57 protein-coding genes and 1 tRNA gene (2 of these 58 running past the window's edge) are annotated in these 57,671 nt (G+C 50.4%); 22 read left to right on the forward strand and 36 right to left on the reverse strand.

Features of this window, described 5'->3' with window-relative positions; genetic code table 11:
- The 13 genes from VGM55_RS05930 to sopA form a co-directional block, all read right to left on the reverse strand.
- On the reverse strand, positions 1–253 hold the start of the coding sequence (locus VGM55_RS05930; RefSeq protein ID WP_331634919.1) for a DNA methyltransferase. It extends 392 nt beyond the left edge of the window; 253 of the gene's 645 nt are visible here — the first part of the coding sequence; the start codon lies at positions 251–253; the stop codon falls past the left edge of the window.
- Positions 254–575: 322 nt separating this feature from the next.
- Positions 576–881 carry a hypothetical protein gene (locus VGM55_RS05935; RefSeq protein ID WP_331634920.1) on the reverse strand — a complete coding sequence of 102 codons (306 nt, stop codon included), beginning with the start codon at positions 879–881 and terminating at the stop codon, positions 576–578.
- Between the two features lie 14 nt (positions 882–895).
- Positions 896–1,222, reverse strand: coding sequence for a hypothetical protein (locus VGM55_RS05940; protein WP_331634922.1), 327 nt, complete (start codon positions 1,220–1,222; stop codon positions 896–898).
- A gap of 23 nt (positions 1,223–1,245) precedes the next feature.
- A complete protein-coding gene (locus VGM55_RS05945) occupies positions 1,246–2,574 on the reverse strand; it encodes a hypothetical protein (RefSeq protein ID WP_331634923.1) in 1,329 nt (442 codons plus the stop codon).
- A 65-nt stretch (positions 2,575–2,639) separates the two neighbouring features.
- Entirely contained in the window at positions 2,640–2,963 is a 324-nt protein-coding gene (locus tag VGM55_RS05950; protein WP_331634925.1) for a hypothetical protein, read from the reverse strand.
- A complete protein-coding gene (locus tag VGM55_RS05955) occupies positions 2,960–3,397 on the reverse strand; it encodes a hypothetical protein (protein ID WP_331634926.1) in 438 nt (145 codons plus the stop codon). The genes VGM55_RS05950 and VGM55_RS05955 overlap by 4 nt, the downstream gene beginning before the upstream one ends.
- A complete protein-coding gene (locus VGM55_RS05960) occupies positions 3,398–4,531 on the reverse strand; it encodes a ParB/RepB/Spo0J family partition protein (protein ID WP_331634927.1) in 1,134 nt (377 codons plus the stop codon).
- Positions 4,532–4,535: 4 nt separating this feature from the next.
- Positions 4,536–5,378 (reverse strand): ParA family protein, encoded by an 843-nt coding sequence (locus VGM55_RS05965; RefSeq protein WP_331634928.1) that lies wholly within the window; start codon positions 5,376–5,378, stop codon positions 4,536–4,538.
- Between the two features lie 44 nt (positions 5,379–5,422).
- The gene (locus VGM55_RS05970) at positions 5,423–5,764 is read right to left on the reverse strand and encodes a hypothetical protein (protein ID WP_331634929.1); all 342 of its coding nucleotides are present in this window, start codon (positions 5,762–5,764) and stop codon (positions 5,423–5,425) included.
- A 612-nt stretch (positions 5,765–6,376) separates the two neighbouring features.
- Positions 6,377–6,447: transfer RNA gene (locus tag VGM55_RS05975), tRNA-Lys, on the reverse strand.
- Between the two features lie 480 nt (positions 6,448–6,927).
- Positions 6,928–7,119, reverse strand: a complete 192-nt coding sequence (locus tag VGM55_RS05980; RefSeq protein WP_331634930.1) for a type II toxin-antitoxin system RelE/ParE family toxin — start codon at positions 7,117–7,119, stop codon at positions 6,928–6,930.
- Positions 7,120–7,690: 571 nt separating this feature from the next.
- Entirely contained in the window at positions 7,691–8,656 is a 966-nt protein-coding gene (locus VGM55_RS05985) for a ParB/RepB/Spo0J family plasmid partition protein (protein WP_331634932.1), read from the reverse strand.
- Positions 8,656–9,822, reverse strand: coding sequence for a plasmid-partitioning protein SopA (gene sopA, locus VGM55_RS05990; RefSeq protein WP_331634933.1), 1,167 nt, complete (start codon positions 9,820–9,822; stop codon positions 8,656–8,658). Before sopA ends, VGM55_RS05985 begins: the two co-directional genes overlap by 1 nt.
- Positions 9,823–11,104: 1,282 nt before the next feature.
- Here sopA and VGM55_RS05995 point away from each other — a divergent pair.
- Complete coding sequence (locus tag VGM55_RS05995) at positions 11,105–12,094, forward strand: replication initiation protein (RefSeq protein WP_331634934.1); 990 nt, start codon at positions 11,105–11,107, stop codon at positions 12,092–12,094.
- A gap of 225 nt (positions 12,095–12,319) precedes the next feature.
- On the opposite strand, the gene VGM55_RS06000 is transcribed toward VGM55_RS05995, so the two are convergent.
- The 3 genes from VGM55_RS06000 to VGM55_RS06010 form a co-directional block, all read right to left on the reverse strand.
- Entirely contained in the window at positions 12,320–12,670 is a 351-nt protein-coding gene (locus VGM55_RS06000) for a type II toxin-antitoxin system RelE/ParE family toxin (protein ID WP_331634935.1), read from the reverse strand.
- Positions 12,670–12,897, reverse strand: coding sequence for a type II toxin-antitoxin system Phd/YefM family antitoxin (locus VGM55_RS06005; protein WP_331634936.1), 228 nt, complete (start codon positions 12,895–12,897; stop codon positions 12,670–12,672). The genes VGM55_RS06000 and VGM55_RS06005 overlap by 1 nt, the downstream gene beginning before the upstream one ends.
- A 476-nt stretch (positions 12,898–13,373) precedes the next feature.
- Positions 13,374–14,084, reverse strand: a complete 711-nt coding sequence (locus VGM55_RS06010; protein ID WP_331635001.1) for a tyrosine-type recombinase/integrase — start codon at positions 14,082–14,084, stop codon at positions 13,374–13,376.
- A 644-nt stretch (positions 14,085–14,728) separates the two neighbouring features.
- Between VGM55_RS06010 and VGM55_RS06015 the strand changes: the two genes are divergently transcribed.
- Positions 14,729–15,676 (forward strand): helix-turn-helix transcriptional regulator, encoded by a 948-nt coding sequence (locus VGM55_RS06015; RefSeq protein ID WP_331634938.1) that lies wholly within the window; start codon positions 14,729–14,731, stop codon positions 15,674–15,676.
- Here the strand turns inward: VGM55_RS06015 and VGM55_RS06020 are convergent.
- Together VGM55_RS06020 and VGM55_RS06025 are read right to left on the reverse strand one after the other, a co-directional pair.
- Entirely contained in the window at positions 15,673–18,069 is a 2,397-nt protein-coding gene (locus VGM55_RS06020; protein WP_331634939.1) for an ATP-binding protein, read from the reverse strand. The two genes, VGM55_RS06015 and VGM55_RS06020, sit on opposite strands and share 4 nt — an antisense overlap.
- A 46-nt stretch (positions 18,070–18,115) precedes the next feature.
- Positions 18,116–18,808, reverse strand: a complete 693-nt coding sequence (locus tag VGM55_RS06025; RefSeq protein WP_331634940.1) for a response regulator transcription factor — start codon at positions 18,806–18,808, stop codon at positions 18,116–18,118.
- Positions 18,809–19,457: 649 nt separating this feature from the next.
- Between VGM55_RS06025 and VGM55_RS06030 the strand changes: the two genes are divergently transcribed.
- The 13 genes from VGM55_RS06030 (at position 19,458) to VGM55_RS06090 (ending at position 33,461) form a co-directional block, all read left to right on the forward strand.
- Entirely contained in the window at positions 19,458–19,964 is a 507-nt protein-coding gene (locus VGM55_RS06030) for a fimbrial protein (protein WP_331634941.1), read from the forward strand.
- Between the two features lie 71 nt (positions 19,965–20,035).
- A complete protein-coding gene (locus VGM55_RS06035; protein WP_331634942.1) occupies positions 20,036–20,569 on the forward strand; it encodes a hypothetical protein in 534 nt (177 codons plus the stop codon).
- A 16-nt stretch (positions 20,570–20,585) separates the two neighbouring features.
- Positions 20,586–23,096 carry a fimbria/pilus outer membrane usher protein gene (locus tag VGM55_RS06040; protein ID WP_331634943.1) on the forward strand — a complete coding sequence of 837 codons (2,511 nt, stop codon included), beginning with the start codon at positions 20,586–20,588 and terminating at the stop codon, positions 23,094–23,096.
- Between the two features lie 14 nt (positions 23,097–23,110).
- The gene (locus VGM55_RS06045; RefSeq protein WP_331634944.1) at positions 23,111–23,845 is read left to right on the forward strand and encodes a fimbria/pilus periplasmic chaperone; all 735 of its coding nucleotides are present in this window, start codon (positions 23,111–23,113) and stop codon (positions 23,843–23,845) included.
- Positions 23,842–24,432, forward strand: a complete 591-nt coding sequence (locus tag VGM55_RS06050) for a fimbrial protein (protein ID WP_331634945.1) — start codon at positions 23,842–23,844, stop codon at positions 24,430–24,432. The genes VGM55_RS06045 and VGM55_RS06050 overlap by 4 nt, the downstream gene beginning before the upstream one ends.
- Before the next feature lie 9 nt (positions 24,433–24,441).
- Positions 24,442–24,918: a fimbrial protein gene (locus VGM55_RS06055; RefSeq protein ID WP_331634947.1), complete on the forward strand. Its 477-nt coding sequence runs from the start codon at positions 24,442–24,444 to the stop codon at positions 24,916–24,918.
- Complete coding sequence (locus tag VGM55_RS06060) at positions 24,915–25,400, forward strand: fimbrial protein (protein ID WP_331634948.1); 486 nt, start codon at positions 24,915–24,917, stop codon at positions 25,398–25,400. The genes VGM55_RS06055 and VGM55_RS06060 overlap by 4 nt, the downstream gene beginning before the upstream one ends.
- Positions 25,401–25,409: 9 nt before the next feature.
- Positions 25,410–25,919 carry a fimbrial protein gene (locus tag VGM55_RS06065; protein ID WP_331634949.1) on the forward strand — a complete coding sequence of 170 codons (510 nt, stop codon included), beginning with the start codon at positions 25,410–25,412 and terminating at the stop codon, positions 25,917–25,919.
- 7 nt (positions 25,920–25,926) lie between these two features.
- Complete coding sequence (locus tag VGM55_RS06070) at positions 25,927–26,889, forward strand: reverse transcriptase domain-containing protein (protein WP_331634951.1); 963 nt, start codon at positions 25,927–25,929, stop codon at positions 26,887–26,889.
- Between the two features lie 1,735 nt (positions 26,890–28,624).
- Positions 28,625–29,257 carry a response regulator gene (locus tag VGM55_RS06075; RefSeq protein WP_331634953.1) on the forward strand — a complete coding sequence of 211 codons (633 nt, stop codon included), beginning with the start codon at positions 28,625–28,627 and terminating at the stop codon, positions 29,255–29,257.
- Positions 29,250–32,189: a transporter substrate-binding domain-containing protein gene (locus VGM55_RS06080; RefSeq protein WP_331634954.1), complete on the forward strand. Its 2,940-nt coding sequence runs from the start codon at positions 29,250–29,252 to the stop codon at positions 32,187–32,189. The genes VGM55_RS06075 and VGM55_RS06080 overlap by 8 nt, the downstream gene beginning before the upstream one ends.
- Positions 32,108–32,884 (forward strand): response regulator, encoded by a 777-nt coding sequence (locus VGM55_RS06085; RefSeq protein ID WP_331634955.1) that lies wholly within the window; start codon positions 32,108–32,110, stop codon positions 32,882–32,884. The genes VGM55_RS06080 and VGM55_RS06085 overlap by 82 nt, the downstream gene beginning before the upstream one ends.
- A 91-nt stretch (positions 32,885–32,975) precedes the next feature.
- On the forward strand, positions 32,976–33,461 hold the full coding sequence (locus VGM55_RS06090) for a heme-binding protein (protein ID WP_331634956.1): 486 nt from the start codon (positions 32,976–32,978) through the stop codon (positions 33,459–33,461).
- 516 nt (positions 33,462–33,977) lie between these two features.
- Here the strand turns inward: VGM55_RS06090 and VGM55_RS06095 are convergent.
- Positions 33,978–34,523: a helix-turn-helix transcriptional regulator gene (locus VGM55_RS06095; RefSeq protein WP_331634958.1), complete on the reverse strand. Its 546-nt coding sequence runs from the start codon at positions 34,521–34,523 to the stop codon at positions 33,978–33,980.
- A gap of 1,026 nt (positions 34,524–35,549) precedes the next feature.
- Between VGM55_RS06095 and VGM55_RS06100 the strand changes: the two genes are divergently transcribed.
- On the forward strand, positions 35,550–36,188 hold the full coding sequence (locus VGM55_RS06100; protein WP_331634959.1) for a response regulator transcription factor: 639 nt from the start codon (positions 35,550–35,552) through the stop codon (positions 36,186–36,188).
- 61 nt (positions 36,189–36,249) lie between these two features.
- Here VGM55_RS06100 and VGM55_RS06105 read toward each other — a convergent pair whose 3' ends face one another.
- The gene (locus tag VGM55_RS06105) at positions 36,250–37,590 is read right to left on the reverse strand and encodes a PepSY-associated TM helix domain-containing protein (RefSeq protein WP_331634960.1); all 1,341 of its coding nucleotides are present in this window, start codon (positions 37,588–37,590) and stop codon (positions 36,250–36,252) included.
- 93 nt (positions 37,591–37,683) lie between these two features.
- Entirely contained in the window at positions 37,684–39,102 is a 1,419-nt protein-coding gene (gbpA, locus tag VGM55_RS06110) for an N-acetylglucosamine-binding protein GbpA (RefSeq protein WP_331634961.1), read from the reverse strand.
- Positions 39,103–39,367: 265 nt separating this feature from the next.
- Here gbpA and gspS point away from each other — a divergent pair, with 265 nt between their 5' ends.
- From gspS to VGM55_RS06125, 3 genes are all read left to right on the forward strand, one after another.
- Positions 39,368–39,763, forward strand: coding sequence for a type II secretion system pilot lipoprotein GspS (gspS, locus tag VGM55_RS06115; protein ID WP_331634962.1), 396 nt, complete (start codon positions 39,368–39,370; stop codon positions 39,761–39,763).
- Positions 39,764–40,162: 399 nt separating this feature from the next.
- A complete protein-coding gene (gene hipB / locus VGM55_RS06120; RefSeq protein WP_331635002.1) occupies positions 40,163–40,438 on the forward strand; it encodes a type II toxin-antitoxin system antitoxin HipB in 276 nt (91 codons plus the stop codon).
- Positions 40,438–41,772, forward strand: a complete 1,335-nt coding sequence (locus tag VGM55_RS06125) for a type II toxin-antitoxin system HipA family toxin (RefSeq protein WP_331634963.1) — start codon at positions 40,438–40,440, stop codon at positions 41,770–41,772. Before hipB ends, VGM55_RS06125 begins: the two co-directional genes overlap by 1 nt.
- Before the next feature lie 14 nt (positions 41,773–41,786).
- Here VGM55_RS06125 and VGM55_RS06130 read toward each other — a convergent pair whose 3' ends face one another.
- The 15 genes from VGM55_RS06130 to VGM55_RS06200 form a co-directional block, all read right to left on the reverse strand.
- Positions 41,787–42,569 (reverse strand): A24 family peptidase, encoded by a 783-nt coding sequence (locus VGM55_RS06130; RefSeq protein ID WP_331634964.1) that lies wholly within the window; start codon positions 42,567–42,569, stop codon positions 41,787–41,789.
- Positions 42,562–43,023: a type II secretion system protein GspM gene (gene gspM, locus VGM55_RS06135; protein ID WP_331634965.1), complete on the reverse strand. Its 462-nt coding sequence runs from the start codon at positions 43,021–43,023 to the stop codon at positions 42,562–42,564. Before gspM ends, VGM55_RS06130 begins: the two co-directional genes overlap by 8 nt.
- Positions 43,020–44,153 (reverse strand): type II secretion system protein GspL, encoded by a 1,134-nt coding sequence (gene gspL / locus VGM55_RS06140; RefSeq protein WP_331634966.1) that lies wholly within the window; start codon positions 44,151–44,153, stop codon positions 43,020–43,022. Before gspL ends, gspM begins: the two co-directional genes overlap by 4 nt.
- 14 nt (positions 44,154–44,167) lie before the next feature.
- Positions 44,168–45,073: a type II secretion system minor pseudopilin GspK gene (gspK, locus tag VGM55_RS06145; protein WP_331634967.1), complete on the reverse strand. Its 906-nt coding sequence runs from the start codon at positions 45,071–45,073 to the stop codon at positions 44,168–44,170.
- On the reverse strand, positions 45,070–45,657 hold the full coding sequence (gspJ, locus tag VGM55_RS06150; RefSeq protein ID WP_331634968.1) for a type II secretion system minor pseudopilin GspJ: 588 nt from the start codon (positions 45,655–45,657) through the stop codon (positions 45,070–45,072). Before gspJ ends, gspK begins: the two co-directional genes overlap by 4 nt.
- On the reverse strand, positions 45,654–46,016 hold the full coding sequence (gene gspI, locus VGM55_RS06155) for a type II secretion system minor pseudopilin GspI (protein ID WP_331634969.1): 363 nt from the start codon (positions 46,014–46,016) through the stop codon (positions 45,654–45,656). The genes gspJ and gspI overlap by 4 nt, the downstream gene beginning before the upstream one ends.
- Positions 46,013–46,534, reverse strand: a complete 522-nt coding sequence (locus VGM55_RS06160; RefSeq protein ID WP_349257515.1) for a prepilin-type N-terminal cleavage/methylation domain-containing protein — start codon at positions 46,532–46,534, stop codon at positions 46,013–46,015. Before VGM55_RS06160 ends, gspI begins: the two co-directional genes overlap by 4 nt.
- On the reverse strand, positions 46,531–46,968 hold the full coding sequence (gene gspG / locus VGM55_RS06165; protein WP_331634971.1) for a type II secretion system major pseudopilin GspG: 438 nt from the start codon (positions 46,966–46,968) through the stop codon (positions 46,531–46,533). Before gspG ends, VGM55_RS06160 begins: the two co-directional genes overlap by 4 nt.
- Before the next feature lie 30 nt (positions 46,969–46,998).
- Positions 46,999–48,186 (reverse strand): type II secretion system inner membrane protein GspF, encoded by a 1,188-nt coding sequence (gene gspF / locus VGM55_RS06170; protein ID WP_331634972.1) that lies wholly within the window; start codon positions 48,184–48,186, stop codon positions 46,999–47,001.
- Between the two features lie 2 nt (positions 48,187–48,188).
- A complete protein-coding gene (gene gspE / locus VGM55_RS06175; RefSeq protein WP_331634973.1) occupies positions 48,189–49,661 on the reverse strand; it encodes a type II secretion system ATPase GspE in 1,473 nt (490 codons plus the stop codon).
- Positions 49,662–49,663: 2 nt separating this feature from the next.
- Complete coding sequence (gspD, locus tag VGM55_RS06180; protein ID WP_331634974.1) at positions 49,664–51,616, reverse strand: type II secretion system secretin GspD; 1,953 nt, start codon at positions 51,614–51,616, stop codon at positions 49,664–49,666.
- A 35-nt stretch (positions 51,617–51,651) separates the two neighbouring features.
- Positions 51,652–52,131, reverse strand: a complete 480-nt coding sequence (locus VGM55_RS06185; protein ID WP_331634975.1) for a type II secretion system protein N — start codon at positions 52,129–52,131, stop codon at positions 51,652–51,654.
- Between the two features lie 3 nt (positions 52,132–52,134).
- A complete protein-coding gene (locus VGM55_RS06190; RefSeq protein ID WP_331634976.1) occupies positions 52,135–52,644 on the reverse strand; it encodes a hypothetical protein in 510 nt (169 codons plus the stop codon).
- A gap of 246 nt (positions 52,645–52,890) precedes the next feature.
- Entirely contained in the window at positions 52,891–53,439 is a 549-nt protein-coding gene (locus VGM55_RS06195) for a cytochrome b (RefSeq protein WP_331634977.1), read from the reverse strand.
- A 626-nt stretch (positions 53,440–54,065) separates the two neighbouring features.
- Positions 54,066–54,761, reverse strand: coding sequence for a hypothetical protein (locus VGM55_RS06200; RefSeq protein ID WP_331634978.1), 696 nt, complete (start codon positions 54,759–54,761; stop codon positions 54,066–54,068).
- A 391-nt stretch (positions 54,762–55,152) separates the two neighbouring features.
- Between VGM55_RS06200 and VGM55_RS06205 the strand changes: the two genes are divergently transcribed.
- The 3 genes in view from VGM55_RS06205 to tssC are tightly spaced (at most 17 nt apart) and all read left to right on the forward strand, a layout consistent with a single transcriptional unit that may run on beyond the window.
- Positions 55,153–56,160, forward strand: coding sequence for an ImpA family type VI secretion system protein (locus VGM55_RS06205; RefSeq protein WP_331634979.1), 1,008 nt, complete (start codon positions 55,153–55,155; stop codon positions 56,158–56,160).
- A 17-nt stretch (positions 56,161–56,177) separates the two neighbouring features.
- Positions 56,178–56,717 carry a type VI secretion system contractile sheath small subunit gene (tssB, locus tag VGM55_RS06210; RefSeq protein ID WP_331634980.1) on the forward strand — a complete coding sequence of 180 codons (540 nt, stop codon included), beginning with the start codon at positions 56,178–56,180 and terminating at the stop codon, positions 56,715–56,717.
- Positions 56,714–57,671 carry the 5' portion of a type VI secretion system contractile sheath large subunit gene (gene tssC, locus VGM55_RS06215; protein ID WP_331634981.1) on the forward strand. It continues 533 nt past the right edge of the window, so the window shows 958 of its 1,491 coding nt (coding positions 1–958); its start codon is at positions 56,714–56,716; its stop codon lies off the right edge, out of view. The genes tssB and tssC overlap by 4 nt, the downstream gene beginning before the upstream one ends.

The raw sequence follows: 57,671 nt of genomic DNA on the forward strand, positions 1-57,671 counted from the left end.
TCCAGGCGCTGACAAAGGTATCGACACGGTTCCAGCCATAGAAGCTGACCATCAAGCTGTTGGGCTTGAGCACGCGGAACATTTCGCGGCTTGCCGGCAACACCCAGTCGCGATTCGTGTCGTTGGCGATAGAGCGCCCGGAGCGATCGGTAAACCCGACCAGGTAAGGCGGATCGGTCAAAATGAAATCGATACTGGCGGAAGGAAAAGTGGACATGACCTGTACGGAGTCACCCAGGACATAGCGGGACATACGCGTTCCTCGTCTGGCAAGGGACGGCAGGAGGGTGCCAGTACGGCACCCGTTCCCTGCGGCCCGATGTCAGCGCGGCCAGGCACCGCTGCGGGTCAAGCGGACGTGGAATACCGCAGCCGCGAGCGGCAAGGATATGCCGCGAAAGCCGCTTGAAGACGGGACTCCCGTCGTCCCGCCCAAGCCGGGGTATGGCAAGATGTCATCGGGCTGCAGGCCGGTAAGGGAGAATAGACAGAGGTATGCCAACGGCGAGCGCCCGTCTGTTAAATGGCGGAGCGGAGCGACACCCTAATCAGGATCAGGCCGTGGGCAGTAAAAATCAGGTTGGTGTATTCTCCCGCCGATAGTGCTTGAAGGCATACCAGCCGCTGGCGAGGAAAGAAAACATCGATACCGTGACTTGCATATCAGATGTCAACTCACGGTTGCTCAAGATGAATACCATGATCACGGCAGCCAGTAGCATCCATACACCGCCAAGCCACCATTTGTATCGTTCTCCCAGGTGATTCGTCCAAATGAAAAAGGCGGCAAGTAAACCGCCCAAAATCATCGGAATAACCTGGAAGGGAAGCGTCAACAGGTTAATGCCCATTAACAACGTTACTGCCAGAAATTGCCACATTGTCCGCTGATGCTTCATGCCTCTTTTTTACCCCAATTTCCCAAATCGATGAGCACACTTTTAACCAGCACAGGGACAAGAATCAGCAAGAGACCGAACGCTATTGTGCCAACGCCCATCAGTGGGTAGTAAAGAAGATTAAACACGCTACCCTGTTGAATACCCGGATGCAGACCCAGGTAAACTAAAACCGATAGGCTCATCATTCCCAGTCCCGTCAAACCACAGAGTATCAATGCAGACCGCCAAAGCCCGACCAGAGCAATCGCACTCGGCTTCTGGTTATTATGGCCATCGAGCGCCACTTTACGTACCAAACGCATAACTGTGTTTTTGAACATACAAACCTCATATCATTGAAGTGCTATTTCAAATGCGGGATCCGACCATACAAGTACCGGGCGAAGGCATCAGGTTTTGTGGCCGGTTCTGGCCAAGTCGGTGGATCTTTAAGTAACAGGCCCAACGTTGACATGCCTTCATGTTGCCTGGCCTTTCGCTCAACATAATCGTCGTCGGTGTAGCCCATCGTTTCAATCACAAGTTCCGTAGTTCTCATCCTTCCTGGGTGCGTAACGGTCAATATGAAGTCAGGAAGTACGAATCCCTCCTCCTGATCGATGTTCACCTTGATATCGAAGAGAGGCTTATTCAGGGCTATTTCATAACCCGAACTCTGCAACCATTTACCGGCTGTTATTACGGATGTGACCGTTGCCCGCTCAAGGTTGCTGTCGACAGGTACCGGGCAGGCATAGTCGAAGAGTGCATGCGCATACGCATCGCGGCATACCACGGTGCCAGCGTCATTACGCTGGTACATCAGGATCACCCAGTACTTACCACGGTGGCCATCTACCTCACCGTTGATGCTTACACGCTTTTCTGGCTGGAATACCGTAGGCCCATATTGATTTGAAAACACCACTTCATCCTGAGTCACTTGCTCAGAGAAAAGGATTTGGTAAAACGTTCGAGCGCGTCCTGCAGGCCAGGGTTTACCGTCTGTTTCCAACGCATGCATACGTTCTTCAAGCCGGTGTTGTTTAACCCACGGGTCAAAGAAGACAATTTCACTGAGTGGACGCCCCTGGGTAAAGTGCTCAAGTTCCGTGACCAACTTCACCGCATTGAGTGCCTGTGTCTTCGTTCTTGACGGCTGAGGATAAACCGGAGTTATGCGGTTTAATTCAGCAGCGTCGATCAGGGTCAGCAACAGGCGTGCAAGCGCGGGCACTCGGCGCCGACTGATTTTGTCAGTATTGGGGGTATCCGTATTTGTCGGCGCCGAAATACGCGCACCATGATCGTCTCTCGGCAGGAAAGACCGAAAATCAATACGCATGACACCGGCGTTGCGTCGGCTGCCGCGAGGCCCGGTATTGTCATCGTCTCGTTTTGACCGATGCAATGGACAATCTCCGCGGTGTTCTCCGCTGAAATTCACGAGAAATATTGAGCCATCAAGATTCCTGGCCGTGTTAAGCGGCCGCTCTTCTGAGGTGGTTTTGCAATCGCATGCCAGCCACAAATCCTGATCACGCATGGATCTGAGTACCGTTTCGGCTATGTGTTTTTCAGCCAGCGAATGCACCTGCCCCAGGCCACAGACATTGCCTACGGCACGGACTTCCTCTGCAGATAACTCACGGAATAACCGCCCCCGAGGCGCTTTCTTCGTTACCAGTTTCACACGGACCTCCTTTTACGCTCTACTTATCCTCGTTACAGTTTCGCATGCGAAACTGTCAAATTGGCTTACCCTCGGTGGTGTAACTGCAGAACCGCCGGTGTTAGCCGATAGTACGGTATCGACCAAGGGCCGTTACGCAAACTCGAAAGAAACGGGTTTTCAGCTTTGGTATCCCAGTAAAGGATCTCAATGATGCCCTGCTCTTCAAGTCGCCGGGCGACAGCCGCAATGTTGGTTTCTGCAATGCCGGTTCGCATCACAACGTCGCGTTTCTCCAGCTCCGTCTTGCCCTGGTCATAAGCGTCGAGCAAACAGGCCAATACGGCACCGGCATAAGTACGGCGTCCGGTTTTAGACAAGGCTTCTTCTACTTCCGTAAACGTCTTCATCGCCGATTTTTCCTGTCGTGATATCTCGCAGCATTTTCAGTGGCCGCGCAGATCCACCCTGCAGCGATATCCTTATCCATTCCTACCGGCAATGCCTCCAGTGCCGGCTCGAGCATTTCAGCATTGAGTGCCATGACAAACAGCGCCGCAAATGCTGCCCACTCAGCATGTGTCCCTGGACGCCATTCATCTGCGATCAACAAGGCCATAGCGCTCTGCATAGCCCATCGTGGGGCGCTATTGTTCTTTCCCCAGTCATTGAGTGTATTTCCAAGCAAAGGCCGTACACGGTCACGCAGGAAGCCATGTTGAATGGCTGTTGCCACAAGAACATCTGCCGCTTCGGCAGACGTCAAGGTAGTACGCATAACCCATGTTTTAACAATGACAGATAAAAACTGATCGGCCTGGTCAGCAAACAGCGCTTTGCTCATTTAGACCTCTTTGATGCCAAGGATTGAGATGTCGGTGGCATCAACACACATCTCGCCAATCGGCAATTCGACCCATACCTGGCCAAACTCTTCAGGAACTTTATCCGTCAGCAAGTACCCTTCGCTCTCTTCGAACTTCACCAATACGCGCGTAACCGTCGCAGGAAAACTGACATTTTCGCCCTTTTCAATTGCCCGTTGCTGGCCATTTTCTGTCTGAGACTGCTGCAAATCCTGTGATGTTGGAGAAACACCGCTACCCGTCCCTGTTGGTACTCCAGAAAGCTGCTCTGTCGTGTTCCCCGCTTTTCCTGTGCTCTCGTTACCCGATTTAGCCGGCAATTGAGTGCCTTTCTCTGGACGATCTTTGAGGACGTTCAGCTCTTTAATCGCGGTTTGCCGCGTCAGTCTTCCATCACGCGCCAACTTGGCCAGCTTTTCGACACTGTCAGGACTGAGGTCATTGATTTGGCATAACGTATAGACCAGATCGATATCCTTGGTGATGTTGTCTTTCAACAGAGAAATGACCACCGCTGGCGCAGCAGCCAATCTAAAGTACTTGCTGATGAGGGCTTTCGGTTTACCCAGTCTGCGGGCTATCGAATCCTGGGTTTCACCGTGAACATCCCGCAACGCTTGTAACTGAATTGCCGTCGCCAGGGGTTTCAACCCTGATTGATGCAAGTTCTCGATCAGTTGGCCATAGATACGCTTGGCCTCGTTTTTCGGTGGTGGGCCAACATAGATATCGATAAATTTGTCGCCCCGCGCCTTGGCCGATCGCCAGCGAGTTTCCCCCATCCAGATACGATAACCACGCTTGTCTCGCGGGAAGCATCGAGGAGGCGTTAATATGCCCACCTCATCGTAGGTTTGCTTCATACCTTCAATGGTCTCTTCCTCAAAGTCTTCCTCCGGGCGTACCTGCTCGAGCGCATAAACGTCGTCTATTGGCACACGAATAATTTGCCCTGCAGGTTCTTGTTCCGACCTGTTGACCTTCAGCTCCTGCTGGTTGAGGTTTTCATGAGGTAGCTCCAATTCGCGCTCTGGTGTCGGAGTCTCAGCCTGTGTTTGCTGGGCTGAGTTTTCCCGTCTTTTCCGCATCGCATCTTTAAAGTTCTTGGCCATCGGATCAGCCCCCCGTCCGTGCAATGATGGTATCAACCAGCGCGTCGTACCGCGTTACGAGTGGACTGCCTGGGGCGTATTCTTTCATGGTCAAATTAAGCTCAATGGCTTCGCGCACTTTGGTCTGAACATAAGGGATGATCTCCAAAAGGTGTTCAGAACCGAAGCCGTTTTCTTCCAGAATTTCCAATATCATCTTCAGGTTTTCGGTGTCGACGGTCGCATAGCGCCCTTCTAACACGTCTTTTTTATAGTTGGCCACCGTTGCCTGAGTGACGACGATCCCCAGCAGTTTCAGGTCCGGGTTATAGCGTTCTTTGATTTTTTTCAGGGTCCGCAGATGTTTTTCGGCACCTAATCTGGATGTTTTCTCAAGCAGTGTCGGAACCAGTAAATAGTCAGCGACAAGGTGGTTGGCCATCAGCAAGTTTGACCAGACCGGTGAGGAGTCGATGAGGATATAATCAAACTGTTCACGCAGCTCGGCGAAGCGGGACCGGAAGTCATAAATACAATCGGAGTTACGGTTGTTGATATCGTTCAGCTCCTCCGTCGCCCCCATAAAGCCACGCCCATCAGCAAGCCGTAGCGGCTCAAAGGGGTCTTCACCATAGATACGGTTAACGTGTGCCAGCCCTGGCGTTAGCTGCCGGCCCGTTGGGTTTGCATCGATTTCCAGCGGCAACCCGTCAGGAAATTGGCGGGACGTCAGCGCACTCATCCAGTCACCGTCAATGGCACAGGTACGATAGCTACGGCGCTGCAGTTCAGCGGCGATTTCCGTCGTGGCGAAGGTTTTGCCAATGCCCCCTTTCTGGGAACAAATCGTGATTACTTTTGCTGCCATCTTAAGATTCCTCTTCAAAAGTTTCGCATGCGAAACTGAGTCAATTATTCGCTGCGGCCAGCGCGATTGTTTTGTTGTTCTCTGCGCTGCTTTCCTGCAGCAACGAATTCCACCAAGGTGGCCTGGAAGCGATAACCGTGATGGTTAACCCCATCGGTTTCATACATGGTGTTTGTGATCGTGAAGTCCACAGACACAGTATCCCCGACCAGGCAATTCTCGGTGATGTGCTTAGCAACAGAGTCAAAAGCGATGAATTCGAGTTTGGTCTGGTTCCCGCCGCGTTTTCTCAGTTCTGCGACAGCGAAACGGCAATATTGGGTATCGTCTTTAACGACCATGACCGGCTGGGTAATCAGTCGGCCAACAAGTGCATTGTGTTGCATGGCATTCTCCTGTGAGTATGGCTTTTCGCCGGGAGTTCAATGGCGGTCTTCCACCATCAGTCCATTAAATAAGAGTAACACTAAAGCATTAAATATCAATAAAGACATTATAAAAACACAACGGTACTGTATGCCTTGACGATATTTGAAGGGAGAAAAGCAGTGATGTGAGTTTCGCATGCGAAACCAGACGTCAATGAGGAATGCCATTGGCGGCGTTCATCTCCCCTTGCTGTTTAAGCAAAACGCTGTGCTTCTATAAGTTGCGGTGTGAAGATTTATTGTGGCTAAAGCACCCCGGTAGAAGGATATAGGCGAGAAATACCACCGCCATCTGAAAACGCGGATGAAACCCTGTATGAATTTTACAGGGCGGGTAAGGATATGGTCTTGTGTGCGGCGAAGGTATGAATGTGGCCATGCAGCGAAGGCGCTACACTTAGGGAAGCAGATCACCTCTGCCATCAAATCAGGCGCCAAAGAAACACTACGCTCAAGGTTTATCGGTTTTTCCCGACTGTCAGTTCATACCACAGCATAGGGCATACTTTGCTGTCCGCTGTTCAGCCATGGAAGCCTAAACAAAAAATACACCCTGCATTGCAGCAAGGAGGCGGTCAGCAGGGATCGAACCCGCATCATAAGCTTAAAAGGCTGAAATAATAGCCAGTATACGATGACCGTGATGATTACTAAGACTCAAAAAAATGCCATTACAGCATAGGGAAATCATGCGGCACTGTAATGGCTAAGTATTGCAGGACTCCAGGTATGGTACTTACCATTTCCATGTATCAGAACACCAGGACCATACATGGTAAATGGTGTTCATTTTATACATTTAGATATGTATGCTTTTGTAAAGGCTACGCAAACATATGTATTTCAGAACATTCGGATGATTCCGCACCCCGTGCTTAAACTCAGCCTAACACTGCTAGAATTATAAAAGGTTAAGACCTACAGAGTAGCGTCTATTTTTATTAATTGATGACACTTGACGAGTCGTACACTTAAATAAGTATATTGTGACAATAAGGCCCGTTTTTCTGCGGGACTTTAGCTAACCTACCAATTTCAGGTCATTTTTACGCAGTCGTTTCTGTTCTTGATAGAAGTTATCATGTGACCAAAAACTCAATAAATAAAGATCCAGTTTGTCTTCACCCCAAACAATAACCTAAAAGCACAAGCCGATTATTGAGGTGAAATTTATGCCCACGTGGGTAGTTAAGATCACCCCTCTTGAACTCTCCCATTTCAGGAGAAGTGATTACCCATTCAATTTCGACCTCTACGACTTTTAACGATTGTTCATACAATCTCGCCAGTGCCTTCGAAAAGCGATAACACAAAAAATACTCTCCCTTACCCTGAAACTGGTATGCCTCAGTGAGAGCCGCATGACGGCCTACTTCATGTCCAAACCAGTATTTTCGTTGTTTTATGCCGGCTACCAGGATCCCCTTTAACTCCTCGTCTTATGCCCTCCCCTGACATTCCCCCCAAGTATCACAGGGGTTCTCCCGTGTGATTACGCGATGACACGAGCCCCTGGTGATAAGTAACTGAGTGTTTTTTTCACGCCAGGACACATGCGTTGACCGTTGATTAATGAGCATGACGAAACGGTGAATGAGGTGCACGTCAGCACAACGCATCGATTGGATATGATTTTACTCATTGCGTAACACGCAGGAATGACTCACAACTTCAACATATCATCGGGTGGGTAAAAAAGCAGGGAGACTATTCAACAGGTGGGACCACGGTCCCACCTGTCGACATACCATCGCGGTGGATGAAGATAACAAGGATATCTCTCAGCAAGTGGGACCACGGTCCCACCTGTCGACATACCATTGCGGTGGATGAAGATAACAAGGATATTTCTCAGCAAGTGGGACCACGGTCCCACTTCAAGGATTACCGGTGATGTGATTTGGCATGCTCGAAGAGCAGCATTTCAATACGTTCAATCAGTGAAGCCGGCGCATCCGTGAGATTAAAGGACACTGCGTTATCCGAGTATTTAGCTTCAATACCGGCGGCAAATTTACGCACGGTGACGTCTGGTTTTGTCCTAATGACAGGCATGAGACGTTTGAGCAGCTCTTCGGTCGTGAATGTAATACCTTCAGATTGCTGTTCACGAAGCACCTGGGTTAGCAACTTAAGCGCTGCAAAATCGGACTCATGAAACCTATAGAGAATTTCACCACTACGGGCGCTCAGTTCATTCGGATTCGCAAATAACTGCAAGGTTTCAATTGGCAGCTCCGCGGTTTTAATACACCGTTGAATAATTTTACGAGAGATGTTTTCAGCTTCAGCGAGATGGCTGATGTTTCCATTAAATTCAGAAAAGAGTCGACGGACATAGCGTAGTCCACGCTCATACGCACTGGTCGGTCGATAATCATTGCCTATTTGGGATAGCCAGCGCATTTGCGCATCGTTCAACTCACCGACGAGAACTTTGTACTCACTACCGGTTAGAATCGCGGCTTTTCTACGTCGACTGCCATCAGCAATTTCGATAAGGCCATTTTGGCTGCGTCCAAAGGCGGGGGACTGTTGACCTGACGTCAGAAAGGAGGGTAACAAATCATCCAAAGAAGATTCGGTCAATAAGTCCTGAAGACGTTCATTACCGGTAAAAATGGTCGTACTGACTTCAACCTGATCCGCAGTGATAGTTTTCAGAACAAAGGTAATATCCTCTCCACATACTGGCAGGGTAATACTGTTCCCTTTCATCGCGCCAACACGTGAAGAAAGCTGGCTCACTGCTGGCGCTGAAGGGGAGAGCTCACTCTCTTTGGCCGGAACCGCATTCGCTTCATCAAAATTGATTGTCGGTGCATGACGTAACACAGGGGCTCTTTTCATTACACATTCTCCCAACGCGTTTTGATTAATCGATTATAGATCTCAGCACAAACCGGCTCCCAAATGGCCACCGCGTTGCGCCAAGCCGCTGGGGTGGACCGTTGATTGGCCGCCTGCTCGAAAACAGTACGCATTCTGACCTGACCTTTACCGACTTCATCTGTCACTCGTACGACTTCTTTCAGAACCATCCCGCCCCAGGCGTTACGAATCTGGTCATCCATCCATTGAGATTGACTCCCCACGGCATTGCTGAATTTCGTGATCAGAACACGAACATCAGGTTCAAAGCCGTTCAAGTCAATATTGAGCATCAGATCACGCAACATGGTGAAGAATTGAAGGGTAGATACATAGTCATACAGCTCAGCTGGCGTTGGAACAACAATGACATCGGCGGCACAGGCGACATTAATTGTCCCTATCCCAAGGTTTGGCGCACTGTCTAGCACGATCACGTCATAACTGTCCCAAACAGATTCAATGGCAGCGCGAAGAAGAAGATGCGGAGCAACAGGAAGTTTTCCTGCGTCATGCAATGGATAAATTTCAGATTCGATACGGTGTACAGCCAAACAGGATGGAATGATGTCCAGGTTAGGCCAGCATGTTGGTTTGATGGCATAAGCAGCATCATCGCGCTGCCCCATATAATATGGGAGAAGGGTATCTTCTGGATGAATATGTAAATCGGGAACATAACCATGATAGAGCGAGGCGGTTGCCTGAGGATCAGTGGCATCGATTAATAAGACACGTAACCCCTGTAATGCCATCCATTGAGCGATATGTACTGATGTGGATGTTTTATACGCTCCTCCTTTATGCGCGGCGACAGCCAACACAACAGGATCCTGTCCGGCCGGTCTTGTCGGGCGGGTACCAAACACATCCCTCATTGCATTGATTTGTTGTATCGAGTAGCCCGTGCGTTGTTCTACTCGGCCAATCATCGCAGTTTCAGGGGATGGCAATTTTCCCGACTCTTCATAATTTCTGATCGTTTGCGCGGTGACACCAACAAGATCAGAAGCCTCGGTGATCCGCCAACGCCGGGTGATTGCGCGGGCTGCCGGGCTGTCGTTCCCAAATTGCGCTTTAGCGATCTCCTGTGTCATAAATTGACCGCGTTCTATACAACGATCCAGCGTTGACTTGAGGTCCATGTTATCCCTTATTTAGTGTTTTGCATCTTTATAGTAAAACATCATAAAAAGCGCAAAACAACTATTAAAACGCATAAGGAAATAAATAACGTAAAAACGTGATGTATGTCAGTAGAGCACAGAGCAAGATGATCATGAGGACGTATCAGGAGGGATTTAATGATCAAAGATCATTAACAGATATCCGAAGGATATTTGTTATTTTATTCTTTTTAACTTTCTCTTTATACTTTAATTAACCCAATGATATCAACTAGATAATATTGTAGGTGTGGAGATGTTTTCTGTTTCCTGTGGATCTATTTCATGATCCATGTGGATCCTTTTCATGTCTTATGAAGAAGGAATTTCTGTTGATAAATGAATATGTTGGACTCTAAACAGTACTTTTATTGGTACAGGATCGACCGGAGCTATCATTATGCACTTTGCAGTGGGTAGACGCAAAGGTGGAGCTTTTTTCTGTTGAACACAGCGCGCTCCCCTGAGGGGTTTAGCATGCCGGCCTGGCGAAAGAGTTAGGCCACCTCTCTAAGGTGGAATTTTTTCCTGCTATGTATTCTCTTTGTTGCGCAATGGCTTTTTATCAATTGTGGAGACATTATCTGTTGGTATATCAGGGTGGGTGGAGATATTTCCTGTTGTAGGTTAGCTACAGGTGGAAGGATTTCATGTCATGGGCTGTGAGTAATCGTGGAGACATTTCCTGTTGTTTATCTTGAGTGCTGCTTGGCACAGTGTGTGAGGTATAAATAGAGGTGGAGGAATTTTATGTACGTGGTTAGCCGGTGTGGATGGATTTTCTGTATAGACACTACGAGGAGGGGGCGTAATTTCCGGTTGATGCCGCATACAAAAGTGGAGACATTACCTGTTCGTCTTTCAGTAAGGGGGAACGATTTCCTGTTAAAGGGGCGAAAAAGAGTGGAATGATTTCATGTATGTACACTTATCTCTATCGAGCTTTTTCTGTATACAGAGTGTCCTTCTTAGGATTATTTTTCAACCCTTTGACGAGGGCAGGGAGGCGGCGACTCTTCAAAGTAATTTCATAGGTGGAGATATTTCCTGTCTGAGTGCGATAAAGGTGGAGATTTTTCCTGTGAGTGCGTGATGTCGCTGTGTATTCTGGCATGGCTATTGGGAAGAACTGGTGGAATAATTTCCTGAAGGCGGTAAACATGTTGTGAGGGATATCATGAATAAAGGGGTGATTACGATTTACTCTCCCCTTATTCATGTGGAATAATGTGGATGTGTTTCCACATTATGGATAAAGCGAATGAATCACGACACAATGACTGTGGTGCAGGGGAACGATCTTCTGGAAGGCGCTTATGGTGTCACACTGGACGAAATGCGCCTCCTGAACCTAGCTCTTGCGCAAATTGATAGCAGAAAGCCACAACCAGACATGTTGTACACGCTTTACCCTCGTGATTACCAGCGGATTTATGGTGTCAATCCGACCAGCAGCCACCGGCAATTGCGTGATGCTGCTGATAGCCTGATGAAAAAACCGGTAACCATCTATAAAGAAGATCGAAATGGGAAAGTCAGAACTGTTCAACTTTCCTGGTTTTCGCGTCTTGAATATGTCAGTAATGATGACCACAGTGCGGTGGTGTTGCGCTTTGGCCAGGACGTTGCCCCTTATTTGTTTGAGCTCAAAGAAAGTTTTACCAAACTGGACTTTATAAACCTTGCCAGGCTGGATACCCCTTTTTCGATCCGTCTTTACAGCTGGTTAGTCAAAGCGCGTAACCTGACCCGGTATCGGAGTCATGGGACCATTGAGGTGACCCTTGAGATCGAATGGATGCGAGAGAAGGCCAACCTGCAGGGAAAATACCAGGATTATCGGGACTTCAGACAAAAACTGCTGCAACCCTCTCTTGATCGTATCAATGCCTCAACCGATATCTCGGTGATTTGGGAACCGGTGAAGATTGGTCGTTCCGTACACGCGATCAAATTTACCTATGTCGATGAGTCCGTGCCGGAAGCGGTGAAACCGATGCGTCCACGTCTTCCACGTCGCCCTCATGTGACGGCGGGATCTGCGGCTGAAGGAGAGTGGGCACGAAAATGTATCGCTTTGCTGACCCAATATATGGCGCAATTGGAGGCCTATGATCCTCACGAGAAGGTAAGCGTGCCAGACTTAAGAAAGCTGGCTGGCTGGTACAAGAAAGTTGGGCACCGTGACCAAGAAAGAGAAACGCTGGATGCCATCAAACTTCGGGCTCAACGCCGAAAAACAGACCAGTAATCAGTATGTTCGGTAGTGACTGCACGGTATGTTACTCGATGAATATCAGGCATCAAACTGATTTTATTGCGTAACCCATTAATGGGGCACGAGTCTTCCATTTTATGCCGTGTCATATGACCCATTGGAACTGGCGGCTGGTTTCTTGATAACAGGATCATGCAGGTCTCAATAGTGCGCCGAGGTATGTGGGAGCCTTTAGTCTTGGAGACCAAAACCTACGCCTTACTGCCATTCCAGAATTCGATTGAACAACAGGCTGGCGAGATGCTGTTTTTGGGATAAGACAGCATGCACATAAATAACGCCGTCTTTCTCATTCAAGTGCGTGCTGTACAGGACACGGTAACCGTCTACCGTGTTGCATTCCCGGTATTTGGCACAACCTAATTCTAGGAGTTCCTGACAGACGGGACTTCCTTCAGGAAAGAGACTCGTTTTTTCTTCAAATTCATCCAGCACATTCGCGAGCACTGGTTTGGGATCAACCTGGCGAGATCGTAGGAAATGTGCGATGGTTTGCATCGTCATTTTTGCCGTGGATGAATAAATAAAAGTAACGTCACACACGGTCATTAAAGCGTATCCAGGAGTTCTTCACGTGTAAACGTGCGGCCTAACTCAATGTCTTTTTCAGATAACGTCATCAGTTTGAGTAGCGCAATGCTTTCATCTCGACGAACACGATCGTCGTAGGATTCGATGACGTAAGCAGGATGGCCGTTTTGCGTAACGATCAGAGGCTCGCTCAAATCAAGTTTGGCGGCATTCTGTTTCAAGAAGCTGATTGTCTCGGTTTTCATGATATCTCCTTCTTCTACATCATTCGGATGAGTCTAAATATAGACTGAATACAGTTGGGTTACAAGTCATCAATGTGTAACGGTGCGCCATAGGTAAATCGACTCAAGATAACGAGCTCATGTCAGAGAGGATTGGCAAAAATTAGGGTGGATTTGTTTTTTTGCTGTGTCACCCTAAGGATGTCTCCGTCAGGAGAGTGTGCGGTGAGAGCTATTTGATATCATCCAGTTTTAGTACCTGGTAATCACCTGAGCAGCCTTGTAGTAAAGCAGCTTCCCATGCCAGCCAACATTAGGCCCAGTAAACTACTGATGACGACCAGAGATTGGCGTCCAGTGGCGAATCGTTATTCTACTGAGCCTGTTCCTTAAACATGACACTGTCACTTTAAAGGGTATATCTTGTCACTGCCTGCAGGCCTTATGGCATTGTGCGCCACGATGATCCGTTGGCACGATCGTGATACGTGGAGAGATTATCTGTTCGGACTGAGCAATTTAAACGCTTGCTCAGGTGTCATCTCAAATCGCACGCCCAGCTGCCCGGCGACGTCCAGAGCAAACACCCGGGTGTAGATTTCGGTGCTTTTGTAGTCCCGGTGTCCCATGAACGACTGCAGGATCTTCGGGTGCACCCGATTGTAAAGCAAGTGCATGGCAAAACTGTGCCGAAACGTATGCGGTGTGATGCTCTCGATGGAGAAGTGCATGCCGCTTCGTTGTGCACTACCCAAGGCTTCCTTCAACCAATTGCGGGCGGTGTCATCAGTGATCTCCCATACTGGTTTAGTCACATAACGGGTAAAGGTGGCCAAATGATCGCGCAGTCGGCGCGCAAAACCGGGGTCAAGTAGCGGTAAGGTGCGTTTCACCGGCGTGTCTTTACCTGGGCGGCCGCGACGGCCTGCCGTATGGTTACGCTGTTTTAAGGTGCGAAGTACCACAAAGGGTTTCACCGCATCGAGCACTATGTCTTTCGGTGTTACGGCTAGGGCTTCATTGATGCGGGCGCCGGTATTCCATAAAAAATCAAACAGCATTCGCCGGCGCAGATCGGTCATGTTGTCGAGCAACAAGGTGATCTCCGGCGCCAGCAAATAGGCTGGTTGCTCCGACAGGTTCAATGCCATCCGCCGCATGGCCACGGCCTGAGCAAAATCAAAGTAGGGACTGGAGACCGTTTCCATATCGGTGGCGGCAGGTTCATAAGCTATCAGTGACACAATTCACCTCGTAAAGTCGGTATTCCCAATCAGAAAATTCTTCCACCTTTCCTTATCAAGTCAGTCTCGGGAAGAGGGGGAGTCAGCGATCTCTCCTGATTGCGCTACGTAAAATCTGCAGTACTTTGACCCTGAGAAAAATATATTTTTCACGTAGCGCAACATGATGGAAATTTACTCAGTTTCGCCGGGGAGGGCAGGAACAGGTAGAAAACTCTGCCACTATTGTGCCTGAGAACGCCACGGTGATCGTTCGCAATAAATCGGCTGCCGCCGATCTGCAAATCGGTAAAACTGGAATATAACGTAAAAATACCGAATGATAGGGATCAAAATACCGGCGGCGGCTGACACCCGTCAAGCCGTCAGCGGTGGATACAAACACCTTATGTAGTGTTAAAAACCGGAGACAGTATACCATATATGGTTTATCCACAGAAACTGGGGATAACTTTTGTACAAATCGGGTTTCCTCGCGTTAAGCCGAATCACACAGATAGACAACCACCACAACAAAATTAAGTAAAAATAAATTGAAATAAAGTAAATATTTGCTAGATTGATATTTACTATACAAATGTTTTATTTACTTAATTTCGGAGTGTGGCATGTACAGTACCGCGTTTGTAGAAATCGCCCTCAAAGTTCTCTCTTGTAGCCAAAAGCAGCTGGCTGAACAACTCGGTGTATCACCGGCGCAGATCAGCAAGTGGAAAAAAGGCGAGTACATGTCTGATGACATGGAGAAAAAAATGCGTGAAATCACCAGTATTGGGAATCTCGATCCTGATTTTGTCCTGCTAATGGGCTCCATCGAAAATGCCATGAAATGGGAGGAAGTCATCCATTATCTGGCTGAAATGGCGAAAGAAAACGAAGAAACAGGCTGCGATACGGAGCCATTGACTGACTCTGACGGTCTGTTATGTATACAAACCATGAGAGCTCTCAATGCTATGGGGGTGACGTTGCCCGAGGTCTTCCCCTCCGAGCTGGATATTGCTTACGACGATCCGGACGAGGACGTTGATTGGGATACCCTGGAGGAAAATCCGTATTTCTCGCTGATTTACCAAATATATAATTCACTTAATGATGTCTATGGATTTTATGATGCCTTTATTTCTAAGTTAATTTATGAAAATCAGGATGAGTTATATGATATAGGAATTGAAATTTATTCATGTTTATTGCCATTGGCCGCAAGTAAAATTGAAATAGATAGCGAATTTGCGCCGAAATTTAATGAGTTCAAGTACCGCATTATCTCGGATTATGAACGCTGGCTTCCCGTGGTCAAAGAGGTCGCTTATCGCAAAGGCTATCCATTAAAAGCAGAGCTGCTTAATCTGATTTACGGTTCTCATGACGGATTAGGGCTTGAAGCTGAAGCAGAAAACCTGGGGTTCAATAAATCCCGTCTCCATCCCGATGTCTATATGAATGAACTCTTGGTAGGGATGCGAACAATACACCAAGTGTTACCTGCTATCATGAAGAAGTTAGGGATGGAAGAGGAGTTTAAATTAGATACCTCTAAACTGCATATCGACTAAATATGTTTTGGATTTTTCTCCGTATATCCCTGGCCACACCGGGCGAGGATTTGCGGCATTTTGCCTAAGCTATCCGCAAGCGCTATCTCCAGCCCTGATAATATCGCCAAATCCATTTCTCGTGACTGGATAGTTTGTTTCAGCAAGGACTCTTCAAATGCTGCTGCCTGCAGCGCCAATGCCTGCAAGCCGTGCATCTGTGCCACTCCACGAATACGGTGAGTGTAATGGCGCATATAACGCCGGTCGCCGGCAGCTATTGCCGTGCGTAGCTGACGTAAATCGTCCTTCAGGCTCACATTGAGTTCGTCCCGGGAAGGTGCCTCTATCTCGGTGGCGACGGCTTGCTGCTGTATGACGGCTTCGCTACACCAGGTCAGTAGCATGGCCGATAACGCCGCCAGGTTTACCGGTTTGGTCAATACATCGCTCATGCCGCTGTCATGGCAGCGTTGGCGGTGAGCGGCATCGCTCAGGGCCGAAATGGCAATCACCGGCATTGCTTCCCGTTCTTGGCGTGTTTCCAGCTCACGTAATTTTCTGGCGACCTGATAACCGTCCATATCCGGCAGGTTGCAGTCCAGTAGTACCATATCGAAGTAGTTTTCCTCGGCGAGCAGCGTCAGCGCCTGCTGGCCGGTTTGAGCCAGCGTGATTTCGCAACCCATTTTCTCCAACTGAGCGCGTAGCAGTATTTGGTTGACCGGGTGATCTTCCACCACCAAAACGGCAGTACCAGCGCGGAACCTGGGTAGCACGGCTTCCTCGGGCGCTACGGTGCCGCTGGAAGGTTGCGTGAGGGTTACCGGCACCTGCAATGTCAACGTAGTGCCTTGTCCGGGTTGACTGCTCAGTTGCAGGTCACCGTTCATCAACTGGGCCAGCTCGTGGCAGATATACAGTCCCAGCCCACTGCCGCTTTGGCCGCCGAGTGTAGCTCGATTGACCTGTTTCCAGGCTTGGAATAGGTCGGCTTGTGCCTGTAAAGGTATACCGGGACCGGTATCCGTTACCGCCATCTGCAGCATGATATGCTCATTGTCGTGTTCCTGACGGGTCAGCCTCAGGGTCACACTGCCGCGTTCGGTAAACTTCAGTGCGTTCGACAGCAGATTATTGAGGATCTGGCTCAGGCGCTGTGCATCCGCGATGATCCACATTTCCCGGAGAACCGGTGCCATCTTACAGGTTAAGGCGAGCGTTTTACGCTGTGCCTGGGCCTGATGGGTGGCCATGATGCTATCAATAAACGGTGCTAACGCAAATACGCCGGCCGACAGTGTCATGCCATCGGACTCTAGGCGTGAGTGATCGAGCACGTTGTCGAGCAACTCCAGCAGTTGGCTCGCCGAGGCATGTGCAATTTCAATGTATTCATGTCGCTCATTGGCTTCTTTACTGGTTTGCAGCAGCTCAAGCGATGCCATCACGCTGTTCATTGGTGTGCGGATCTCGTGACTCATTACTGCCAGGAAGCGCGATTTTTCCATTTCACTGCATTGTGCCCGGCGGCGCGACAGAATGGCCGAACGCAATGCAATCATCAGGACAATGAATAACGCGCCAAAAGCCAGCAGTTCATTACGATAATAGTAAAGAATGGTACGCAGCGGCGGAGAACCTAAATCTAGCTCATCTATCCAGCGCGCATAGATCAAATCCGTTTGCCGTGCAGTAAGTGCCTGCAAGGATTTATTCACAATAGAGAGTAACACCGGGTCTTCGCGACGCACCGCCATGGCGATATCGGCGGTGGACTCAGACAATACACCGGCAATTCCCAGCGAGGCGGGGAAGAAACGTTGTTGCAGGGGACGCATAGAAAGTTCGGTACCCAGCGCGGCGTAAATCTTACCTTGTTCAACTTTCAGCAGTGCTTCGCGGATATCGCTGTAGGTTTCCACCTGAATATTTAGCTCGTTATTGCGCAACCAATGTTCGTAAAAGCTGTTATCGCGAATAGCGATGCGTTTACCTGCCAGCTGCGTCAAGCTAAAAATATTGGGTCGGTTGGCCTGAGTGACCACCATAGTGCTGCTACGGGTCAGCAAGCTGGTGAATAGCCAATCCTTGCGGGTGTTGGCAGTGGCTAGATTAGCAGCAATTGCCGATATCATCATCGGTGGGGTGGCGTAATGCCCACTGCGGTCCGGATAGACCGGCTGAAAGCGAATACCGGTATCTTTGGTGATAGCGTCCAGGTAATCGCGCATTAATCCCACATGGCGGCCGTTCACCTGATAATCAACCGGCCAGGCGTCGATAAAGATGTAGGGCACTACCGGGTGTTCCTTTATCCATAGTTTCTCCTGCTGGGAGAGGACTGGGGCTGCCAATAAGGAACATGGGAATAACAGAATGAACAGATAACCGAGGGCGTTTTTTACTGACATTCTGGCTTCCTTACATCGTAATGGTTTTTCTACGTAACGCAGGTGATTACTGCAGGGTATCGCGGATCATAAACAACTCATGGTCGGCTTTCAGACCTAGCTTGCGCATCGCGGTTTGCTTCTGACCGCTGATGGTTTTTATACTACGCGAGAATTTCTCGGCGATCTCCGTCACGGTCATTCCAGCCATAAAACAGCGGATAACCTCTTGTTCTTTTGGCGAAAGAGCCGCGAGGCTTACGACTTGCTGAACCTGTTGGCTAGTGTGGCTCTCACGTTTCTCCATCAGCGGACCACTGTATTGCAATTGCGTCAGTTGCAGCGCCATTTCCGGCTCTATATAAATTTTGCCGCTTGCCGCAACCCGAATGGCTTGTATCAGTTCCGCCTCTGGCTGGTTTTTACCGATAAAACCTTTTGCCCCGTAGCGCAACGCTAGAGCGACTGTGGCACTGTTATACAGAGCTGAGACAACCAACACCGTTAAACCTGGAAAGCGCTGTTTCAGAACCTTCAACAGATTAAGGCCGTCCATGTCGCCCGGCGACAGCGAATAATCCATCACCAACACGTCGGCCGTTTTTACTTTTAGCTCCGCTATCAGGTCACGGCTATTGTCGTAGCTACCGACCAGTTTGAAATCCGGTTCCTGTTGCAGGATGGCGTTCAGGCCGCGGAGCAAAATAGCGTGATCATCCAAGGTCAAGATGCGCAGTGGGCCAGCGTTACTGAGCGTCATGTCGTTAATCCTTTTTACGGGTAATGCCCCGTATGCACAGCCTGTCAAGGTACCAAGGCTATAGTAACATTTTACCTGTTTTCCGACGCTTTGTAGTGCCAACCGCGCAGTAGATCACCATTATTTTCTGGTTGGATCCGATACCCCGTGAAAGGGGGAACATACTTGGCTGGTCTGCCGGCGTACTTTTGACCACCGAAAGAATCAGGAAACAGGTACTCATGGGAGCCATCAGGGGGCTCGTCTTCATTTTTGAGAGTGGTCTTGTGTCTCAAAGAAATCGGTATGGGTACTATTGCAACCGTGGTCTGACGAGAATCTACCCTGATATTACTGATTGTGGCGTTTACTTGATAGTGATTTTGTAGTCCCTGACTTACATATTGGCTCCCTGGAGGGAGTGGGTAGGCTTCGCTCATTCCGATATTAATTTTTTTAGGTGTTAGATAGTATTCAATTGTCTGTTTAGACATCAGACCAGTTAGCGAACTTTGAGCAATAGCAATTAACCGTAATAGATATAGGAATCGAGCGGTGTGTTTAGCTCATCTTCTTTATGGAAAATCCTATTGCTGAAAATCAATAATAAGTCTTTTGGCTTATATGCGGTGATTTTAATTATTGGTGATTCACAATCATGGAGTTGGGAATGAAATTAACAAAAGTATTATTGGCAGCATCGGTTTCTCTGGGTATGGCAGGGGCAGTACAAGCTGAAAGCGGTCAGGTTCAGTTCAAAGGGACCGTTCTGGAAAGTGCATGTACCATTGATAATGGTCAATTAGATCAGAGCATCGATTTTAAACAGATCCCACAATCGCGATTGAATCAGGGTGGGAAGTCTGATATCGAGCCTTTGAAGATCGAACTGCAAAACTGCGATAACTCAACTAAGAATACTGTTGAAGTTACCTTCACCGGTAATACTGCTGATTTTGGTGACGCCTTCGGCGTGACGGGTGTCGATAATATCGGCATCGTTATCGAGCAAAATGGCAAGCCTGTGGTATCTGGAAGCCCTATTTCCATGCCTTTGAATCAGGGTAGCACAATCTTTAACTTCGATACTTATGTAATGGGTGACCCAGACAATACTAAACCAGTGTCTACCGGTGATTTTAACAGTATCGCGAACTTCGTGATTAAGTATTCATAATTAAATTATGTTTTCATGAAGTTTTAATTAAAATGGGCGGCGCAATGCCGCCCCCTGTAAAAAGAAATGATATGCGAACGACTTCTCTTATTGCAGGTTATTTATTGGCGATTATCGTCACAATTTTTCCCACTCTTGCTAGTTCGACGCAGTTGCAGGTTGGAAAGGTCAGTATTGGTGGGCAGGTGTTTGCTTCGGCTTGTACCCTGCACCCAGACAATTATGAACAATATCTTGGGCTCAGTGCGCTTTCTACCGATGGGATGATTCGCAATGGCGGCAGCATTTTGCACCCTTTCAGTATCAGCCTCATTAACTGTGCGCCAAAAAATGATAATGGAGATGACTTATCAGGTTTTTTCGTCACCTTCGAAGGCCAGGATGACGGTAAGCATTTTACATTGCAAGGAGACAGTCGAGGCCTCGCGTTAGAAATACAGGATGAAAGAGGACATGTTGCCGTCCCTGGAGTGCCGATGGCACCGCATCCTATTACCCTGGGTGAAATAACGCTTAACTATAAATTACGCCTGGTCGGTAATGCAGATTTTTTACGCGCTGGCAGTCACTTTGCCTTGCTTAAGTACAAGCTGGATTATTACTGAATATGAGTCGTTAATAATGAATATCCAGAAATGTTTAAGAGAGTTTTGGCAGTTTGTATTGTTATTATGTTGCTTTACTTTCTCTTCTTTTGTTATTGCCGGGAACATTGAGTTTAATACCGATGTGATGGATGTTCAGGATCGGGAAAATATGGATTTAAGCCAATTTTCACGTGCAGGTTACATCATGCCGGGCGATTATTTGCTGGATGTCAATGTTAACGGCCAGCGCCTCGCGGAGCACAGTGTTCGTTATCGGTTAACTGAAAATGAGCTTGAGCTGCCGCAGCCACTGTTGACTCAAGGCATTGTGGCACAGTTTGGTTTGAAACCTGCCTATCAAAAAGCGCTGACCTGGGAGCCGGATGGTGGTCTGCAGTTTGCGTCGTTACCAGGTATGGCAGCGAACACTGATTTGGGCAGCTCCACGTTGAACATCACCGTGCCGCAGATTTATCTGGAGTACACCAGCACCAACTGGGATCCGCCAGCTCGCTGGGATAATGGTGTTACTGGAATGTTGTTTGATTACAGTTTTAACGCGAGTACAACCCGAGAGCGTGAACGAGGGGAAAGTCATTCCCTGACTGGCAACGGTACGTTGGGGGGGAACTTGGGGGCCTGGCGCCTACGTGCTGACTGGCAGTTACAGGATATGCTGGCAGAACGTAACCACCAGTCCAAAGGATTGAAATGGAGTCGTTACTATATGTACCGTGCGTTGCCGGACTGGCGGGCTAAACTGACTCTGGGGGAGGATTACCTTACTTCGGACATTTTTGACAGTTTCCGTTTTACTGGCGCGAGCCTGGCGTCGGACGTTTCGATGTTACCGCCGGGGCTGCGCGGTTATGCGCCGGAGGTGAATGGTGTCGCCGAATCCAATGCCACGGTTATCGTCAGCCAGCAAGGACGCGTGCTATACCAGACGCAAGTGGCCCCAGGACCTTTCAGTATTCAGGATCTGGACTCATCGGTAAGTGGTTCTCTGGATGTCGAGATCCGTGAGCAAGATGGTCGGGTCAACCGTTATCAGGTGTCTACCGCTTCGTTGCCATATCTGACACGACCGGGCGCAGTACGCTACAAATTTGCTGGCGGTCGCCCGACTGATTGGCAGCATGCCGTGGAAGGACCGATGTTCAGTGCAGCTGAGGCCTCTTGGGGCATTACCAATGGTTGGTCATTATACGGCGGTGGCATTGGCAGTGACGGATATCAGGCATTGTCTATCGGCGTCGGACGGGACCTGTATCGTCTTGGTGCATTATCTTCCGACGTAACGGTGGCGCGCAGCCGCATCACCGAACAGGATACGAAGCAAGGTAAATCTTGGCGCGTTAGCTACGCCAAAATATTCGAGGAGTATAACAGCCAGGTAACCTTCGCAGGCTACCGCTTTTCGGAAGAGGATTTTTATTCGATGGGCGAGTACTTGTCGGCACGCAAGGGTTATGGTTATTACGGTGGTAACAGCAAAGAACGTTACGACATCAGCGTGAACAAGCAATTTACGGATGTCGGCCTCAGCGCCTATTTGACTTATACCCACCAGTCTTACTGGAACCGACCGGCGTCAGATCGTTATGAGCTGTCGTTCAATACTTACTTCTCTGCTGCCGGAATGAAAAACATAAGTGCTTCTGTACGCGCCTACCGACAGCTTTATTATGGGCAAGGTGACAGCGGCGTTTCGCTGACACTGAGTGTTCCCTGGGGCGACAGAGGCTACCTGAATTACAGCGGCAGCAAAAACCGCAATTACGCTAACCAATCACTGGGCTATTCTGGGCGTAACGAGGACAACGATAACTACAATTTGCGTTCGACCTTTGGACAGCATGATACGGAACTGAGTGGTTTCTGGAGTCACCAGGGCGATAAGGGTGATGTCAGCCTCAGCGCCACCCATAGTACAGCTGCACGCAGCACAGCTGGCCTTGGCCTAAACGGCGGACTGACAGTGACGGCGCACGGCGCGGTCCTGCACGGCGGCGGAAGTAACGGCGGTGCCCGTCTGGTAGTGGGTACGGAGGGCGTGGCTGGTGTGCCATTGCAGGGGGCTGGACGCTCGGGCAAAACAAATAGCCGCGGGTTGGCGGTGATGACTGGTGTGAGCAGTTATACGCGTACCCACGCCAATGTTGCGCTCGGTAAGCTAGGCGAAGAGATGGAAGCGACCGACTCTGTCACACAACTCACCTTGACGGAAGGCGCGATAGGTTACCGTCAAATGGGGGTGGTCGCTGGACGCAAGGGGTTAGCTAACATTCGCCTGCAGGATGGCTCCCTACCGCCATTTGGTGCCACGGTGTACACCGCCAAGGGTAAAAGTGCTGGAATCGTAGGTGATGACGGTATCATCTGGCTCAGCGGTATGAAGCCTGGCGAAAAAATGCGGGTCCAATGGGACGGTGCGACGCAGTGCGAAATTTCACTGCCAGACGATCTCATTGGCATTCCTGAATCTTCGCTGTTGTTGCCTTGTGTCAAACCGGGGCCCGATAGCCTAACGACAAATACTTGAAGTTGGAACGAATTATGAAAACGAATTATTTGATGTTGTTACCCGCTGCACTGGCGGTGCTGATTGCCACCGGACCTGCCTCTGCAGCTGTGGCACTAGATCGCACTCGCGTTATCGTCGACGGTGGTGCGGTCGCCACCACACTGAATATTCGCAATGAAAGTAAAACCTTGCCTTATCTGGCACAGGGTTGGATTGAAGATGCTAACGGAAAGAAGATCCAATCACCGTTGATGGTTGTACCACCGCTGCAGCGTCTGGAGGCGGATAGTCGCGGCCAGTTAAAAGTGCAACCGCTGCCGGCAGTTGCCAGCTTGCCTCAGGATCGCGAGTCGCTGTTTTATTTCAATCTGCGCGAAGTGCCACCGAAAAGCGACAAAGCCAACACCTTGCAGCTGGCGCTGCAAACCCGAATTAAGCTGTTTTATCGCCCCCAGGGTCTGGCCATTGATAGTAAAGCGCCTGCACCGCAGTTGAAGTTGACGCTGAAGAAGCAGGGCGACGGTTATGTGGCAGTCAATCCGACGCCGTACTACATCACTTTGGCTGGGGCTGGTAAAAGCAAAGATCACAACATTGATAAATTTGAACCGGTAATGCTGGCACCGAAAAGCGAGCAGACGCTGAAAATTGGCGCAGCACAAGTGGGGAACGCACCGGTGTTAACCTACATCAATGATTACGGCGGTCGACCACAATTGCAGTTTACCTGCCAGGCGAAGCAGTGCGTGGCAAAAGAGCTGAAATGATGACTGGGGCACGCGTGGTCTGTGCCGGGATGCTGTGGCTATGTTATGGCATTTCGTTTGTGACAGCGGCGCAGCTAAGTGACGAGACTGCCTCCGCTTTCGGTTGGCTGCAGGTGGAAGGGGCAATGCAAGAATCTGCCTGCCATCTGGAAATGACCTCGCGATGGCAGATTGTTGAATTGCCGGTTGTAGGCAGCGACAAGCTGCTACTGCCGGGAAATAGCGCAGAGCCCACACCGTTTTATCTGCAGCTGCAAGGCTGCATTCGAAGTGGCGGTTTTGCATTGAATGCTCAAAACAACACGCTGGCCTGGAGCTCGCAACAACCACTAGCCACTTTGGTATTCGGCGGTGCAGCAGATATCCATTCGCCCGAACTCTTTCGGGTCAATGGCGTACAGGGAATGGGCTTACGTCTGCGGGATGCAGCAGGTCATACGCTGCGGCCGGGTATTGCCAGTCAACCACTGTTTCTTTCTCCAGGCAGCAATGAGCTGGGTTTTACAGTAGCGCCGGAGCGGACCGCAGCACAATTGCATGCAGGGGGTTACGGTGCGACTTTGGATTTTCAAATACATTATCAGTAAGGGTTTAACATGCGTAATGCCTTGATCGTTTTGCCACTTTTGACGCTGCCTCTCACTGTGTTAGCCAACACCAGTGTTGTGGTCAATGTTACCGGACACTTGTATGCGCCGACCAGTTGTTCATTAACAACACCGCCGACGGTGGCTTTTGGTGACGTGTTGACAACCGATGTTGATAGCGGAAATAGCCGTAGTGTACAACCGATAGATATTACTCTCACCTGTCAGGATCGTAACCCGATTCAGAGCGTTATGGTGCAGATAGAGGCCACTGGGGGTAACGGTAATCTCATCCCGGTAAACGGTGCAAAAGGGCTAGAACTGTCACTGAAAAGAGCCGGGAACGACCAAAACCTGGCCACTCCCATTCAATTGGATACCGATGGCCCACTCAACCTTTCGCTGATGCTGGTTAAAAAGTCTGGTGAAGATTATGACGCAGGGGCCTTCACCGCGACAGCTACGGTGAAAGTGGACGTGGTATGAGATTGTTAGTGGGGTTCGCCGTAGCGCTCGCCCTGCTGCCTGTTGCTGTGCAAAGTGTCGAAGTTGTGAACGTGCAGGGCATACTGCTGCCGCCGGTTTGCCGGGTGGAAAATGTTGGCGGCGGTGATATTCATGTCGATTTTGGCGATGACATCAACATTAACCGCCTCAACGGTAGTAATTACCGTAAATCGGTGCCCTATACAGTGAATTGTGACAAGGATGGCCAGCAATGGCCGCTTCGGTTACGCTTTGAGGGCAGTACTAACATCTGGGACAGCCAGGCGCTGGCAACAAGTGATCCGAACCTGGGCATTCGGTTGGCGCTGAGCGGCGTAGGGGTGGAGTTTGGCATAGATATTCCGGTGGCGGACAGTAACAACCTGCCGGTGATGACTGCGGTACCGGTACGCAATGCCGCAGTCGAGCCGGCCGAGGGGCAGTTTACCGCCACGGCTAACCTGTTGGCTGAGTATTATTAAGGGGCAATGATGAAGAGCATGATTGCGTTGCCGCTATGGACGCTGCTGATGACAGGGAGTGCGTTGGCGGCGGATAATATGACATTTGAGGGAACATTGCGTGCCCATGCTTGCACTTTGCATCCTGATGACAAGGTGATCTCAATTGATTTTGGCGAGCTCGGCAGCCGCAATTTATACCTGAGTGGCGGCACCCCGGATACGGCTTTTTACATCCGCTTACTGAATTGTAATACCGCGGTGGCACGCGACGTGTTGGTGACCTTTATGGGCAATCAAAGCACGCAGATCCCCGGTGCCCTGGCGCTCGATCCTGGCAGCGATGCCACCGGATTTGCGGTGGTGTTGAAAGACGCTGCCAGAATGCCGCTACGGCTGGGGGACACCAGCACTACGGCGTTGCTCAGCCCGGAGACAACCCTGTTGTTCCATCATCGTCTGGTGGTCGAGCCGGGTGCACAGGTGGTTACACCGGGGCAATTCAGCGCCAGCGGCACCTTTGAGCTGCTGTATCCCTGAGTCCAACATGCCTGAAAGTGAATGGGCATGGCTTGCAGCATATCGCTGGCTGTGTCGGCAGCGGCGAAACGCGCCGGCCAATGCCGATGTCTGGCACCTGCGCTTCCATTGGCAGCGCGACGGTACTGCATTACGGCAATGTGTGGAGCAGGGGCGTTACCGCTTGTCGCCGATGCAGGCGATAACCAACAGCGCGGGAGAAGCGCTGGCGATGTGGAGTGTACAGGATGCTCTGGTGCTGAAGTGGGTCGCGTATTTACCCACCCACGAACGCTGCCATCACGTTAAGGGCTATGGCTGTAAACATAGCCTACAACAGGTAGCTGCCGCGTTGCGGCAACAAAACTACCGGTATGTGTACCGCACCGATATTCGTGGCTACTACCGGCATATTCGCAAAGATCAACTGGCGATGCTGGTGCGTAACTGGGTAGCGGATCCGGTGTTATGCAGGTTGATACTGCAGTTTATTGATTACAGCGTGGAAGATGGCGGGGAGTTTTATACCCCGCAGCATGGCATCAGCCGCGGTTGCGCACTCAGTCCGCTGCTTGGCGCGAGCCTGCTGCACCACGTCGATGCGCATTTTGCCCCTAATAAAGAGGTATTTGATGTCCGCTATATGGACGATTTTTTATTGCTGGCGCCACGTCGCCGCACGATCCGTCAACTGCACGGTTTTTTGCAGCCAGGCGGTTTTGAGCTGCATCCGGATAAGACGCAACTCTGGCGGTTGGAAAAAGGTTTCGACTGGCTCGGACTGTGGTTTAGTCCGGAAGGAACAACCATAACGCCAAGAGCGCTGAACAACCATCGTGAACGTTGCTTGCGGCTTTATGAGCAGGCGCGCCGTCGGGGGCTGAGTGATTCGGCCGCTAATGAGCGCGTGCGGGCCTATCAGACTCGCTGGAAAACATGGGGGCTCGGGAGCTCACGTCTGCTGAGTGACTGGCCAAGAATAGAGGTCTGACCAGAATGAACAAATTAATACTCTCATTAATTCTACTACTCGTCTCTACGTCTTCGACCGCGTCGGGTTTCCAACTTAACGTAATAGAGATCAATGCCAACTACCCATCGCGCACTGACCTCGTCGTGGACGTGTCTGTTGACATTATATCGCTGCCGGACCTGCCAGTAAGCTCCTATTGCCAGGCCGGGAATGGTACACTGAACGGCCTCATAGTACAAAATGACGGCTCAGTTACAGGGGGATATCGGTTCTTACGCCTGATAGCTAACGAAATACGCTGCCAAGCCGGCATCATAACAATACAAGACTACGTTAGGCGTAACCTGCTAAACCGCTACTTAGCGGTTCAGGGGCCTCTCTCAGTGCCTCGCACGGAGACTACGACTCTTAAAATATGCTCCCTGCAAGGGCCATTTGGAGCATGTGGCATCGACCAAGCATCGGAAACCGTGACTATAACCCTTCCGGAACATCCCACCGTCTGCAATTGGCAGGGGGTGTCTCTTGACTTTTTACACGCTCCAATACTGGTTCAAGTACCAACCGGGCGCACGCCGTCCCTGACAAAACTACTAGGGGTTACTTGCACAAATAAGCCTGTAATGAAAGTCAGCGTGCTGGGGGGGGGACGCCTAAGTACAAATATACCGGGTGTGTATGTCGAGGTACAGATCGATGGCGAACTAGGGGGCAAGCAATATAGGTATGACATACCGGACAACGTACCAATTACAACTACAGTCGTATGGGAAACGAACACGGGTGGACTGGGCGAATACACGGCACAAGGTATCATTGTTATGGAATTCCAGTGAAGTTTGTCAAACAAACAACGACCCCTTCGACAAATTGGAATAACCGTACGTGGCGAACCCCAGCGGGGGGGGGTTAGGAGGACTGCGGTCCAAGGCGCCTGAACCATCCTGTGGGATGCAACTAAAACCCCACTATTACGTCACTAGTGGCTCTCGTACTGTAAAATTGTTTCTCGGGTAGAGCAGTATTATGCTATGTCGCGAAGCGATTGACGGGGAGTACGGGGGCAGAGCGATACCTTGGCCCAAGGATTACGGGGGGGGCTACGGATGACGTATTTGGTTTACGTCGACCACGGGGGGCCCGGCATACCATCTCGCAATTAACTTCGACCGCCATGCAACTCCTAACACAATGTACATTTAATTAGACCAGGACTATTCGTACCCACGGACCAGAGGCTATGGTCGGGATGAAAGGTTCCTCGTTGGTTATGGAATCGACACTCGGGGGCGAGTGATCGCTCCGCGAGTGGGCTAATGTATGTGATGGGGGACATACACAGTACATCCGATCCTTGAACTAGCCTAGACGTGATAATTGGATGGAGTGAAAGCTGATGCGATAAAGGGTGTCTCAGGTACAACAAGGATAAACATCGAGACCCGACAGTCATTGGCGGGTTCCTCAAGGGGGGGCAAGGGATGGGGCACGCTGTAATAGTCGTTGAGGTGGTGTGATGGAGATAGGTAGCGGGTGGGACGTTTCACCAACTTTCGGGGCCCGGTCGACCACATTTCACCCTAACCCGAGATGGAACTGATCTATTTAATGAACTCGCGCAACCGTAATAATTGCCACAAAAAATCGCCGAGGGAAAAAATGGATAGTCATAACTGACCCTTCCGTAGCATGACCAACCGGTGGTACTACCATCAACTGAATCCACACTGGAATACTGGGAGCGAAACGACACATGCTATCTGCCTATATAATAGATGACCACCCCGTTGCCCGAATCGCGGTAAACATGCTGCTGACCCAAAACGGGCATAAGATCTGCGGGGAATGTGATGATGGACTGCAGGCGCTGGGCCAAATTCGCGCTATGACACCGCCGCCGGATATGGTGATAGTCGACCTTGATATTCCATCACTCAGCGGTCTGGAACTGATCGAAAAGCTACGCTACGGAGGCTACGAGGGGGGGATCCTTGTCCTGACCGGGCGGGATGACTCACATTTTCTAAGCCGCTGTATGTGTGTTGGCGCTGATGGTTTCGTTAGCAAGCGCAATAATCTGGAGGAGCTGGGCGATGCTATGCGCGCCATCTCGCGCGGCTACGGTTATTTTCCGATAAAACGTCAGTCCGGGGCTACGGCTCTTCTGCCAACAGGGGAAAGTGACGCGATCAGGGATTTATCCAATCGTGAACTGCAGGTGCTTCAACAGTTGGCACGCGGCGTGCGTATTATCGATATCGCCGCGCAGATGCACGTCAGCACCAAGACCGTCAGTACTTATAAAGCCCGCCTTCTTACCAAATTGGGTATAACCAGTTCGTTAGAACTGATCGACTTCGCACGCCGGCACAACCTAGATGGCTAAGGCGCACTTAAAGCTGTGGTCTATACTGCTTTTAGTGGCTTTGAGTACACTTACGGAGCAGGTATATAGCTCCCCAGTATCCCTGCACATCCACAGCCAACATAACGACAACCCCGCGCGGCTGATGCTGTCTGATGAGGATTGGCGTTGGCTGGGAGAAAAACGTTCAATCAGCGTGGCGGTGTGGCGCCCTTCGATCCCACCGTTGATGATGTTTGACGGAGATAATGGCTATCAGGGCATTGTTGCCGACTACATTAAGTTACTCTCCCAATCCTTGGGGGTTCGGGTGCGGGTCCTGGAGTACTCCGACCGTTCTAGTGCGGTAATGGCGCTAAAGCATCACACGGTGGACATGGTATGGGATCCTTCAAGTACACCGTCTGAAAGCTCCTTGGCCGTATCTCTTCGTGTGCTTGGCGACTACCCTGTTGTTGTACAGGCCAGGCACTCCGGGGCCGTACCTCCGGCTTCCCCAACTGGTGTGCGCTTAGCGGTAGCTCGCTGGTATATGGACAATACCTGGCTGGAGGCTCAATTCCCCAATGCGCGTATTATGCGGTATGACTCCGATGACGCCGCATTGGCTTCGGTAGCGTTCGGCGAAAACGATTTATACCTCGGTAGCCTGATCGCAGCCAACTACCTTATCGAGCACACCTACAGCCAGTACCTCGAAGTGGGTGATGAGTTACCGGAGGTTGACACTGGTGGCCGATTAATCTTGCGCGCCGATCAACCCGTGTTGTTGAACGTGGTTAATCGCGCCCTGGCGGCAATCTCGGATCTCCAGCATCAGACTATTCTGCAACCATGGGGTGCAAGGGCAGATCTGTGGCGCGTGAGGCAAAAAATAACCCTCAACAATCGTGAAACGAAATGGCTGGCGGCCAACCCGAGCGTAAAGGTCTCGATCAACCCATTGTATGCGCCTTTCACCATGATCGATGCCGATGGCAGCTTTTACGGTGTCTCCGCGGATGTGCTGCGGCTGATCCGTTTGCGCACCGGCCTGAGCTTTCAGACCGTGTCGGCCGATTCGGTGCAGGCGATGCAACAGCAAGTGCAGCGCCACGAAACGGGCTTTATTGGCGCCATAAGTGAAAGCGACGATCGTAGCCAAAATCTCCTGTTCTCCCAGCCCTATTTCAGGTCACCGTTTGTGTTGGTGGTGAACGCCGAAAGGGAGACCCCTCTATTGCTGAAAGCGGGTGAACGGGTGGCGCTGGTCGAAGGCAACAGGTTGCACGAGGAACTGAAATCGCAGTTTCCGGGCATCGAGATAGTCCGGGCACCTAATGCAAGTTTGGCGATGCAATGGGTGAATGAAGGTAAGGCTGACGCTATGGTGCATAACTTGTTCGGCGCCGGCTACATGCTTAATCACTATTTTAAAGGTCGGTTGAAAGTCGCTGGGCGCGTCGGCAAGGAGATGGCAGGTATCCACTTCGCGGTAGGGCGAGACCAGACAGAGCTATTGGGTATTCTCAATAAATCGCTGGAAGGTCTTCCCCCTACGGCTATTGCCGGCATTACCGGTAAATGGCAAAGTCGGCCCGACGTGCAGCTCAATACCTGGGCGTCATATCGGACTCAATTCTGGTTGGTGGCTGGCGGTGCGGCGATCATAGTGCTTACCTCGCTGCTGTGGTGTTGTTGCTTGCGGCGCGAAGTGCTTGCCCGGCGGCTAGCACAGGCCAGATTGCAGTCGCAGCTGCAATTCAACGAAACCCTGATCAACAGCGTTGCGATACCCGTTTACGTTATTGACCGCCGGGGTGGAATTTTATTACGCAATCGCGCTTGGTGCGATTTTTTCATCGCGGTGCCCGACAATAACGCCAAGTCGCTGAGTCATCCGTGCAGCCCATTGTACGGCGTTTGGAAAGAGGTGATGCTGCTGCTTGCCGGTGAAAGTGACCAAAAAAGCACTACCCGTATTTTTACCCTTGATAACGGCGAAACGGCTCGTACCATTATTCACCATACAGTGATCTATGCTGACGCCAAGGGGCAGTCTGAAGGGGCGATTTGCACCTGGATGGACATAACCGAACACGAGGCTCTGACGCGCGCGCTGTCTGAGGCGCGCGAGCGGGCGGAACAGGCCAATCGGGCGAAAAGTACTTTCCTGGCCACCATGAGTCATGAAATCCGTACACCGGTCAGCGCTATCATCGGCCTGCTGGAGCTGGCGGTAAAAACCTCCGGTAAAGAGAACGATCGGGACGATCCGGTTCGTGTTGCCTGGGAATCCGCCCGTTCGCTGATGGGCTTGATCGGCGATATTCTGGATATGGCGCGCATTGAATCCGGCCGTCTGGATCTTGCACCCGAGTGGGTCCGCACTGGGGAATTACTGCAGCCGGTAGTCCGCGTGTTCGAAGGGATGGCGCGTCAGAAAGGTCTGCGGTTGCGTTGCTCTCTCCCCGCAGTACTACCGCACCAGGTGTTTATCGATCCGCAGCGCGTTCGCCAGGTGATCTCCAACCTGGTGGGCAATGCGGTGAAGTTCACCGATGTTGGCGGCGTTGATATTAGCCTGGATTTTGCGCCTGTGTTGGTGCTGCACGATGATCGAGTCCAGTTGACCATAAGCGTACAAGACAGCGGGCGTGGAATCGCCGATGAGGATCAGCGGGACATTTTCGATCCCTGGGTGCAGGCCAAAAATACTGATGCGCAGAGTGGTTCTGGCCTGGGGCTGGGGATCTGCGCCCAACTGGTGCGTATGATGGGGGGGAAATATCCCTCTACAGCCGGCTTGGTCAGGGCACTAAAGTCACCTTTGTCATCCATGTCGAACAACGCCTGGAAAGCCCACAACCTCTGCAGGCAATTGAATCTCCGGTGGTCGAACCTCAGGTTGCACTGCATATATTGGCCGTTGACGATCATCCGACCAATCGGTTGCTGCTCAAGCGCCAGTTAGTTCATCTTGGGCACCGGGTTACCACCGCTCACGATGGGGAAGAGGGCTGGGCGTTGTGGCAGCGCGAGGAATACCAGCTGGTGATCACCGACTGCAGCATGCCTGGCATGGATGGTAAGGAATTGACTCGTCTGATCCGTGAGTATCAGTCGCAGCCAACGGTAGTTATCGGCCTCACCGCCAATGCCTGTCCAGAGGCGCGTGAACGTTGCAGGGAAGCCGGTATGGATGACTGTCTGTTCAAACCATTGCAGTTACCGCAGTTGCAGACGCTGTTGGCCGCCGCCGCCCGCGATCTTCAATCACCGCCGACAGAGGAAGAGACTATGACGCTTGAAACCTTAATCAACTACGAAGGCTTATTTACTCTGGCCCACCGTGATATGGGTATGGTGCGAGAACTGCTCGACACTACGCTTGGCAGCAACCGGCAAGATCTATGGCGGGCGCTGGAATTTCTGGGTAAGGAAGATTGGCCCGAGCTGGCGAAATGCATTCACCGCATCACCGGCTCTGCACAAATTATCGGCGCCACACGCGCCGCCAATCATTGTGCCATGCTGGAAACGTTGTGCCGGGCGCCGCAGGCCGATCGAGTGGAAATCGATTTGTGTTGGCAAGAGGCTATGCTGAGCGTAGCGCAACTGAATCAGGCTATCGACAATTGGCTGACGGCAAACTCAGGGGGCGCGTAATAGCGCATGCACTGTTTTCGACTTTATCACCGCAAGCAACGCCCGTTAATGATGACGGGGGATGACATTGCCCTACAGGAGAAATATCCGTATGAAAAAATGCACTTTTATGATGCTGGGATTGATGGCCGCAGCCAGCTTTGCCGCTACCGCCTCTCCGCTGCAGCAACCCACACTGTCATTGTCGGTGGCCAACCAGTTGGCGGCAGCGGCGGTGCAGGCATGCCAGAGTAAAGGCTATAACGTCAGCGTTACCGTGGTTGATCGCGCCGGGCTCACCCGGGCTGTACAGCGCATGGACAACGCCGGGCAGCATACTGTGGTGGCCAGTTATCAGAAGGCCTACACGTCGGCTTCCACCGGTATGACGAGCGGGAAGATTATGGAGAATGCACAAAAAAATCCCGGTGCGAAGCATATGTCTGATATTCCGGGTTTTTTGTTGCTTGCAGGTGGAGTTCCAGTCAAATCGGGTGATGTTACCCTTGGTGCCATTGGTGTTGGCGGTGCGCCGGGCGGAAATTTGGACGAAGCCTGCGCGTTGCAAGCGCTGGAAAGCGTTCAGGATAACTTGTAGAAAATCGTTTCTTCATCAAACTTGATTAAATTTTCACCGGGTGTTTTTCCGGCCTTAATATGGCTGGCGGCATTCGCCCGGTTATTATCAGGTTCGTTGTTTATTTCATTAGCAAAGAAGATTTATTCTTAGCGTAAAAACATAATCTCACATATTCCCCAAGCCAGGATAATCCAGACTGAAAAGAAAATGGAGAACACCAACGGAAGAGGGGCGCTGTAAATAAAATGACGAAACATAGTAGGCACCAGTACAGGTTATTTCACCACCATAAAAAGGTGACGAAAATAGGAGGAATAGCCGCAGCAAGAAGCATGCAGCACAAAATGACAGACCAAACGGGTAAATACAGGTAAGACCGGTAGATCAAAGGAGGTTTCATCTGTTCACCTTGTGCGGGCTGATGGGGAAAATTCTAGCTGAGCCAGTGAGGATGACAATCGGCATGAAGGCGTGATTTTGTAGGGTAAGGATGACAGGTGTGCCGTGTGTTGAATAATCGTTTCTTTTTTCAGCTCACCGATGCGTGGCATATTGATACAGCATTTTTATACTGGGTATGTTCATTTTTTTTACAATGCTGTACTGATGGGAATAAACGGTTTTAACATTAACCGACAGCGTTTCTGAAATACTTTTTGCACTACGGCCTTGGCGCATATGTTGGTAGACTTCACTTTCTCTGAATGTCAGGCGATTGACGCTGGTTTTTTGCTGCACCTGCGCTATCAGGTCTCTAGTTAACATTTTGTCTGCTGCCATACGGATCAGATTTTCCTTCCAAATGACCAACGAACTGTCGATATCTATCTTCATTTTAGCTGGAATATCGTTCAACAGTTTTTCGTCATCTCGCCGATATACCAATATCATATGATAATTTAGGTAGGCGGCATCCGTCCTGATGATCTTGCTCAACACGTCGCACTCGTATTTTAGTGGACGGGTATCAATGAAAATTAGCCTGGGAGAATAAGATTTCTGTCTGAAAATTTCTTTACAGTATAAATCGATACCCTGTTTGGTTTGGTTGCAATGGCTAAGAACGACGATGTGGCTCATGAATGAATCCTCTTATCGGTTACTGTTGTTTGGGCAAGAAGAGTAAGCCGAAAATTATGCAGCGTATATCGGAGTTTGACACACTCTATGTAGGGTTTTACTTGCTTTGCGAATCTAACCTTACATTTATTAATGTTAATTGATTTTAATTAATGTAGGGAAGCTTGAAGACTAAAGTATTGCTTCCTGTTTTCTTATGACATTAATTTTTATACTATCATATTAATTTAGAATGGCAGGCGATGTAAAATTATTAATGGTTTTCATAATCCCCGAACCCATTAAGCAAGGATTCTAATACGTAGTTGCTTGCCGAATTGATAAGTTCACTTCGGAATTTTCTGATTAACAGGGGTTTCATACCCTACATGTAAACGCCTCATTATCTGATGTCTACGCCACCCATTATTTGGTTAAATAATGGTGTTGACTACCAGACATTCTCCAGGAGGCGCGAAGGAAGAATTAATACCTAATGTTATTATTTTTTAAATTAAAAACACCAGTTGATAGATATTGATAAGATTTTCAATAAAAATAATTCATGCAGCGATTTGTGTAGCGACTGTGTGGGGAGATATAGATTTCTATGACACTTACATTGGCCTTCGCCCTGTTACTGTTGAGCATTTTTAGTTTTTATAGACATCATGAAATAACCAACCGCACCAAGCTTCATCCCCGTAAATAATTTCATAGGAAAAGGAGGTCTCTTCTTTTCCTATATCGTTATTTATCTTTCCCCTCTATGTGAAGTAAAACTGGCTATGTTCCTGACTTAAAACCCATATTACTTTTTATTCTGTTTAAATGAGAGCGATAATGACCTTGTTTGTAGGGGTGGGCCTACGGATCTGGTTCCTGTGTCTGATAACGGGAAGGGGCTAAATATGAAATCATGCGGCCTCAATGATAAGGCGTTTCCAGCGCTGCATGACTGACGGTTTGTTCTTGCAAACGGCAGGAGATACGTTTAACCAGGGGTATCTCATGCGCTGGAACATTATGGTAAAATGAGAATAAAAAATGAACAGTGCGTTAATTGTCGACGATCATCCTCTGATGCGGATGGCCGTGCGTATCATATTGGAACGCCATAATATCGAGGTTCTTGGTGAGGCTGAGGACGGTGTCACTGCCATTACACTAGCACGTAAATTGAACCCCGCATTGATGGTATTGGATATTGGCATCCCAAAGCTGGACGGTTTGGAGGTGATTTCCCGTTTGCGTAGCCAGGGAGCCACCTTAAATATTTTGGTTATCTCTTCCCAACAGCAAGAACATTTCGCCAGCCGTTGTGTTATGGCTGGGGCACAGGGTTTTATCTCCAAGAAAGAGGCGCTGAACGAGCTGGCGGAAGCAGTAAAAATGCTACGTGCTGGGCGAGTCTATCTGCCAATGGGATCTTATAGTTCCGGGTTCACTGCCTTGTCTTCAGAAAAGATGCGCGGCGAGTCGCAGGGATTGGGCAAGCTTTCCAACCGTGAAATAGTGGTGCTGCAATATTTGGCGCGTGGCTGGGGTAACAAAGCAATCGCGGATGAGTTGTTGTTAAGCAACAAAACCATTAGCACCTACAAGACACGTCTGCTGACCAAATTGAATGCACATAATCTGGTGGATTTAATTGAACTGGCCAAGCGACATCTTTTGGTCGAATAGGGTGAATCGCGCTATTACGGCGAGAACATCAGTATGATCTGTAGTGCACCTTTTCATGAGTTTACTTCTTGAATACGTGCCGCTTATTTCCGCTTATGATGCTATCGACTAACAGCATGAGTAGCAAGCCAATGCCGAATAGTGGGATCAGCAATGCACAGGCAATGGCTAGCGCCAGTAAACTGACTTTTATGCCAATGGACAGCGTCTGCCACTGGAAGATAAGAACGTATGAGTTGTTTGCTCGTCTTGCTCTTCGTCGCCACCACATCCGGTATCCCCATATGATTGTTATACACAACCCTGCGCCGAACAGAGCCAACAGTAATTGGTTGGCTACACCAAACAACACGCCCATATGAGCATCAACTCCCCAACGGATCAGTTTGGCGATGAGCGGAAAGTGTTCGAACTTCAACCTATCCAGGATTTTGAAGCTGGAAGGGTCGATGGCGATGGCATCGACCCGCGTCGGCCAACCATGGTCGATCTCTTTTACGGTCCAACCACGGTCGCTATCGGTCGGGGGGCGAATTTCCAATTTGTCGGCATCGATCCCATTCAGCCGGGCCTGCAGTAACACGCCATCAAACAGACCGGGCCATGGATTACGCATTACCTTGGTCTCTGATCCATAATGACTGTGGTGTTGATGCTCATCTCCTGGAGCTGCCACTTTGTCCAAGGCGGTATTTAACACCGGCGTACGCCAGTCGAGCCATTGTCGAACCTGTGCGATATTTTCTCCGGCGAGCTGTGACCAGGTGAGACCGGTAGCGGAGAAAAACAGCATAAGCGGCAGCAGTATCGCGCCGAGCGATGCGTGGCGCTTAGGCTGATTTCGTTTATTTTGTTGTTTTCGTGTCGCCCACAGCGCTAATCCTCCCAATGCGGCCAGCCATAACCAGGAAGCAGCGAGTTCACTGTAATAGCGGCCAAACGTGCCAAACAGCGCGCCACTATGCAAGTAGCTGATGTTCATCCGTAACGGCAGGATCCCGCTGGTCCCATAAACCGTCGATTCACCCAATACTTCCAGCGATACCGGATTGATGAACAGAGCGCGGTTTTCACCCGGGTTCAACGTTGGATCGCTGAACATGACTCGTGTGCTATGTTCGTTGCTCGATGCAGGGCGTACGGCGACTAAAGGTGTTTGGAAACCAACGATCCGTTGAGCAGCGTAAATTTGTTGCTCAAGCGAATGGTGCGTGCCCTGAGCATTGGTGAAGATCAGATGGGCGTATAAACGACTTTCCAGCTGTGGAGTCAGAACATACAGAGTGCCGCTGAGGGCAGCCAACAGAATAAATGGCCCAATAAACAGACCGAGGTAAAAATGCAGGCGTGACAGTAGCGCTAACAAAGCTACGCGTTGCGTGAAAATAGGCGTATCGGGCATAGGCTCTCTGAGGGAAGTATAGGGTGAGATAAAAATCGCGTGGCGACTCACCCAAAGCCACGCGATTTAGCTTAATGGATTGATGCTGGTCGATTATTTCTCGGTCCAGGCATCCTGCCAATTGGAGCCTACACCTGGCTCATAGTGGTGTGCAGCAATGTTGCACCAGCCGCTATAAGGGAATGGTTTGCATTCGTAGGTTTTGTCGGTCTTGGACTGCAACACTACCGTACCTGCCTTATAGTTTCCTTGACCTTCCGGATAGACGAACTCGTAGTCACCGCCACCGCTTTCAGCACGCAGGCTGAACTCGAAGCTTTCCTGTACGCTCTGGCCCTGATCGTTGGTACCGGTGATCACCATAGTGTGCTTGCCGGTGCCGGCATCATTCAGTGCGACGCTGAAGCCCTGGGCGGCGTTTTCCAATGTGCCACTGAAGTGCCCCTTGGCATTGTTATCAGCGTCGAAAACTTTGCCTTCCAGCGCGAGCTTACCTTGAGCTGCCAGCTCAAAGTCGATAGTTACTGCATTATCAATCAGGGTGTAGCTTTCTTGTAAACCGGTTACGCTGAAGCTGCCAACGCTGCCTTCTTCGGCAGGCGTTACTTCGATCTCAACTCGTACCAGACCGCTGTCAGCTTTAGTGTAAAGAGTATTGTTGCCGTAGGTGGCGGTCACCTCGCCGTTAGTGCCTTTACGTCCTGCGCGCAGATTATCCTGCTGCTGGTTGATTTTGCTGGCCAGTGCATGCGCCCAAAGGCTTTTCTCACCTTGTGCTATGGAGTTGATCTGGATGCCGGTGGACAAGTCCGGACGCTCGCCGTTTGCGTCGAACACTCGGGTTTTAACGCTCGAGCCCGGCAACAAATCAATAGTCGGTGTGATGCCACCTATGATGTTGCTCCAGGGTGAAGGTACACCTTCATTGTTTTCTTCAAATTCTACGTCAATCATGTTGTAGAAGGTGGCAGCAGTGTCGGAAACGTCCCATGCACCGTAAATTACGTGGTAGCCGTTGCGTTCTGGTACGTCGCAGCTGTGAGTGGTGCTGCCGGTGGTAGACGCTGGTCCACCGGGGATCACACAGAACGGTGTCAGTTCCAGTGAGTCACGGGTGATTGGCTGGTTCGGGTTCCAGTTCTCTTTGGTGATGTAGTATTTGAAGTCGGCAATGGGGTGTGCCGCTTTGAAGTTCCAAGTGAACTGGTTCGGGCCAGCCTGCATTTTACGCTTGGCCCAGCGATCGACAGTCTGTTCGTTCAGCTTGACACCCATCCAGTTGGTGCCGCCGCTACCGCTGGCCAGTTCACCGTTGCGTGGGCCTGCCGCCGGGAAGCCGTCAGGGCCTTCGCCGATGCTTTGCGGTTCGTACTGTGCCTGGCCGCAGTCGGTATTCTGCCCTAGTTGGCACAAGTAGTTACGCGATTCAGGCTTCTCAATATAGCCGTGTGCGAAAGCGCCGCCGCTGGCAGTAATTGCCGCGATAGCCAACATAACCTTGCTCAGTCTCATTGTTATCTGATTCCTTTTCGATGGTGTCGATAAAAGTCAATTACCACTGGGCTGGCAACCGGGCCAGCTCCGTAATCAGACTAGGCAAACCATGGCTTAAAGCGGTACTTAATTGACCTTAATTATTGGTAAATTAAGGCGTTAGAATTGGAGTAAGGCCGAATGGGGCTTAAACGGTCTTAAAGCCCTGACAGAATCTTGTCACTTGCCATAGGCTCACCTAAGATTATGGGATCTTGGTTTTTTTCTTTTTGGGTAATGTTTTATGCAAAGTGCTATTCGTTCATTCACTGCCGGGATGGTGACCATGCTGTTGTTAACGGGGTGCCAGCAGAGGGAGCGCCAACCTCAACCGGTACCGGCCACCCAGGTCGAACAGCTTTCCGCTGTATTGGCTGGGGGTTACTTCTTGCGGCAAAATTGCGCACGTACTGATATTCCTGATGATGTTAAGCTGCAGCGTACAGCGATTCACATTGCACAACAGCGGGGTTGGGATATCCATACGCCGGAATACCAACAGTTGCCGGCGCGTGCTCAGGCACGCTATCAGGCGTTGATGCAGGATAGTACGCCGATGCAGGATAAGTGCGCAGCATTGAACCGCAGTACCGCCCGCTTTGTCGCCGCAGCACAGTCGGAACATGACTCTGTGGATTGAGATCCACACCGGCCCACAGGACAAGGCACTTCGTCTTGTTCTGATAAAACGAATTTATTGTCAGTGTCCAGCTCTGATTGCTCCACTTTATTTGCCTTCCCGACATTATTATCCCTCAGTAGGGATATCACGATATGTATCCCCCTGCAGGGATATTGCTCTTTATTTCGCAATGTGGATTATGACGTTCAAAGATTTAGTTGCTCGGCAGACTTCGGCCCAGGGAAGAGTCACGTTGGCCAGAAGAAAGGGACGAATTGGTATATATGCATTGAGTTGACAATATCCTCACAAGGGTATAATTTTATTGTTATCCCCTTGTGAGGATAACAATGGTCTTATCCTTATAAGGGGATAATTATCACCCATTTGAAAAATGGCGTCTGATCTGGAGGAAACCTGACAAATTCACCCAAAATATACAGCCCGGTTCAGTTGGCCAACCATTTAAAACTGATCAGGCAGCAGAACGGCTGGACGCAAAGCGAACTGGCAAGTCGGGTCGGCATTAAACAGGCAACGATTTCCAACTTTGAAAACTCCCCTGATAAAACAACCCTTTCGACGTTGTTTAAATTGTTGCAGTCTCTTGAGATGAACATGGTGATCCTCAGAAAAAACGACACGGTAGCTACTGCAACAGAAGATAACCCACAGGATGATCTGGACTGGTAATGGCAAAGTTAGTGGTATGGATGAACACCGAACTTATCGGTGAATTGAGCAAGCAGGCCAACGGCGCCCATACGTTCAGATATGATGACAGCTGGATACAAAATGCGCGATCCAGGCCGCTTTCACTCTCTTTGCCCTTGCAGTATGGAAATATCAATTCTGATGCGGTGTTTAACTACTTTGATAATCTGCTGCCGGATAGTCCGAAAGTTCGGGACCGTATTGTTAAAAGGTATCACGCCAGATCTAAACAACCATTCGATCTTCTGGCAGAAATAGGACGAGACAGCGTCGGTGCGGTGACATTGCTTCTTCCCGGTGAAGATGCTGGCATTCAAGTGCTCGAATGGGAACTGTTGGATGCAGCAAAGTTGGAAAGATTGCTGACAGCTTATCAAGCAGATATCCCACTCGGTATGATTGTCGAGGAAAATGACTTCAGAATATCGGTTGCTGGTGCGCAGGAAAAAACGGCGCTTTTAAAGATGGATAAAGGCTGGTACATACCCAAAGGGATGACGCCTACGAGTCACATCATTAAACTGCCTATCGGTGAAATAAAACAACCTAATGCCACTCTGGATTTGAGTGAAAGTGTAGACAATGAATATTTATGTCTGGCGCTAGCCCGGGAGTTGGGCTTCGACGTGCCCAATACGGAAATCATCAGAACGGACAGAATCAGGGCACTGGCAGTAGAACGTTTTGACCGGAGGTGGGCTCGTCAGCACTCTGTATTGCTTCGCTTGCCACAGGAAGATCTCTGTCAGGCATTTGGTCTCTCGTCCTCAGTTAAGTATGAATCGAATGGGGGGCCAGGCATTCCTCAGGTTATGGCATTTTTGCTTGGTTCCAGCGAAGCGTTAAAGGATCGCTACGACTTTATGAAATTTCAGGTTTTCCAATGGCTGTTGGGAGCGACGGATGGACATGCTAAAAATTTTTCTATTTTCCTTCAGGCAGGCGGCAGCTATAGATTAACGCCCTTCTACGATATCCTTTCAGCCTTTCCGGTTCTGGGGGGGAGAGGGTTGCATGTGAGTGAACTCAAATTAGCGATGAGCCTGAAAGCGAGTAAGGGCAGGAAAAACGAGGTTAATACTCTCTATCCTCGTCACTTTTTGGCTACGGCTAAAGAGGTGAACTTTGCTGAACATCAGATGGAGGAGATCTTATGTTATTTTGCATACAACGTGCCCAGAGCCATTGAAACGGTAACTGAAACCTTGCCAGTTGATTTCTCCGAACACGTGAGGGATTCGATACTGTCAAACCTAAGCAAACTCCATGGCAGACTGATAAGAAGCCTGATCGATGACCTTAGCCCGCAATGAGGATCGCTCAGGGATTAGATAGCGGCTGCTTGTTGCAAAAAACTGGCCCAGCCGGTCAGCGCCAGCAGTGGTCCAAACGGCAGAGGAGCATCGAGTGGTCGTTGAAAGAACAATCGTGCCAGCAATGTGACTGTGATCCCCGCCAGTGCCGCCAGCAACAGCAAACCTGGTAGTGCCATCCAACCCAGCCAAGCTCCCAATGCTGCCAGTAGTTTGAAATCCCCATAGCCGAGCGTCTCCCGCCCAGTCGCTAACCGGAAAGCCCAGTACAGCAGCCACAGACAGAGATAGCCGACCATTGCGCCGATCACTGCGTCTACCAGAGCCACCGTACCGCCACAAAGTTGAAACAGTAATCCCAGCCACAGTAAGGGTAACGTCAGGTTATCCGGCAGTAGTTGATAGTCGTAGTCGATCAACGCCAGTGCCAGTAGCATCCAGCCCAGGACTAATGCCCCGAACAGGACCGGACCAGGAGGAAGCAGCCAAGCGGCGATGTAAGTTAACAGCAACGCACTCAGCTCAGTGAGTGGGTAGCGTCGGGAAATGGTTGTCTGGCAATGGCGGCAGAGACCGCGTAACAGCAGCCAACTGGCTAGCGGAATATTATCGCGCCAGCCGATCGGCGTGCGGCATTCTGGGCAGTGCGAGCGCGGTACCCAGAGAGTGAAGCGTTGTGCGTCAGGTTGCTGAAGCATCAGTGGCAGGCGATATACCACTACATTCAGTAGGCTGCCGATGCTCAGCGCCAGCAGCGTCAACCATAGCCAATGCTGCCATACGAGTTCATCAATCATGTTTAAACTCCAATTCTCCTGTGAGCTGACCGCTTTGCCCCATCTGCAACGACAATCGACGGACCTGCATGCCATCACGCAGCTCCAGCTGTGCCAACCAGGCCAACAGCGGAGAAAATGGCTGTGGCGGTAACGTCAGAACGCCATTTTTCGCGAGAGAAAATGGTACGTTCATCTCACTTGCGCTGCGCTGAAGCAGCGACGGTAGTGCTTCGGTGGGGGGGGGAGTCGGTTGCTGTTGCAGCGTTTCGATACGGGATTGTTGACTCTGTATCCATTGCAGGTCGCGCTGTGCCTGTTCCAGCCCTTGTTGTTGCTGTTGTCGCCAATTATATAGTGGCGATAGCAGTAAATGCTGTGAGAAAAATAACAACAGTACCGCGGCGCAAAGCATCAAAAGCCATTGCTCGCGTTGGCCGCAGCGCCGCCAGCGTTGGGTGAGGTTTTCGATCATGATGGCTCCCAGCTCATTGTCAGCAGAGTGATATCAGCAGCATCTGACCGGGTAATCAGGCTTACCGCCGTTTGGCGGTGTTGTTCCAATAACGGTAGCAGTTTAGCCTCCGATATGGGCAGCGTTAGTGTCAACAGTTCTCCATCCCAATTTAGCGCCTGTGGTTCAGGCAAGGCGTTGAGGAGGTTGTGGCTTTGTGCCAGTAGTGCCAGCAGACTGGGTTTCGGTAATTCAGCCTGTAATTTGGCGATGTGCTGCGTCAGTTGGCGGCGAGTCTGTGTTGGGGACGGCGCATCTGTAAAATAACGTTGGTAAAATGCAACACCCTGTTGTTGAAGCCGCTCGGTGTGACGCTGCGCCTGCCATCCTGCAAGAAGCGGTTCAACAACGAAAGACAACAACCAGCACACTGCCAACGCCAGCGACAGGTAACGCCATTTTACTGCCGGCAGGTCCTGGCGAATGGCGAACTCTCCTTGTAAAAGGTTACAGTGGCATTGTGTTGCACCCTGCATCAACAACGCCAGAGGTGCTTGCTGCGTGCCCTGAAGCCATGCGGCGCAAGCCACGGGGCAGGGACTATGACAGACTATCGGTTGGGGGAGCGGGAGCAGCGTCAACTCGTGTTCAGCGGCAATAAATCCCTCATGTTCTCCGTTGCGTATCAACCACTCACGACCTAGCATGACGGCCGAACCAACGGGTAACGCTAATACATCAGGCAGAGCGCGCTGTGGTCGAAGGCCCCAGGTACTTAGCTTTGTCAGCCACTGCTTAAGCCGTATTTTATCCACTGCTGCCAGCGCATAGCGTTCACCTTGACGGTCGAGTAGTGTCAGATGAAGTTGCTCGATGTCGCTGAGAGTGAAATCCTCCAATTGCCACAACAGGGCTTGCGGCCCATGGCGGCGCACTTTACCGCTGAAGTTCACCTGACGAAACAGAACGTGTGTGGCCGGCAACAGCAGAATAAGCTCAACATTATCGGCAGGCAGGTTATGTGTGAGACTGCTGTCAGAAAATTCCCCCTCCAGTGGCTCGCCTTGCGTTGGATGGTAGCGCCAGCGCCAAGGGGAGCCCGCCTCGGGGGGAATACGGATCAGGATTTGTGCTAGTCGTTTCTTTTTCATCGCGGTTGTCTCTGTTACTCATAGCCGCCGTAGCGGCGCTCCGTGACGCGAAAACCCTGCTCGGTACGCGTCAAGCGGCTGCGTAATTGATAGCTGCGTTGCTGTTGCTCCGTCCACAGCAACAATTCCATATCATCGCTGCTCAGGGTGACCAAGCTTTGCAATTCAGCAAACGCCTTCGTCGCTGTGTTGTTCAGATGCTCCCCAGCTAGCGCCTCGACGCTGGGCCACCCGGTGGCAGGACGCGTGGCTAAACGGTTTTCGGCCTGACGGCGTGAAAAGTGGCCTTGCATTAATGCAGTGAGCAGTTCAATACCCACAGTGCCTTGTAGCGTGTTGATATTGATGCGTAGCCGGTTGTGTGGCTGAACGCAAGTCAGTGGTCGCAAGCGCAACCACAGTTCGCGCTCAACACCGGGCAAGGCGCGCAGTTGGCTGCTGTCTTGCAGTGGCGTAGCCACCGCCAGTGCTGCCGTCAGGGCCTTCGCCTGCGTATCGTTCATGGCCTGATTCATCAGTAATTGGGTGAATACCCGTTGAGGTAGCGGCGCCTGAGAGACGACTGACTCATCGTCGGCTGACGGCGGACTGATCCGGGGGGGGCTGACGGCGTTCAGGTTGAAGCAGGCCTGGTTGTCCCGCAATTGATAATGTACGGTGATGTCATCCAACTGAAAATGCTGCTCTGTACGTGCCCAAGGTTGACCTAGGTGTATACGCTCGATTGGCAAAGTATCCAACAGTTGCAGCCGTACCCACTCTTCTGCCCCCAACAGCGTCCATTTCGCCTGCTGACGAAACAGCTGGCCTTCTGCCCGGCTGAGCGCGCGCTGCCAGTATTCCTGCGTGTTAACTGCCACTGCTGCCATGGTTGCTACTATCAGCAGCACGATCAACAGTGCCATGCCGCGTTGTTTCATGGTTCCTCCGTGATGAAAAAGATCCGCTGCAATGCGCCATAACCGGGCATGTTCAATGTGACTTCTATCGCCTGCGGTAACGCATAAGCGGCAAACCAGTTTTCCAGCCAACGATCGTTGAGCCAATAGCGTAGACGCATGTCGGTTACTGAAGGAAAAGACGTGCTGAGTTGCGCTGTGGTTTGTACAGGAAAACCAAAGCTGCGTCGTTGCAGGCGTTCATCGATTACCAGCCACTGTACCTGTTCCAGTGTGGAACGCGGCAGATAGCCACCGGGGTTGAGCCAGTTGCGACGCAGCAGCCGCAGTTGTTGATTTCCTCCAGGTAATGCTAATGCGGTACTGTTCAATTGTTGGCGGTGATCGGTGGCGATGGGTGGTTTCATTGCCTGGCTAATATCTTGTTCCAGCAGGCCGAACGCGCGTTGCGCTTCGGCCAATCGTCCTGCGTGTTGCCGACTTATTTCACTGCTGCGCAATACTCCCTGCAGGATTTGAAAGCCGATGAGGCCGATTAGCGCCAGTAATGCGGTGGCTATCAGCATTTCAAGCAGGGTGAATCCCCGCTGAGCATCCGTCCTCATCGTCGCACCTGGTAGCCACGCAGTTGCGCCAGCGCCGGTGAGTCATCGGCTGTCAGCCGAACTTCTATTTCCACCGCACGGAGTGCCGGAGCGGAGGTCGCGACGCCACGCCAGCGCCATTGCCATTCCTGCCCGGCCATGGTTGAGCTACCCTGGTGCCAGCTTTCCGCCGGCCAGGTTCGCTGCAGTCGCAGTTGTGTCAGCTGATTCTCAGCTACCCATGCAGCAAACTGTTTTTGTTCCAGTCGTGTAAGATTGCGTACCTGTTCGCCACTGGTTTTCATTACAGCCAGTCCAGCCAATGCCAGAATGGCAAGTGCGACCATCACTTCCAGTAGCGTCATCCCGCGACAGTTCAACGGGAGGGTTCCGATGTTAAGTTAAGGGTTCGTGGGGCCTGATTTTCAGCCAGCAGTTGTAGTTCAAAACGATTCACTTCACCTCCTGGCATCAACAGTACTTGCGGCTCTAGGCCTTGCTCATGCAAGGTGGTTCTGAGGGGGGGTTGATGTTCTTCGATCATCAACCTAAGGCTGATGCCTTCAGGTAATAGGGTAGATTTTGGCGGTTTATTGCCGATGGCAACCGGTTGCCAGTAATGCCCAGGCCAATAATAGCTGTCGTGCTCACCGTTCGGTGCACGTACCAGCCTCACCAATTGCCATTCGCGTGCAGCCACTGCCACGCCGTAGACTTGTCCTTCTTGCACTGCGCGTTCTGCGGCCCATCGCAGTTGGGTACTGAGTTGCTCTTCATGCCGTTTCAACGGAGGGTCTCCGGGTAGCGAACCGATCACCAGTGTGGCCAGCCCTCCGAGCAACACCAATACCAACATAATTTCCAGTAGGCTGAAGCCTCTGATGTTTCCCCTCTTCACCTGACATTGCCCTCCAGTGTCCAGTTACCTATGTCATCATCCGTACCGGCTTCTCCGTCCGGGCCACTGGAAAACACATCGATGGTACCCTGCAGACCAGGACTGATTATCCGATAGTCATTGCCCCAGGGATCCTGTGGTAGGCGGCGAACGTAACCATCGGTACGATAATGGGCAGGGACGGGTGCCAACTGTGGCTTGCTAACCAGTGCACTAACGCCCTGCTCAGTTGTGGGATAGCGGCCATTATCCAGGCGATACATATCCAGCGCATTTTCCAGGGTGACAATATCGCTGATGGCTTTTTGCCGATCAGCCCGATCTTTGTTGCTCATTAGGCTGGGAATTGTCAGGCTGGCGAGAATGCCCAAAATGACGATAACAACCATGATTTCCAGCAGAGTGAAGCCGCGCTGGCGCGTTGTGTGTTGCATGTTGTGATTTCCTTATATCCAGCCAGAGGTCTACGCCATGAGGCTGTTGAGTTGCAGAATAGGTTGCAGGATCGCCAGAATAATGAACAACACCACGCCTGCCATGCTGATCACCAGCATGGGTTCAAACAGACTGATTGCCAGCGTCATCTGGCTGGCAAAAGCACGATCCTGAATATCGGCGGCACGACCCAGCATGCTATCTAGTTCACCGCTGCTTTCGCCGCAGGCGATCATGTGGCGTATTATCGGGGACAGCAGCTGGGTATTTTCCAGTGCTACGGTAAGACTGCTGCCTTCCCGTACACGCTCGGCGGCCATCTGCAGCTGTAAGCGCATGTGGTTGTTTGTCAGTACGGCGGCACTGATGTGCATCGCTTCCAGCAGAGGCACTGCGCTGGCGTTGAGCATACTCAGCGTGCGTGCATAGCGGGCGATGTTCAACCCAAGAGCTATGCGGCCAATCACTGGCAGGCGCAGCAAAAAACAATGACAACGTAACTTGTTTTTTGGAGAGCGAAGCCAATATTGGAAAACCAGCGCGACCAGTAGCACCAGTAACATAGTCCAGAGTCCATAGCTGCGTACGGAGTCGCTGACGCTCATCAATAACCGGGTGCTCAGAGGCAATATTTGCTGCTGATGGACAAACTGTTCGACGACCTTAGGCACCACCGCCGACAACAGAATGGTGATCACGCCGATAGCGACCAAAGTTAGTGTCAAGGGATAAACCAACGCCTGCGTCAGTTTGCTTTTCAAATGCTGTGTCTGCTCACAGTGGTCTGCCAACCGTGTGAGTACCACCGAGAGATGACCAGAGGCCTCTCCGGCAGCGATACTTGCGCGAAACAGGGGGCTGAAAATGCGAGGGAAGGCACCAAATGCCTCCGCCAGTGAGGCGCCCTCAAGGACCTTGTTGCGTACCTGTATCAGTAGGCGAGCTTGTGCGGGTTTTTCACATTGCTGTACCAGCGCGTAAAGGGCTTCTTCCAGTGGTAATGCAGCACTAACCAGTGTCGCCAACTGACGAGTGATTAGCACCAAATCTTGAGCACGCAGGGTGCCACGTGGAGCTCGTGTCGACGGAACGATACGCAGTACCTGCAATTGCCGCTCACGCAGTTGCTGACGTGCCGCGCGCACCGATTCGGCATGGATTTCGCCACGCTGGGTTTTTCCCTGGGGGTCGCTGGCACGATAGCGGTAGATGTTCATCGTCAGTTATCCCGGGTGACGCGAAGTACTTCTTCCAGAGAAGTTTGCCCGTTGAGTACTTTTTCCAGCCCGTCATGGCGCAACCCCTGACTGTGTTGTCGAGCAATCGTTTCAAGGTCTGTTTCGTTGGTACCGCTAGCGATCGCTTGCCGTAGCGTATCGTCTACCAACAATAACTCATGGATGCCAGTGCGGCCGCGGTAACCGCTATAATTGCAGTGTTCGCAACCGACTGGCTGGTAAAGGTGTGTCGGTAGCTGCGGCAACACTGCCAAACAGGAATGTTGCTGCAATGCATTGTCTGGCGTTACTGATTGGCGGCAATGATTGCACAGCGTACGAACAAGACGCTGGGCAATCACACCGATCAACGAACTGGCCAGCAGAAATGGTTCGATTCCCATGTCGCGTAGGCGGCCCACTGCGCCGAGCGCGCTGTTTGTATGCAGTGTTGAGAGCACCAGATGACCGGTGAGCGAGGCTTGTACGGCGATCTGCGCGGTTTCGCTGTCGCGAATTTCACCGATCATCACTACGTCAGGATCTTGCCGTAAAATAGCGCGTAGCCCGCGGGCAAAAGTCATGTCGACCTTCGGATTGACCTGGGTCTGACCGATGCCTTCAAGTTCGTATTCGACCGGGTCCTCCACTGTCATAATGTTACGCTCTTGGCAGTTAAGCTGATTCAGAGCGGCATATAAGGTAGTGCTTTTCCCCGATCCGGTTGGGCCGGTGACCAAAATAATGCCGTGTGGATTGCTGATGAGCTGTCCCAGAGTCTGGCGTTTGGCATCATTCAGACCTAGATGGGTAAAGTCCAGTTTTACGGCGTTTTTGTCCAACAGGCGTAGCACCACACGCTCACCATGGCTGGCAGGTAGGGTGGAGACACGCACATCGATGGCCCGGCCGCCGATCCGCAGAGCAATACGACCGTCCTGCGGCAGGCGTTTTTCAGCGATATCCAATTTCGCCATCACTTTGATGCGCGATACCAGCACCGGTGCCAGTTGGCGCTGTGGGCTCAGGATCGGTCGCAGCACGCCATCGATGCGGAATCTAATCGTCAGGCTGCGCTCAAACGGTTCGATATGGATGTCGGAAGCACCTTCCTTAACTGCCTCGGCGAGCATGGCGTTGATCATGCGTATGATTGGCGCATCATCGTTGTCTGCCAGTAAATCGCCGTCTTTTGGCAGATTGTCTACCAGGTGATAGAAATCCACTTCATTACCCAAGTCTTCCATCATCTGCCGCGCTCGGTCAGAACCTTGTTGATAATGGTTCAGTAGTGCCTGCTCGAAAGCATCGCCATCCAGTTTTACCAATGTGCAAGGCGGCAAGACACGCCGCGCCTCCAGTAAGGCCTGTACGCTGGTTCCGGTGCGAAATAGCAGTTGATGTTGTTGTTCCTGGCAACGGTACAGTACACCTTGCTGCTTCGCCCAGGCGAAGGGCAATGGTTGTGCTTCCATGATTATCCCTTGCCGTAAAATGCGTTGATATCGCGCTGGATGTCCCGCAGCGCATGAGTGTTCTGTGGCAAAATCAACTGTTCGGACAACGCCGTTTTCAGCTGTTTATTCGCTTCCCCGCTGGCTTGTTGGCGATTGAATTTCTCCAGCCCGGCGTCACTCACTCGACCATAGTCACCCTGTTCACGAATGATGGTTGGGCGGATGAATAACATCAGGTTGCGTTTGGTGGTTTTTTCCGATTTGGCGCTGAACAGATTGCCAATAATAGGAATGCTGCCAAGCACCGGTACTTTGCTGTTCTGATCGTTGTGGCTGGTATCGAGCAAGCCGCCGACTACCACGGTGTTGTTGCTACCGACCAATACCGCGTTGCGCACCGTGCGAGTGTTGAACGTCGGGCCGAGGGTGTTGTTGCCGGCTTGGGCATCAACGCTTGAGACTTCTTGCTCGATCTCCAGCAATACTGAGTCACCTTGGTTAATCTGCGGTTTCACTTTGAGTTTGATGCCAACGCTTTTGCGTTCAACGGTGTTAAACACATTGTCACCGCTGGTAGTTTGTGAACCACTGAGGATCGGTACGTCCTGACCGACGTTGAATTCGGCCTCCATGTTGTCAAGGGTGACGATGCTTGGTGTTGCAAGGATATTATTGCGCCCGGTGGTTTGCAGGGCCGTAAATAACCCAGTCCAGTTGCCATGATAAAAACCGGCGGCCAGCCCGCTAACTTTCCCTACCGCTTCCCCGATGCCGCCGGGCTGTATGCCCGTTATCGATGCGCCAGTTTCTGGGAAGTTGGTGCCCCCTCCGTATTTGTTGAACCACTGTACGCCGAGGCTCATACCATCGGCATCCTGTACCTCAACGATAATGGCTTCCACCAATACCTGTGCACGGCGAATGTCCAGCTGAGCGATCACCTGCTCCAGATCACGTAACAGATCCGGTGCGGCGTTGATGATTAACGCGTTGGTTTGTTGGTCTGCTTTAATCACCACATTTTTCAGCATTGCCACGTTGGGGATACCTGTGCCACCGGTCGGCTGGCTTTGGCCCTCCTGCAACGAGCCACTGACACCGTTCAGTACTTCCAGTAGGCTTTGTGCCTTGGCGTATTTCAGGTAAATCACCTTGGTGTTGCCACGGTTTTGGCCTTCATCATCCAACTGCAGCACGGTTTCGATCAGCCGTTGACTCGCTTTTTCTTCGCCGCTGATCAACACAGAATTGGTTCTCTCGTCAGCGACAATGCTGGCTTTAGGGCGCCCGCCTGCCGATTTGCCCTCGTCTTTATGCAGCGCACTGATCATGCGAGCCACTTCGCTTGCAGAGGCATGCTCGAGTTTGATGGTTTCCACTCGATGATCGCCGGCACGATCGACGTTTTCGACGATGGCCATCAGCTGATTGACTACAGCAGCACGACCAGTGATAAGCAGTACGTTGGATGGGTCGTAATGCACAACACTGCCGACTGCTGCGTCATTAAGCTGCTGCAGAAGTGGTGCCAATTCTTTAGCGGTTACGTTGTGTAGTGGCACTACACGCATCACCACCTCATCGCCGACGGCCGGATGCTCTCCATCGATAAGTGGGATGGCCGCACCTCTGGCACTCTTGGCTGGTAGCACTTTTAATACGCCGTTTTGCATGTCGACTACGGCGAACCCGTAGACATCCAGCACGCTGAGGAAAAATTGATAATATTGTTCATCATCTAACTCTTCGTAGCTGCGCACACTGATATTGCCTTTCACTGCCGGGTCGATGATCACTGTTTTATGCAGGTTTTTGCTGACAGTGTTAATGAACTCGTGAATATCGGTATTTCTAAAACTGGCGGAATAATAACTGCTATCTTCAGCCCAGCCGGTGACGGGCAGGCACAATGCGCAGAGCAATAGCAGAGTGGCGCTGCGGTGGCGGTGTGTGGGCGTGATATATCGGGTCATAATCAGTCTTCAGTTCGGCGCCGCGAGCGGCTGGGTCAGTCCAGCAGCAGGGCTTCATACTGCCCCCGGTGGCTGATAACAATACGGTCGTTGAATATACGGACCAGGTTGACTTGGTCGGTGAGTGCATCGCCGCGACTATAGCTGCCTTGGCGGCTGGCGCGTTCCACTATCGCAATACCATGCGGACCGCTGAGCGCGCCAACCAACCGTGCATTCAGTGTGCTGGGCGGTGCATTTCGCAGTAACGGGGAATTTTCGTCGATGGCGCCGATGCGAAAAGCTGCCGGACCCTTGGCTTCGGGGGGGCGAAATAGTGTCAGTTTTTCAAGGGCAGTGGTGTCCAGTTGGGGAAACTCAGGTGATATTGAGACGGACAAGGGTCGGATTCGCATTTCAGGCTGAGGCCACAATGCGAGCAGACGAAAACCTAGGGCAACCAAGAGTATCAGCGACGCGACTGGGCAAAGTAATTGCGCAGGAGTATAAGGAAACACGGAAAATGGCCCTTTCATGTGTCAGACCAGTACAAGCAAGAAAATAAAGAAAAAAGAACGCCCGAAGTTCATCAGGCGTGCGAGGAGCGAGGATGAAGCCTCGCCAGTTTCACCGTAGTTATTATTCCCCATGCGCGTCGGCGTCGCGGTGGGGGTGGGCGCTATCGAAGGCTGCATGGCGCTTAGCAGGGGTTCGTTTAATTTCAGACCGTAGTACGGCACAGTTAGTACGAGTTGTGCGGGCAACTGATGCTGCTTCAATAAGGCACGCAGCTGAAACACTAACTGGTGATAATTGTTGTCACTTATACGCCGATGATTTTCGTACCAGACAATATTGATGATCTGGCGCTTGCAATTAATTCCCTTAACCAGGCAGACCAGCAGCCGTTTTTGCGGTTCAGTCAAGGTTAAGGTAACGCCGCGAGAATGCAAAGTCAGCCTGTTAATCCGACAATCCAGAGTAAAGGCCTCTCGACAAGGCAGTAAGTCGGCGTCGATAATTTCTCTGCATTGTTCGCGGGTTAACATGTCAGGCTTCCTTAATCGCATTAAATAAGTGCTTAGTGCTGATAGGATCTTAACGGTTACGGGCAGGGGAAGGGAGTCGGCACTGTCTTGGCGGCATGTAGGAAGTTTCTGATCGCATGCAAGGAAATAAGGTTAAAAATTAACTTAACAGGCATGTGAGTTTGGTTTATTTGGACGGTAAGGACTGTGAGAGCCTTTTTCCCCAGATGTAACTTTGACCTCTATCTGGGGGGATAAAATGAAGGGCTACAGCCACATTTTTCGAAGGATCCGGTTGCCACAAACCTCATGTTTAATTACCGCAAGTACATGCAGCAATACCAGACCCGCGAGGCTAATACAGGAGATTATATGGATGATGTTGAACTGTTGGGTGACAGCCAGATTGTTGATAGGTTGCGGGATAGTCAGCAGGTTGAATATGTTGATGTCTCGTTCCATCATCAGCACGCCACTGATCAGCACCACGGCGATGTTGATATACAGCAGTAGATGAGCGATATCGGCGGCGCGGTTGGCAAGGGTGAGGGGCTGCTCATGAGTCGGCTTGCCCAATCTGAGTAAATACCACACCCGTAAGGCAAAGAACGGGATAAATACCGCCGTCAGCGAGACGTTAAAAAAACCCACCCAATCCTTGATGCCCGCCGAGACGTCAAACATGGCGACATAAAAACCGCTGAAGGTGGCCCAAATAATAATAACAGCTGAAAGCCAATGGAGAACAACCTGTTGCCAGGCATATTTATGTTTCATGATACATATCCCAGTGTTGATTTTTATATTGTGGATCATGACGCGCTCTACTTGTTGTAAGAATGTATATAACATTCTATAAAAATTCACATCATTAATGATGATTCATTTATGATGTCAGTAATTTAATGGTTTGAATGCAGGAGGTGTCTGTTGGCTTTGTAGGAAGATTCTTATTTTAAGTTTTAGGTGATGGGTAAACTATTTTTGATGAAAAAGGGGAGTGCATACACACTATAATTAGTGTGTATGCATTTTCTCATGGAGAAAATAGTATTTAAATTATTTATGAACTTTAATGATGATATTTTTAAATAATCATTGTGATGGCGGATTTTATTCGGATGTTGCTTATGGATAATATAAGATGAATTATACTTTTGGGCTCTTTTGTTTTCAGCCTTAACCCCCCCTGCGATGGTATTGAACCTGCAAGGTTCTAGCCGGAAGAAAACCCACGCCGGAATATCCCACCTTGCTCACCACAAATAAGAAGTAAATAAAAACATGGTGTTATACATGAGTTCATCACATGTTTTTTTGCATTGAAAGTATTGCCATGTATTCTTTTATTTATTATGCTCTAGATCAGGTTTTTTTAACCATAAATAATATTCTCAGAAATCTGATCTCCTCAGGAAGTGGTTTTTTACGCTTAAACTCTATTATTTGTGCCCACTTTTATTTTTTGTAAATAATTTTGATTGTGCGATATGACTTGAAGGTTCAGTTACATCTGCGGGAATTCTGCAATATGCTTGTGCAATGAATGATATGTCACAACCATTTTCCAGACCGATATATCGCGAAAATGCTTGGTTTAGCATTGTCTCTAACGTCCTTCTGAATCGCATAATCCCATGATTGGGATCGTATAAATAAAGATAATGTCGGTCACAGGCGTAGGCCAAAGCATGGTGCGATATTGAATCCGTGACAGCTATGACGCCGCAGGGATATGACGTTGCTTCATTTAGTATTCCACTAATTATATTTCCAGCGTTATTAGCAATTGAAAAATAACTACTGACATCTGATTTGTAACTGTTTGAAATATTTCCCCTTACTATTCTATATAACTCTTCTTTTAAATAATTTCTATCCCCTCCCATGCTGGAGTGCGATGAAATATATATTGCTTGCTTTCTGTTTAATTCCTCAGCATTGCAAATGAAAGAGTAATAGCTTCCATTTAAATCAATGGTGTTGCCCGAGTATGCCAATTCAACGAAGTTTATAGCTGCGGCAAGGCATATCCCATCGCTAGACCTTGACCTCAATAGGTCGTTATATCTTTGCGAGTATAATTGATTGCTTCCGTATTGGTATTTTTCAAATGTATTTTTATCTAAAAGTGGCATGCATATGTGTCCTTATGTATTGCTTTTTATTTTGAAAATAGTATTGACTGTTATTTATACTCCTGATTTTAATTAAGTCCATCAGTGGGGTGTTTTTTTCTGTGGGTGGATGCCTTACCTGATGTAAGGTCGGGCTTACGTGATTAAGTTATTTGTAAGGAGTGACGACGAGTGCGTGCCCGTGGGAAGTTTCCTACATAACTTCAGGGTGTTTTCTGACATTAATTTTATTTGATTTGGTCTAGCTTTCTACTGGTGGTTTATTATTTTTTCATGTTTCATGTTTCATGTTTCATGTTTCATGTTTTTATTATATCTCTATATATAGATCCGTCATCGGACAATAAGGGAGGGCGGTAGCGTGGAAGAACCCGAAGGAATAAAACCCTCCATGACTTATATAGAGAATCAACTACACCAGCTCGCTTTATGCGAGGCAGGAGACGATCTGGAATACGACCCGCAGTTTCTTGCGCTAGTGGTAGCGATTGAAGGCGGGGAAGAAGTGCAGTATGGGGAGCAGGTCTATCAACCGCCAGAAACTGATTGGCGTTGGGTTGCCGAACAGTGTGAACAGTTACTGATGCGTGGTTTGGACCTGCGTGCTGCGGTGTACCAGTGCTATGCCTGGTTGATGAGAGATGGTTTCGCCGGCTTTCTCTCAGGTCTGCAGGTGATTCAGTTTCTGGTCGACCAGCGTTGGGAAAACCTGCATCCGCAGTTGCTGGAGGAGGACTGTTATGACCCGCTAATCAGGCTGAACGCTCTGGCTTATTTAGCGGCGCCAGCAACCGCCGCAGCCCAGCTTAAACGGTTGCCCCTTACGGATATCGGCGGCGAGCTGTGTTTTTCCCCTCTGGACGATGCTCCAGGAGTGGCGGTTGACGAAGAGCTCCGAGAGGCATGTATAGCACGATTGCAACGTATTACCGGCCCGGACGAAGTAGGTGAATTTCAGTGTTCCGTTGAGGCGTTGCAGCAAATACTGGATGTAGTACGACACATTCACGCTGCACTCATCGAGCGAATCGGCATCGTTGCGGGGCTGCCGCTGCAGGGATTGGAGCAGATGCTGCAACGTATGTTGGCCCGGCTTTTACCTTTCGTGAAGGTGAAGCCGCAAGTGGCTGCCGCCGAGCTGCTGCCGAATGACGACAGAAAAACCAACTCTAGCCTGGCGCTGTCTGGGGAGTGCAGTAACCGTGCGGAGGTGATCCAGGCACTGGATGCTGTTTGCCACTATTACCATTCGCATGAGCCCAACAGCCCGGTACCGCTGCTGATTGCCCGGGCAATGAAGCTGGTCGATATGAACTTTCTGCAAATCATTAGTGAATTAACGCCTGAAAGTATTACTGGCATTAAAAACTTGGCCGGGCTGACAACAATTGATGACTAAACCAATAGGGTGAGTACATGGCAACAAATGATAACGGTCAAAAATTTATCGGGCGTAATCGCGGCCCGCGGGTACAGATTGAATACGACGTTGACGTTCAGGGCGACGATAAAAAAGTCCAGCTGCCGTTCATTAACGGTGTGATGGCCGATCTTTCCGGTGATAACCGTGGCGAGTTGCCGGTTATCGCCGAGCGGAATTTCCTGGATATTGATGTCGACAATTTTGACGATCGCCTGCGGGCTATAAATCCTTATATCGACATCAGTGTACCTAATGAGTTGACGGCGGAAGGTGAGTTGGCGCTCAAGTTGGATATTCGTCAAATGGACGATTTTTCGCCGGGTGCAGTGGCACGAAATGTCGATCCTTTGCGTGAACTGCTGGAGGCTCGTAATCGCTTGGCAAACCTGATGACCTATATGGACGGCAAAACCGGTGCTGAGCAACTGGTAACCGACTTGTTGGCCAACGCCGAACTGATGACCGCTTTGGGCGCCAAAGGTGCTGCTGAAGAGAAACAGGAAAAAAATCCTGATGAAGGGGATATGCCATGAACGTACAAGCAGAAAATTCCCAGCAAGCTGGAGTTGAATTGCAGTTGAGCCCGGACGACTTCAACAGCCTGCTGAAACGGGAATTCAGGCCAAAGACGGTCCAGTTACAAAACGCCGTAGAAGGTGCCGTGCAAACCTTGGCCCAGTATGCTTTACGGAACACCGATTTGATCGTGGAAGATACCCAGATCACTATTGAGTCGTTGATTGCCGAAATTGATAAAAAGCTATCTGCTCAGGTGAATGCCATTCTGCATCATCCAAAGTTTGTGCAGCTAGAATCCACCTGGCGCGGTCTGCATTTTCTGGTGAGTAACACTGAAACCGATGATATGCAGAAAATCCGTTTCTTCAACGCATCGAAAAAAGAGCTGCATCTGGACTTACGCAAGTACAAGGGGGTTGCCTGGGATCAGAGCCCGTTGTTCAAGAAGATCTATGAGCAGGAATACGGTCAGTTCGGTGGAGAACCTTATGGTGTGCTGATCGCGGATTGCTATTTTGATAACTCGCCGCAGGATGTCGCGTTGTTGAGCGCACTGGCCAAGATTGCCTCTGCTGCCCATGCGCCGCTGATCTCGGCGGCGGACCCTGCGGTGATGATGATGGAGTCTTGGCAAGAGCTGGCCAATCCGCGTGAAATCAGCAAGCTGTTTCTGACGCCGGATTACGCTGCCTGGCGCGATTTCCGGGACTCTGAAGACTCACGTTATGTTGGTCTTACGTTACCGCGATTTTTGGCGCGTATCCCTTATGGTGCCAGCACTGCACCCGTCGAAGATTTCCACTTTGAAGAGGTAACGGAAGGCAAGGCAGAGAACTTTGTCTGGGCTAATGCGGCCTATGCAATGGGCGTGAACATTAACCGTTCCTTCAAAGTTTATGGTTGGTGCTCGCGAATTCGAGGTGTTGAGTCTGGTGGGGCTATCGACGGCTTGCCTATTTATACCTTCC

Origin of the sequence: Cedecea sp., from assembly GCF_036500665.1 — a bacterium.
Classification (GTDB): domain Bacteria; phylum Pseudomonadota; class Gammaproteobacteria; order Enterobacterales; family Enterobacteriaceae; genus Cedecea.

Excerpts from the sequence above, each read along its gene's own strand:
- VGM55_RS06040 (WP_331634943.1), top strand. The coding sequence starts at position 20,586 with ATGAATATCCAGAAATGTTTAAGAGAGTTTTGGCAGTTTGTATTGTTA.
- gspF (WP_331634972.1), bottom strand. The coding sequence starts at position 48,186 with ATGAACATCTACCGCTATCGTGCCAGCGACCCCCAGGGAAAAACCCAG.
- VGM55_RS06200 (WP_331634978.1), bottom strand. The coding sequence starts at position 54,761 with ATGCCACTTTTAGATAAAAATACATTTGAAAAATACCAATACGGAAGC.
- VGM55_RS06095 (WP_331634958.1), bottom strand. The coding sequence starts at position 34,523 with ATGAGCCACATCGTCGTTCTTAGCCATTGCAACCAAACCAAACAGGGT.
- VGM55_RS06045 (WP_331634944.1), top strand. The coding sequence starts at position 23,111 with ATGAAAACGAATTATTTGATGTTGTTACCCGCTGCACTGGCGGTGCTG.
- VGM55_RS06075 (WP_331634953.1), top strand. The coding sequence starts at position 28,625 with ATGCTATCTGCCTATATAATAGATGACCACCCCGTTGCCCGAATCGCG.
- gspG (WP_331634971.1), bottom strand. The coding sequence starts at position 46,968 with ATGCAACACACAACGCGCCAGCGCGGCTTCACTCTGCTGGAAATCATG.
- VGM55_RS05955 (WP_331634926.1), bottom strand. The coding sequence starts at position 3,397 with ATGAGCAAAGCGCTGTTTGCTGACCAGGCCGATCAGTTTTTATCTGTC.
- VGM55_RS06060 (WP_331634948.1), top strand. The coding sequence starts at position 24,915 with ATGAGATTGTTAGTGGGGTTCGCCGTAGCGCTCGCCCTGCTGCCTGTT.
- gspS (WP_331634962.1), top strand. The coding sequence starts at position 39,368 with ATGCAAAGTGCTATTCGTTCATTCACTGCCGGGATGGTGACCATGCTG.
- VGM55_RS06195 (WP_331634977.1), bottom strand. The coding sequence starts at position 53,439 with ATGATCCACAATATAAAAATCAACACTGGGATATGTATCATGAAACAT.
- VGM55_RS05995 (WP_331634934.1), top strand. The coding sequence starts at position 11,105 with ATGAATCACGACACAATGACTGTGGTGCAGGGGAACGATCTTCTGGAA.
- VGM55_RS05940 (WP_331634922.1), bottom strand. The coding sequence starts at position 1,222 with ATGTTCAAAAACACAGTTATGCGTTTGGTACGTAAAGTGGCGCTCGAT.
- VGM55_RS06190 (WP_331634976.1), bottom strand. The coding sequence starts at position 52,644 with ATGTTAACCCGCGAACAATGCAGAGAAATTATCGACGCCGACTTACTG.
- VGM55_RS05935 (WP_331634920.1), bottom strand. The coding sequence starts at position 881 with ATGTGGCAATTTCTGGCAGTAACGTTGTTAATGGGCATTAACCTGTTG.
- tssB (WP_331634980.1), top strand. The coding sequence starts at position 56,178 with ATGGCAACAAATGATAACGGTCAAAAATTTATCGGGCGTAATCGCGGC.
- VGM55_RS06080 (WP_331634954.1), top strand. The coding sequence starts at position 29,250 with ATGGCTAAGGCGCACTTAAAGCTGTGGTCTATACTGCTTTTAGTGGCT.
- gbpA (WP_331634961.1), bottom strand. The coding sequence starts at position 39,102 with ATGAGACTGAGCAAGGTTATGTTGGCTATCGCGGCAATTACTGCCAGC.
- VGM55_RS06100 (WP_331634959.1), top strand. The coding sequence starts at position 35,550 with ATGAACAGTGCGTTAATTGTCGACGATCATCCTCTGATGCGGATGGCC.
- gspJ (WP_331634968.1), bottom strand. The coding sequence starts at position 45,657 with ATGAGGACGGATGCTCAGCGGGGATTCACCCTGCTTGAAATGCTGATA.
- VGM55_RS06035 (WP_331634942.1), top strand. The coding sequence starts at position 20,036 with ATGCGAACGACTTCTCTTATTGCAGGTTATTTATTGGCGATTATCGTC.
- VGM55_RS05965 (WP_331634928.1), bottom strand. The coding sequence starts at position 5,378 with ATGGCAGCAAAAGTAATCACGATTTGTTCCCAGAAAGGGGGCATTGGC.
- gspE (WP_331634973.1), bottom strand. The coding sequence starts at position 49,661 with ATGGAAGCACAACCATTGCCCTTCGCCTGGGCGAAGCAGCAAGGTGTA.
- VGM55_RS06025 (WP_331634940.1), bottom strand. The coding sequence starts at position 18,808 with ATGACGCTCAGTAACGCTGGCCCACTGCGCATCTTGACCTTGGATGAT.
- sopA (WP_331634933.1), bottom strand. The coding sequence starts at position 9,822 with ATGGACCTCAAGTCAACGCTGGATCGTTGTATAGAACGCGGTCAATTT.
- VGM55_RS06015 (WP_331634938.1), top strand. The coding sequence starts at position 14,729 with ATGTACAGTACCGCGTTTGTAGAAATCGCCCTCAAAGTTCTCTCTTGT.
- gspL (WP_331634966.1), bottom strand. The coding sequence starts at position 44,153 with ATGAAAAAGAAACGACTAGCACAAATCCTGATCCGTATTCCCCCCGAG.
- VGM55_RS06010 (WP_331635001.1), bottom strand. The coding sequence starts at position 14,084 with ATGGAAACGGTCTCCAGTCCCTACTTTGATTTTGCTCAGGCCGTGGCC.
- VGM55_RS06005 (WP_331634936.1), bottom strand. The coding sequence starts at position 12,897 with ATGAAAACCGAGACAATCAGCTTCTTGAAACAGAATGCCGCCAAACTT.
- VGM55_RS05985 (WP_331634932.1), bottom strand. The coding sequence starts at position 8,656 with ATGAAAAGAGCCCCTGTGTTACGTCATGCACCGACAATCAATTTTGAT.
- VGM55_RS06050 (WP_331634945.1), top strand. The coding sequence starts at position 23,842 with ATGATGACTGGGGCACGCGTGGTCTGTGCCGGGATGCTGTGGCTATGT.
- VGM55_RS05970 (WP_331634929.1), bottom strand. The coding sequence starts at position 5,764 with ATGCAACACAATGCACTTGTTGGCCGACTGATTACCCAGCCGGTCATG.
- VGM55_RS06105 (WP_331634960.1), bottom strand. The coding sequence starts at position 37,590 with ATGCCCGATACGCCTATTTTCACGCAACGCGTAGCTTTGTTAGCGCTA.
- VGM55_RS06090 (WP_331634956.1), top strand. The coding sequence starts at position 32,976 with ATGAAAAAATGCACTTTTATGATGCTGGGATTGATGGCCGCAGCCAGC.
- gspD (WP_331634974.1), bottom strand. The coding sequence starts at position 51,616 with ATGACCCGATATATCACGCCCACACACCGCCACCGCAGCGCCACTCTG.
- VGM55_RS06030 (WP_331634941.1), top strand. The coding sequence starts at position 19,458 with ATGAAATTAACAAAAGTATTATTGGCAGCATCGGTTTCTCTGGGTATG.
- VGM55_RS05950 (WP_331634925.1), bottom strand. The coding sequence starts at position 2,963 with ATGAAGACGTTTACGGAAGTAGAAGAAGCCTTGTCTAAAACCGGACGC.
- VGM55_RS06020 (WP_331634939.1), bottom strand. The coding sequence starts at position 18,069 with ATGTCAGTAAAAAACGCCCTCGGTTATCTGTTCATTCTGTTATTCCCA.
- gspM (WP_331634965.1), bottom strand. The coding sequence starts at position 43,023 with ATGATCGAAAACCTCACCCAACGCTGGCGGCGCTGCGGCCAACGCGAG.
- VGM55_RS06065 (WP_331634949.1), top strand. The coding sequence starts at position 25,410 with ATGAAGAGCATGATTGCGTTGCCGCTATGGACGCTGCTGATGACAGGG.
- VGM55_RS06070 (WP_331634951.1), top strand. The coding sequence starts at position 25,927 with ATGCCTGAAAGTGAATGGGCATGGCTTGCAGCATATCGCTGGCTGTGT.
- VGM55_RS06185 (WP_331634975.1), bottom strand. The coding sequence starts at position 52,131 with ATGAAAGGGCCATTTTCCGTGTTTCCTTATACTCCTGCGCAATTACTT.
- VGM55_RS05960 (WP_331634927.1), bottom strand. The coding sequence starts at position 4,531 with ATGGCCAAGAACTTTAAAGATGCGATGCGGAAAAGACGGGAAAACTCA.
- VGM55_RS06055 (WP_331634947.1), top strand. The coding sequence starts at position 24,442 with ATGCGTAATGCCTTGATCGTTTTGCCACTTTTGACGCTGCCTCTCACT.
- VGM55_RS06000 (WP_331634935.1), bottom strand. The coding sequence starts at position 12,670 with ATGACCGTGTGTGACGTTACTTTTATTTATTCATCCACGGCAAAAATG.
- VGM55_RS06130 (WP_331634964.1), bottom strand. The coding sequence starts at position 42,569 with ATGATTGATGAACTCGTATGGCAGCATTGGCTATGGTTGACGCTGCTG.
- VGM55_RS06125 (WP_331634963.1), top strand. The coding sequence starts at position 40,438 with ATGGCAAAGTTAGTGGTATGGATGAACACCGAACTTATCGGTGAATTG.
- VGM55_RS06205 (WP_331634979.1), top strand. The coding sequence starts at position 55,153 with ATGACTTATATAGAGAATCAACTACACCAGCTCGCTTTATGCGAGGCA.
- gspK (WP_331634967.1), bottom strand. The coding sequence starts at position 45,073 with ATGAAACAACGCGGCATGGCACTGTTGATCGTGCTGCTGATAGTAGCA.